The organism is Paenibacillus sp. VT-400, from assembly GCF_001029205.1.
GTDB lineage: Bacteria > Bacillota > Bacilli > Paenibacillales > Paenibacillaceae > Paenibacillus > Paenibacillus amylolyticus.
On the sequence record NZ_LELF01000067.1, the window covers coordinates 288,357 to 346,027 of the forward strand.

At 47.8% G+C, this 57,671-nt stretch carries 48 protein-coding genes and 1 pseudogene (2 of these 49 cut by a window edge); 30 read left to right on the top strand and 19 right to left on the bottom strand.

Annotated elements, in window-relative coordinates:
* The 5 genes in view from EL84_RS11945 to EL84_RS11965 are tightly spaced (at most 42 nt apart) and all read left to right on the top strand, a layout consistent with a single transcriptional unit that may run on beyond the window.
* Positions 1-894, top strand: partial view of an ABC transporter substrate-binding protein gene (locus EL84_RS11945; protein ID WP_047841854.1) — the 3' portion only. Its footprint begins 765 nt before the window's first position; 894 of the gene's 1,659 nt are visible here — the last part of the coding sequence; the start codon falls outside the window, past its left edge; the stop codon is at positions 892-894.
* 42 nt (positions 895-936) lie between these two features.
* Positions 937-1,932, top strand: a complete 996-nt coding sequence (locus tag EL84_RS11950; RefSeq protein ID WP_047841855.1) for an ABC transporter permease — start codon at positions 937-939, stop codon at positions 1,930-1,932.
* Positions 1,929-2,930, top strand: a complete 1,002-nt coding sequence (locus EL84_RS11955; RefSeq protein WP_152683009.1) for an ABC transporter permease — start codon at positions 1,929-1,931, stop codon at positions 2,928-2,930. The genes EL84_RS11950 and EL84_RS11955 overlap by 4 nt, the downstream gene beginning before the upstream one ends.
* Before the next feature lie 2 nt (positions 2,931-2,932).
* The gene (locus EL84_RS11960) at positions 2,933-3,889 is read left to right on the top strand and encodes an ABC transporter ATP-binding protein (RefSeq protein WP_047841856.1); all 957 of its coding nucleotides are present in this window, start codon (positions 2,933-2,935) and stop codon (positions 3,887-3,889) included.
* On the top strand, positions 3,879-4,484 hold the full coding sequence (locus tag EL84_RS11965; protein WP_047841857.1) for an ABC transporter ATP-binding protein: 606 nt from the start codon (positions 3,879-3,881) through the stop codon (positions 4,482-4,484). Before EL84_RS11960 ends, EL84_RS11965 begins: the two co-directional genes overlap by 11 nt.
* Before the next feature lie 191 nt (positions 4,485-4,675).
* Here EL84_RS11965 and EL84_RS11970 read toward each other — a convergent pair whose 3' ends face one another.
* Positions 4,676-5,869 carry a MalY/PatB family protein gene (locus EL84_RS11970; RefSeq protein ID WP_047841858.1) on the bottom strand — a complete coding sequence of 398 codons (1,194 nt, stop codon included), beginning with the start codon at positions 5,867-5,869 and terminating at the stop codon, positions 4,676-4,678.
* A gap of 410 nt (positions 5,870-6,279) precedes the next feature.
* Between EL84_RS11970 and EL84_RS30820 the strand changes: the two genes are divergently transcribed.
* A complete protein-coding gene (locus tag EL84_RS30820; protein ID WP_053061461.1) occupies positions 6,280-6,969 on the top strand; it encodes a stalk domain-containing protein in 690 nt (229 codons plus the stop codon).
* Between the two features lie 117 nt (positions 6,970-7,086).
* Here EL84_RS30820 and EL84_RS11980 read toward each other — a convergent pair whose 3' ends face one another.
* On the bottom strand, positions 7,087-9,096 hold the full coding sequence (locus EL84_RS11980; RefSeq protein ID WP_047841859.1) for an alpha/beta hydrolase family protein: 2,010 nt from the start codon (positions 9,094-9,096) through the stop codon (positions 7,087-7,089).
* Positions 9,097-9,657: 561 nt separating this feature from the next.
* On the opposite strand from EL84_RS11980, the gene EL84_RS11985 reads away from it, so the two are divergent.
* From EL84_RS11985 to EL84_RS12010, 6 genes and pseudogenes are all read left to right on the top strand, one after another.
* Complete coding sequence (locus EL84_RS11985; RefSeq protein ID WP_053061462.1) at positions 9,658-10,215, top strand: STM3941 family protein; 558 nt, start codon at positions 9,658-9,660, stop codon at positions 10,213-10,215.
* A 46-nt stretch (positions 10,216-10,261) separates the two neighbouring features.
* Positions 10,262-11,125: pseudogene (locus EL84_RS11990) on the top strand (aldo/keto reductase).
* A 225-nt stretch (positions 11,126-11,350) separates the two neighbouring features.
* Positions 11,351-11,737, top strand: a complete 387-nt coding sequence (locus EL84_RS11995; protein ID WP_036606428.1) for a GntR family transcriptional regulator — start codon at positions 11,351-11,353, stop codon at positions 11,735-11,737.
* Positions 11,730-12,428 (top strand): ABC transporter ATP-binding protein, encoded by a 699-nt coding sequence (locus tag EL84_RS12000; protein ID WP_017690291.1) that lies wholly within the window; start codon positions 11,730-11,732, stop codon positions 12,426-12,428. The genes EL84_RS11995 and EL84_RS12000 overlap by 8 nt, the downstream gene beginning before the upstream one ends.
* Positions 12,425-13,165: a hypothetical protein gene (locus EL84_RS12005; RefSeq protein ID WP_036672426.1), complete on the top strand. Its 741-nt coding sequence runs from the start codon at positions 12,425-12,427 to the stop codon at positions 13,163-13,165. The genes EL84_RS12000 and EL84_RS12005 overlap by 4 nt, the downstream gene beginning before the upstream one ends.
* A 180-nt stretch (positions 13,166-13,345) precedes the next feature.
* Entirely contained in the window at positions 13,346-13,849 is a 504-nt protein-coding gene (locus EL84_RS12010) for a hypothetical protein (RefSeq protein ID WP_047841860.1), read from the top strand.
* Between the two features lie 160 nt (positions 13,850-14,009).
* Here EL84_RS12010 and EL84_RS12015 read toward each other — a convergent pair whose 3' ends face one another.
* Positions 14,010-14,894 (bottom strand): WYL domain-containing protein, encoded by an 885-nt coding sequence (locus EL84_RS12015; protein WP_047841861.1) that lies wholly within the window; start codon positions 14,892-14,894, stop codon positions 14,010-14,012.
* Entirely contained in the window at positions 14,842-16,197 is a 1,356-nt protein-coding gene (locus EL84_RS12020; RefSeq protein ID WP_047841862.1) for a helix-turn-helix transcriptional regulator, read from the bottom strand. The genes EL84_RS12015 and EL84_RS12020 overlap by 53 nt, the downstream gene beginning before the upstream one ends.
* A 371-nt stretch (positions 16,198-16,568) precedes the next feature.
* On the opposite strand from EL84_RS12020, the gene EL84_RS12025 reads away from it, so the two are divergent.
* The 5 genes from EL84_RS12025 (at position 16,569) to EL84_RS12045 (ending at position 23,784) form a co-directional block, all read left to right on the top strand.
* The gene (locus EL84_RS12025; protein WP_047841863.1) at positions 16,569-18,062 is read left to right on the top strand and encodes a TROVE domain-containing protein; all 1,494 of its coding nucleotides are present in this window, start codon (positions 16,569-16,571) and stop codon (positions 18,060-18,062) included.
* A gap of 27 nt (positions 18,063-18,089) precedes the next feature.
* Positions 18,090-18,884, top strand: a complete 795-nt coding sequence (locus EL84_RS12030) for a nucleotidyltransferase domain-containing protein (RefSeq protein ID WP_047841864.1) — start codon at positions 18,090-18,092, stop codon at positions 18,882-18,884.
* 18 nt (positions 18,885-18,902) lie between these two features.
* On the top strand, positions 18,903-20,381 hold the full coding sequence (locus tag EL84_RS12035; RefSeq protein ID WP_047841865.1) for a methyltransferase type 12: 1,479 nt from the start codon (positions 18,903-18,905) through the stop codon (positions 20,379-20,381).
* The gene (locus tag EL84_RS12040) at positions 20,378-23,056 is read left to right on the top strand and encodes a polynucleotide kinase-phosphatase (RefSeq protein WP_082218990.1); all 2,679 of its coding nucleotides are present in this window, start codon (positions 20,378-20,380) and stop codon (positions 23,054-23,056) included. The genes EL84_RS12035 and EL84_RS12040 overlap by 4 nt, the downstream gene beginning before the upstream one ends.
* A gap of 95 nt (positions 23,057-23,151) precedes the next feature.
* Positions 23,152-23,784: a copper amine oxidase N-terminal domain-containing protein gene (locus EL84_RS12045; RefSeq protein ID WP_047841866.1), complete on the top strand. Its 633-nt coding sequence runs from the start codon at positions 23,152-23,154 to the stop codon at positions 23,782-23,784.
* A gap of 137 nt (positions 23,785-23,921) precedes the next feature.
* Here the strand turns inward: EL84_RS12045 and EL84_RS12050 are convergent, their stop codons facing one another.
* Positions 23,922-24,314, bottom strand: a complete 393-nt coding sequence (locus tag EL84_RS12050) for a RidA family protein (protein ID WP_047841867.1) — start codon at positions 24,312-24,314, stop codon at positions 23,922-23,924.
* A 275-nt stretch (positions 24,315-24,589) separates the two neighbouring features.
* Here EL84_RS12050 and EL84_RS12055 point away from each other — a divergent pair, with 275 nt between their 5' ends.
* Positions 24,590-24,841: a hypothetical protein gene (locus EL84_RS12055; RefSeq protein ID WP_047841868.1), complete on the top strand. Its 252-nt coding sequence runs from the start codon at positions 24,590-24,592 to the stop codon at positions 24,839-24,841.
* Between the two features lie 68 nt (positions 24,842-24,909).
* Here EL84_RS12055 and EL84_RS12060 read toward each other — a convergent pair whose 3' ends face one another.
* Together EL84_RS12060 and EL84_RS12065 are read right to left on the bottom strand one after the other, a co-directional pair.
* The gene (locus EL84_RS12060; RefSeq protein WP_047841869.1) at positions 24,910-25,698 is read right to left on the bottom strand and encodes an S-layer homology domain-containing protein; all 789 of its coding nucleotides are present in this window, start codon (positions 25,696-25,698) and stop codon (positions 24,910-24,912) included.
* A gap of 225 nt (positions 25,699-25,923) precedes the next feature.
* On the bottom strand, positions 25,924-26,844 hold the full coding sequence (locus EL84_RS12065; protein ID WP_047841870.1) for an AEC family transporter: 921 nt from the start codon (positions 26,842-26,844) through the stop codon (positions 25,924-25,926).
* A 121-nt stretch (positions 26,845-26,965) separates the two neighbouring features.
* On the opposite strand from EL84_RS12065, the gene EL84_RS12070 reads away from it, so the two are divergent.
* The 3 genes from EL84_RS12070 (at position 26,966) to EL84_RS12080 (ending at position 29,909) form a co-directional block, all read left to right on the top strand.
* Positions 26,966-27,481, top strand: a complete 516-nt coding sequence (locus EL84_RS12070) for a mismatch-specific DNA-glycosylase (RefSeq protein WP_047841871.1) — start codon at positions 26,966-26,968, stop codon at positions 27,479-27,481.
* Positions 27,482-27,742: 261 nt separating this feature from the next.
* Positions 27,743-28,318 carry an RNA polymerase sigma factor gene (locus EL84_RS12075; protein ID WP_047841872.1) on the top strand — a complete coding sequence of 192 codons (576 nt, stop codon included), beginning with the start codon at positions 27,743-27,745 and terminating at the stop codon, positions 28,316-28,318.
* Entirely contained in the window at positions 28,296-29,909 is a 1,614-nt protein-coding gene (locus EL84_RS12080) for a hypothetical protein (protein ID WP_047841873.1), read from the top strand. The genes EL84_RS12075 and EL84_RS12080 overlap by 23 nt, the downstream gene beginning before the upstream one ends.
* A 236-nt stretch (positions 29,910-30,145) precedes the next feature.
* Here EL84_RS12080 and EL84_RS12085 read toward each other — a convergent pair whose 3' ends face one another.
* Positions 30,146-31,207, bottom strand: a complete 1,062-nt coding sequence (locus tag EL84_RS12085) for a LacI family DNA-binding transcriptional regulator (RefSeq protein WP_047841874.1) — start codon at positions 31,205-31,207, stop codon at positions 30,146-30,148.
* Positions 31,208-31,538: 331 nt separating this feature from the next.
* Here EL84_RS12085 and EL84_RS12090 point away from each other — a divergent pair, with 331 nt between their 5' ends.
* Positions 31,539-32,858 (top strand): glycoside hydrolase family 125 protein, encoded by a 1,320-nt coding sequence (locus EL84_RS12090; protein WP_047841875.1) that lies wholly within the window; start codon positions 31,539-31,541, stop codon positions 32,856-32,858.
* 307 nt (positions 32,859-33,165) lie between these two features.
* On the opposite strand, the gene EL84_RS12095 is transcribed toward EL84_RS12090, so the two are convergent.
* Entirely contained in the window at positions 33,166-34,221 is a 1,056-nt protein-coding gene (locus EL84_RS12095; RefSeq protein ID WP_047841876.1) for a Gfo/Idh/MocA family protein, read from the bottom strand.
* Between the two features lie 49 nt (positions 34,222-34,270).
* Positions 34,271-35,158, bottom strand: a complete 888-nt coding sequence (locus EL84_RS12100) for a sugar phosphate isomerase/epimerase family protein (protein ID WP_047841877.1) — start codon at positions 35,156-35,158, stop codon at positions 34,271-34,273.
* Positions 35,159-35,287: 129 nt separating this feature from the next.
* On the opposite strand from EL84_RS12100, the gene EL84_RS12105 reads away from it, so the two are divergent.
* A complete protein-coding gene (locus EL84_RS12105) occupies positions 35,288-36,184 on the top strand; it encodes a helix-turn-helix transcriptional regulator (protein ID WP_047841878.1) in 897 nt (298 codons plus the stop codon).
* A gap of 297 nt (positions 36,185-36,481) precedes the next feature.
* On the opposite strand, the gene EL84_RS12110 is transcribed toward EL84_RS12105, so the two are convergent.
* Positions 36,482-37,165: a serine/threonine protein kinase gene (locus EL84_RS12110; RefSeq protein ID WP_047841879.1), complete on the bottom strand. Its 684-nt coding sequence runs from the start codon at positions 37,163-37,165 to the stop codon at positions 36,482-36,484.
* 513 nt (positions 37,166-37,678) lie between these two features.
* Here EL84_RS12110 and EL84_RS12115 point away from each other — a divergent pair.
* A complete protein-coding gene (locus tag EL84_RS12115; RefSeq protein WP_047841880.1) occupies positions 37,679-38,596 on the top strand; it encodes a PD-(D/E)XK nuclease family protein in 918 nt (305 codons plus the stop codon).
* Between the two features lie 167 nt (positions 38,597-38,763).
* Here the strand turns inward: EL84_RS12115 and ald are convergent, their stop codons facing one another.
* The gene (gene ald / locus EL84_RS12120) at positions 38,764-39,897 is read right to left on the bottom strand and encodes an alanine dehydrogenase (RefSeq protein WP_047841881.1); all 1,134 of its coding nucleotides are present in this window, start codon (positions 39,895-39,897) and stop codon (positions 38,764-38,766) included.
* Between the two features lie 189 nt (positions 39,898-40,086).
* On the opposite strand from ald, the gene EL84_RS12125 reads away from it, so the two are divergent.
* Positions 40,087-41,757 (top strand): PucR family transcriptional regulator, encoded by a 1,671-nt coding sequence (locus tag EL84_RS12125; RefSeq protein WP_047841882.1) that lies wholly within the window; start codon positions 40,087-40,089, stop codon positions 41,755-41,757.
* Positions 41,758-41,816: 59 nt separating this feature from the next.
* Here EL84_RS12125 and EL84_RS31730 read toward each other — a convergent pair whose 3' ends face one another.
* Positions 41,817-42,107, bottom strand: a complete 291-nt coding sequence (locus tag EL84_RS31730) for a hypothetical protein (RefSeq protein ID WP_152683010.1) — start codon at positions 42,105-42,107, stop codon at positions 41,817-41,819.
* A gap of 319 nt (positions 42,108-42,426) precedes the next feature.
* On the opposite strand from EL84_RS31730, the gene EL84_RS12135 reads away from it, so the two are divergent.
* The gene (locus EL84_RS12135) at positions 42,427-44,496 is read left to right on the top strand and encodes an ATP-binding protein (protein ID WP_036672392.1); all 2,070 of its coding nucleotides are present in this window, start codon (positions 42,427-42,429) and stop codon (positions 44,494-44,496) included.
* 47 nt (positions 44,497-44,543) lie between these two features.
* Here EL84_RS12135 and EL84_RS12140 read toward each other — a convergent pair whose 3' ends face one another.
* Positions 44,544-46,259, bottom strand: a complete 1,716-nt coding sequence (locus tag EL84_RS12140) for a sigma-54 interaction domain-containing protein (protein WP_047841884.1) — start codon at positions 46,257-46,259, stop codon at positions 44,544-44,546.
* A 395-nt stretch (positions 46,260-46,654) separates the two neighbouring features.
* Here EL84_RS12140 and EL84_RS12145 point away from each other — a divergent pair, with 395 nt between their 5' ends.
* Positions 46,655-48,253, top strand: coding sequence for a beta strand repeat-containing protein (locus EL84_RS12145; protein ID WP_047841885.1), 1,599 nt, complete (start codon positions 46,655-46,657; stop codon positions 48,251-48,253).
* A gap of 368 nt (positions 48,254-48,621) precedes the next feature.
* Here the strand turns inward: EL84_RS12145 and EL84_RS12150 are convergent, their stop codons facing one another.
* The 4 genes from EL84_RS12150 to EL84_RS12165 all read right to left on the bottom strand — a co-directional run bounded on the left by EL84_RS12150 (position 48,622) and on the right by EL84_RS12165 (position 51,786).
* Positions 48,622-49,497, bottom strand: coding sequence for an SDR family oxidoreductase (locus EL84_RS12150; protein WP_036612068.1), 876 nt, complete (start codon positions 49,495-49,497; stop codon positions 48,622-48,624).
* 29 nt (positions 49,498-49,526) lie between these two features.
* Positions 49,527-50,006, bottom strand: a complete 480-nt coding sequence (locus tag EL84_RS12155) for a hypothetical protein (RefSeq protein WP_036612071.1) — start codon at positions 50,004-50,006, stop codon at positions 49,527-49,529.
* 127 nt (positions 50,007-50,133) lie between these two features.
* Complete coding sequence (locus EL84_RS12160) at positions 50,134-50,691, bottom strand: MarR family winged helix-turn-helix transcriptional regulator (protein WP_047841886.1); 558 nt, start codon at positions 50,689-50,691, stop codon at positions 50,134-50,136.
* 171 nt (positions 50,692-50,862) lie between these two features.
* A complete protein-coding gene (locus tag EL84_RS12165; RefSeq protein ID WP_047841887.1) occupies positions 50,863-51,786 on the bottom strand; it encodes a proline dehydrogenase family protein in 924 nt (307 codons plus the stop codon).
* Between the two features lie 409 nt (positions 51,787-52,195).
* On the opposite strand from EL84_RS12165, the gene pruA reads away from it, so the two are divergent.
* Both pruA and rpoN read left to right on the top strand, forming a co-directional pair.
* Positions 52,196-53,743, top strand: a complete 1,548-nt coding sequence (gene pruA, locus EL84_RS12170; RefSeq protein WP_047841888.1) for an L-glutamate gamma-semialdehyde dehydrogenase — start codon at positions 52,196-52,198, stop codon at positions 53,741-53,743.
* A gap of 128 nt (positions 53,744-53,871) precedes the next feature.
* Complete coding sequence (gene rpoN, locus EL84_RS12175) at positions 53,872-55,176, top strand: RNA polymerase factor sigma-54 (protein WP_047841889.1); 1,305 nt, start codon at positions 53,872-53,874, stop codon at positions 55,174-55,176.
* Positions 55,177-55,296: 120 nt separating this feature from the next.
* On the opposite strand, the gene EL84_RS12180 is transcribed toward rpoN, so the two are convergent.
* Entirely contained in the window at positions 55,297-56,730 is a 1,434-nt protein-coding gene (locus tag EL84_RS12180; RefSeq protein ID WP_047841890.1) for an aspartate ammonia-lyase, read from the bottom strand.
* A 335-nt stretch (positions 56,731-57,065) separates the two neighbouring features.
* Here EL84_RS12180 and EL84_RS12185 point away from each other — a divergent pair, with 335 nt between their 5' ends.
* A protein-coding gene (locus EL84_RS12185) for a methyl-accepting chemotaxis protein (RefSeq protein ID WP_036672371.1) crosses the window boundary here: on the top strand, positions 57,066-57,671 show its beginning. 672 nt of this gene lie beyond the right edge of the window; 606 of the gene's 1,278 nt are visible here — the first part of the coding sequence; it begins with the start codon at positions 57,066-57,068; the stop codon falls past the right edge of the window.

Sequence of the window (57,671 nt, forward strand, 5' to 3'; positions counted from 1 at the left end):
CCGGCAGCGTTTAGCAAACAACAGGTGAATGGCATGACATTGGAGGCCGTGAAAACCGTAGATAACCGTGGCATCATGTTCCCTATGCAACCTGCTGGTGCCAAGTCGGGCGAGGGTCTTCCCGCAGGGAGTGATGTGACATCTGATCTGGCGATTCGCCAAGCGGTGAATGTTGTGATTGATCGTGAGGCTTTGGTTGAGGGTGTACTGGAAGGGTACGGTCGTCCAGCGTATTCCGTCAGTGATGATCTGCCTTGGAGCAATGCAGAAGCTGTGTTTACAGATGCCAATCTCGAAGAAGCGAAGCGCATTCTGGCGTCTGGTGGCTGGGTGGATGCGGATGGTGATGGTATCGTCGAGAAAAACGGCGTTAAGGCCGAATTCAATCTGCTTTATTTTGCAGGTGATTTAACAAGACAATCTCTGGCACTGGCTGCTGCGGATATGGTAGCTCAGGCGGGAATCAAAATCAATGTTGAAGGCAAAAGCCGTGAAGAGACAAAAAAGATGGCTTACTCCAACGCTGTATTGTTTGGGTGGGGCAGTCATGATCCTTTGGAAACCTATAACCTCTATAGCAGTACTCATAAAGGAGAAGGGTATTACAATGTTGGGCTGTACAGTAATCCTGTCGTGGATTCTTGGATGGACAAAGCCCTTAAGGCAACAAGTGAAGAAGAGGCATTGCCGTTCTGGCAGAAAGCGGAATGGGATGGAACAACAGGTTTCAGTTATCAGGGTGATGCGCCATGGGCATGGCTCGTAAATATAGATCATCTGTATCTGGTTACGAATGGCCTGAACATTGGTGAGCAGCAGATCCACCCCCATGGTCACGGCTGGCCGGTGACAACCAATCTGGAGGAATGGTCCTGGGATAACAGTACAAAGTAGGAAACGTACCGGTAGCTTTAGCCTGAATTGGGGAGAGATTGGATGACAGGCAGGAATGGATGGGCGAGATTTGTTGGTTTTAAAATGTTGCGACTTGTATCTTTATTGGTTGGAGTCAGTGTGTTGTCTTTTATATTAATGCAATTCTCTCCTGTTGATCCGATCGAAGCCTACATTGGTGGAGACATGATCAGGGTAAGCGCCGAACAGCGCAGTTTAATCGAAGAACGTTGGGGATTGAATGAATCTCCCGTGGAACGATTACTAACCTGGGGACAAACGCTGATTCAGGGAGATCTGGGGACATCAATGATCTACAGACAACCTGTAGCGGATATTATCCAGGAACGATTCATGAATTCTGTCGCACTTATGGCTGTAGCTTGGATATTATCCGGCATCATTGGTTTCACTCTTGGTGTAGTTGCCGCCATGAGACGGGATTCGAAGCTGGATCGCCTGATCTGTTGGTATTGTTATACGCTGGCTTCCACGCCAGTATTCTGGATTGCGCTGTTGTTGCTGATGGTATTTGGTGTGTGGCTTGGATGGCTTCCGGTTGGGCTTGGAGTACCCGCCGGGATGTCAGCTGATCAGGTTACATGGGGAGATCGGGTTATTCATATGATTTTGCCAGCGTTGACTCTCAGCCTGACCGGGGTAGCCTCTATTGCTTTGCATACCCGGCAGAAGCTCACAGATGTGCTCGAGTCAGATTATATTCTGTTTGCGAGAGCGCGAGGTGAGCGTGGATTTCAGCTGTTCCGTCGACATGGGTTCAGACATGTTGTTTTGCCAGCCATCACGCTGCAGTTTGCTTCGTTCAGTGAACTGTTTGGTGGGGCTGTGCTTGCAGAACAGGTATTTTCATACCCCGGCCTTGGTCAGGCGACGGTTCAGGCGGGGTTGCGTGGAGATGTTCCACTGCTGCTTGGACTTGTGATGTGCAGTGCGATTTTTGTTTTCACAGGTAATATGGTTGCCGACATTCTGTATCGCTTGATTGATCCACGGATGAAGGAGGAGCTGATGTCATGAAACAGACGGTAGAACGCTCCTCCGAGCAGACGGCAGAAACAGCCAAAATACAGAAAGTGAAAACTGCGAATCAAGAGGTACGGTACAACATTAATACCGGGTCTCTACAAGCTGGGAATGGAACAGGAACCTCACGCCCAACGAGAAAAGATTATACGGCTGCCAGAGACCAAAATTTCCGCAACCCTCGCCAAAGAGCGGTGATCTGGGGAAGCCTCGCGGTGATCTGGATTGCCGTTGTGTGGTTGACGGGCAGGTTGCTTCCGGCTGGTTCTACGCTGACTTCACTAATGGATCGGAATTTGGCTCCAACCTGGGCGCATCCATTTGGCACAGATTGGCTCGGAAGAGATATGTTCATGCGTACGTTAAAAGGATTGGCAACCAGCATTCAAGTGGGATTGCTTGCTGCATGTGGTGGCGGATTGATCGCACTGCTATTGGGTTTGGCTGCCGCTTCAAGCAAGGCTGCTGACCGGGTAATCTCATGGATTATCGACCTGTTCCTGAGTGTACCTCATCTGGTATCGCTAGTTATGCTGGCCTTTGTATTCGGTGGAGGTCTGGCAGGAGTGGCGGCAGCGATTGCGCTGACGCATTGGCCGAATCTGGCCCGGATTGTAAGAGCGGAGATGATTCAACTGAAATCCGCAGAATACATTCAGGTTTCACACAAGTTGGGCCAATCGAGGTTACAGATTGCGGTGCAACATATGCTGCCACATCTGGTTCCACAACTGTTCGTGGGCGTACTGCTAATCTTTCCCCATGCGATTCTGCATGAGGCAGCCATTACGTTTCTGGGGCTGGGGTTGTCCCCGCAACAACCGGCAATCGGAATTATTTTATCAGAGTCGATGAGATATTTATCTGCTGGCATGTGGTGGCTCGCCTTTTTCCCCGGACTGGCATTGTTGCTGGTTGTTCGTGCTTTTGATGTATTGGGCAACAGTCTGAAGACATTGACGGGTACAGGTAGTTCAAGGGAGGTGAGGTAAATATGGCTCTGCTTGATATTGAGGAAGTGTCGGTGTCATTTCGGCGCGCTCGTGGTTGGTTTGGGCACGAACAGACTTATGTCATTCAGAATCTGGATCTTTCCATAAACGAGGGCGAGATCGTGGCTGTTGTAGGCGCAAGTGGATCGGGTAAAAGTGTGCTGGCGCAGGCCATTATGGGCATTCTGCCTGCCAACGCCAAGTTGGAAGGTAGAATTAGCTATAATGGCGAGCCTTTGACTCCAGAGCGGCAGGTTCATCTGCGTGGAGACGAACTGGTGTTGATTCCGCAATCCGTTAGTTATTTGGACCCGCTGATGAAGGTGGGGAGGCAAGTTCAGCCGGTAACCCGAGATGTGGGAAGGAAGCGTAGATTCATGAATCAAATCCACTTGAAAAAGACGGAGCAGGAGCTGACGGATCGTTATCATCTTCCTCAAGGAACAGCCGGGAAATACCCGTTTGAGTTGTCCGGAGGAATGGCAAGGCGGGTGTTGATGGCTACAGCGACCTCAGGTCAGCCCAAGCTAATCATTGCAGATGAGCCGACACCAGGCATTCATCCCAAAGTGCTGGCCGAGACGATGAAGCAATTTCGCGAGCTTACGAATGAAGGCGTAGGCATTCTATGGATCACCCATGATGTCAAGACAGCCCTGACGGCAGCGGATCGCATCGCTGTATTTTATGCGGGTACCAATGTAGAGGCGGCGCAGGTGGATGATTTTAAAGGGAATGGAGAACGTCTGCGTCATCCATATACTAAAGCGCTCTGGAATGCGTTGCCGCAGAACGGATTTCAGCCACTCCCAGGCTCCCAGCCGTTGGCAGGTCAAGAGATCACCACAGGCTGTTCATTTGCTCCCCGATGTAATGCAGCAACCGCTGTATGTACCCGCGAACGTCCAGAGCTTCGTAAGGTACGGGGCGGAGAAGTGAGGTGTTTCCATGTCACTTGAAGCACGGGAGGTAAGTTATCGTTATGATCAGAAATCATGGGTATTCAGACAGATGAACATGCAGGTGCAACAAGGAGAAGTGGTTGGCTTGTGGGGACCAAGTGGCTGTGGCAAAACAAGCCTTGGTCGCATCCTGGCAGGATATGCCGAACCTGTGGCAGGACAAGTCCTTTTGGATGGGAAACCACTCCCACGTACAGGAGTATTTCCGGTTCAGCTGGTATTCCAGCATCCGGAGAAAGCTGTGAATCCACGCTGGCGAATGCGCCGCGTGTTGCAGGAGGCGTCTGTGCAGGATGAACAGTTGCTCGAAGCATTGGGTATTCAGCAGACCTGGTTGGACCGTAGGCCGAGTGAATTATCCGGTGGAGAACTGCAACGTTTCTGTGTGGCACGGGCGCTTGGTACAGCGACACGTTATGTGATTGCAGATGAGATGACAACGATGCTGGATGCGATCACTCAGGCACAAATCTGGCATACCGTGATGGACGTGGCTCGCCAGCGTGATCTGGGGCTATTGATCATAAGCCATGATCGGGATTTGTTGAACAGGTTGTGCGACAGAATTACACCGATGCCGATATCGATGTGACTGTAATTTTAATTATATTCGAATAAATAAAATGATCGAATACAAATGGGGTGCCCCTTGTGAAGTCATTGACCATGAATATGAGTCATGGACTTGACTACGGGGCACCCCTTTTTCTATTTTGACAAATATTCACCATTTAACAAACAGTACACGTTTTGTTCGCAACGTACATAGATGTAACTGACAGCTTATTTGCCCGACACATTGCTTAACAACACAGATAACCTGCGCATCGCCTCTTCAACCGTGGAACGTGGACAGGCTACATTAATGCGCATGAACCCTGTGCCCTCTGTTCCAAAGAAGCTCCCGTCATTGAAAGCAAGCCCTGCTTCATGAAGAAGCATATTGCATAGTTGTGCATGTGGGATATTCAGCTCCCGGAAATCCATCCATAACAGATAGGTCGCTTCGGGCAGATGCATCTTAATCTGAGGCATATGTTCCGCAACATATTGCTGTACATACGCCATATTTCCACGGATATAGGCAAGGCACTCATCCAGCCATTCCTCGGCATCATTGTAAGCAGCTTCGGTTGCGACAGCCCCCAGTGTGCTGATATTGGCAAGTCCCATCGTTTTTACACCCTGCGCGAACGATTCCCGTAACTTAGCATTGGGGATAATGATGTTGGATGTGCAGAGGCCAGGAATGTTGAACGTTTTGCTTGGAGCCGTACAGATGATACTTAGATCAGAGACGGCGTCCGAGATCAGGGTCAGTGGTGTATGAGTTCCGCGCTGATGAACAAGATCGGCATGGATTTCATCTGAAACCATCAGTACGTTGTATTGCAGACACAATGACGTAAGCCCTTCAAGCTCTTCACGAGTCCATACCCGTCCAACCGGGTTATGAGGACTGCACAGAATCAGCATTTTGACCCGACCGGTCTGTAAGCTGGATTCCAGTTGTTCCAGATCCATCGTATAATGACCGTTATTCTCTACCAAAGGATTGGTGATCAGTTCACGGCCCTGACCACGTACTACTTCATAGAAGGGAGCATACACCGGGGTTTGGATGACTACAGCATCTCCAGGATCGGTGAATCGTTGTACAGCAATGCTGAGTGCGGGCACAATACCTGGAGTGAATACGATCCAGTCATCGTTAACTTTCCAGTTGTGACGCCGTTCCATCCACCCTGCAACAGCTGCATGATACGCCTCAGTCCGCACTGTATAACCAAAAATCCCGTGCTCCATCCGTGTTTGCAGGGCCTGAATGACGGATGGTGGAGCAGCGAAATCCATATCGGCCACCCACATCGGAAGCGCATCAGCAGCGCCGAAGATATCCTCAAGCGCATCCCATTTTTCTGATCCGGTAGAGATCCGGTTAATAGACTGATCAAATGTACTGGTATTGTTATTCATCGTATTTAATCCCCCTTGAGTTCCGTTCCTTCGACCACAAATCGACAAATAATTATCTAATACATTGGTTAATTTCGCAACTGTTGTGCATGTATGATTAGCTTCATATGTATGGTCCGGAATTCAGGACTTTATTCATATAAGAACAACTTAACGAGCGAGAGTACAGCGGGAATACGACAAAGACTATTTTTGTACGCCCTTGGTCCTGTTTTGTTCATATATTATTTACAACCTCTTGTCAGATGCTATTATATTGCTAACATTTGGTGGAACAACGGGCTGTTATCCGAATAAGCTCGTACCCATACATGATGAGCATAACTACATGAGTCTTTCGCGTACATCGAGCGATCGCTTGAATCGTATTATGCATAAGGCTGACATTTGAACTCAGGAGGCGTTTAGGGATGAAAAGCAAAAAGTGGTTGATTGCTGCGGGTGTGTTTGGCATGGTGTTAACCGGATCGGCAGGTGTATATGCAGGTACACAACTGGAGACAATCAAAGCTTATCTGAACCATGGGCTCGCCATCGAAGTGAACGGACAGAAATTTACACCGACAGGTGACCAGGGCAAAAAGCTTGCGCCAATTACATATCAAGGCAGTACATATCTCCCCGTTCGTTCGATTGCCGATGCGTTAAAGACCGAAGTGAAGTATGATTCCCAGAACAATAAAGTAAGCATCGGTTCTTCAAGCTCTTCTGGTGGGTCAACATCCACAGGCAACAGCGGATCGACATCGCCCTCAACAGGTACAAACACACAGGCGGCAGGAGTAAAGTCCAAGTATCTTCCGGCTGATTTCCCATTACCGAAGGATGCGAAGGCAACAAGTCTCATTGAGAACATAATGGATGGTGACAAAAAAGTAGTGCTCACGTACACAACCAAAGAAACGTTGCTAACCGTTGGAACATCCTACAAAGACTACTACCAGACCAAAAACTTGAGCCAGAACACTCAGGATATCCAGGCAGATGGCTTCAGCATTGTGGGTCGTGAAGATGGCAAATATGCCGTAACCATCACAGGTTCGGTGTCTGCAACCAACAAGGATCTGAATGAAATCACCGTAGTGTGGGGCGAAGAGTAATCTTTCCTTCTATAAAAGGTGAACAGCAAAAGCCGCCCATTGAAATCATAACAGATTTCATTGGACGGCTTTTAGGGTTGAATCCATATCTGGTTCTATACTCTGAACTAACAGTCCTTACAGGTACTCGTTGAACCATCCGGCAATATGCTCCAAACGGCGTACCCTCAAGTGAGGGTGACCTCCACGGGACAACTCGTGGTTTGCCCCTGGGAAACGAACAAGTCTTGTGGTCTGCTTGCGCCGTTTTAATGCAATGAACAACTGCTCGGCTTGTTCAATTGGACACCGCAGATCCTGTTCGCCATGCAAAATGAGCAACGGAGTACTGACGTTTCCGACATAAGCGAGCGGGGAATGTTTCCATAGTTTTTCCGTGTCATCCCACGCGTTACCGCCAATCTGGTCTTCCGTGAAGAAATATCCAATGTCACTTACACCGTAGAAGGATAGCCAATTGGAGATGGAACGCTGGGTAACAGCCGCCTTAAAGCGGTCCGTGTGTCCAACAATCCAGTTGGTCATGAAGCCACCATAACTGCCCCCGGTTACGCCCAATCGTGATTCATCGATAAACTCATACTGGGACAGGGCATAATCCACACTCTCCATGAGATCGCGATAATCGCCACCGCCATAATCTCCGCGACAGGCGTCTACAAACTGCTGCCCGTATCCGAGGCCACCGCGTGGATTGATATACACAACAGCGTAGCCTTGTGCGGCGAGAATCTGGAACTCGTGCATAAATGTAAAACCATACATCATGTGCGGGCCGCCATGAATCTCCAGAATGGTCGGAATTTTGACCCCGTCGACCATGCCAGGAGGTTTCATGATCCATCCTTGCAGCCGTAGGCCATCTGAGGAATTGAACCAGAAGGTCTCAGGTGTACTTAGATGGATCTCATCCTCAAGCTGTGGATTGCTGCGGGTGAGCTGAATCGGTTCTACCCCGGGATTTTCCGCTTGTTCATATATATAGAGATCACCAGGATTTAGTGTATCGGCTACAGCGGCAACGATCTGCCCGTTTTCCAACTCGGCAAATTGATAAATCTCCCGTTCGTCAGGCCATATATAGTCGGCACTGCTGCCGTCTCGAGCGAATTTGGCGATGCGTACACTACCATGGATGGTCGCCAGACAGAAGATTGAAGAACCATCCCTGCTGAATACAGGCCCCGTGGTTGTCAGATGTGATCGCATGTCGCCAACAATGCTGTGATTCAACTGTACGTCCCAATCTGTGCTCAGACATACGAGTTCACCACCTGATATCTGAAGGGTGTACAACTTCACAAGTGTGGCATTTCCATAGGAACGGTCACTGGCGAGCAGTGCAAGAGATTGTCCATCTGGTGCAAAGGCCAGCCGGCTGAACGTATACCCTTCCGGGGTCAACTGCTGCACATCCGATCCGTCTGCTTTGGCAAGGTACACATGATTAGTCAGGGTGTAATCGTTATGGTCCTCACCTTCTTCAGGCATTTGCGTGATCCAAGCGATGGATGTTCCGTCCGGGGACCAGGCGTAGTCTCCAACGTCATAATGACCTGTAGTTACAGGAATTGCTTCCGCATCGATTGGTGCGAGAGCGAAGAGGTGGGAACGTCGACCGTTCCATAATCCACTGGCATCTGACTTCATGCGAATCCGGTCTACGACATGTTCTTGCAGCAGTTTGGGTTTATCGTTTATAGGATCTGTATGTTCTGACTCTTCATCTCCGCTCATATCCACGGATGATTTCACAAGCAAAGTATGACCATCTGGTGACCAGAGTAGGGAACTGACGCCATGTTTCAGGTGACTGATTTGCTGTGCCTCTCCACCATCTGATGCGATAATCCACACCTGGGATTTCCCATCAACCTCTCTTAAAAAGGCCAACTGAGACCCATCGGGCGACCAGGCAGGGGAATGATCCTTCTCACCAGAGGTAAAGGGCCTGTCCTTCTGACTCCCCAGATGCAGCAGTCTCAGGTGAGAACAATAACCGTCACGTGCTTCATTCGTTTTCCGGCTTACATATACCAGTTGTCCGCCTTGAGGGGACGGAGTTGGATCATTAACCCATGTAATCTGATAAAGATCTTCCGATGTTATGCCGCGCTGACTCATCATTGTTTGTCCTCCCACCATGAATTAGAATCGGTTAATTTCCTAACCTTTCCATTTATATTAACGGAAAGCTAGGGACAGGACAATAAGCGTAATGAAGGAGGAGCAAGACATTTAACAATGTATATTAATTGGATTAAATATTTGCACGTAACGTAGATGACAGAAATAACCTGAAGAAGCAGAGCGTTCGCCTAAAAGCTTTCTGAAAGAAAGCTGCATCGGAAGCATAGGCTATCCCCGGATTTTCACTTTGAAAAAGTGGAATCGAAAAATCTGGGGATAACAGCGATCGGAAGGTTGTTCTGTCATCGGAGTGACCCATGTGAAAATTCTTTAGTTCAATTCATATAGGTGTGTTAAAGGATTTGCTCGAAGGATGACGAATCCTAATGTTGAATAAGCGCAGAAATGACGAAAAATGGTCTTAATTTAATGTTTAACATTGGTTAATTTGGTTTAATGTACAATGCAATTCCTGTTCTACATTCAGGTAATTGGTTCATAGCCATTCGTTTATATAGAACTCGTATGATTCAGTCACAATGGAGGAGGAACGTCACGTTGAGCACATCCTATGAGCAGCATGTGGAATATCCAAGCCGGAATCGAATGGCGTGGCTTACGGCAGGGGCGGCACTCTTTGTGGCAGCCGGATTTTTTTTGATTTTTGATAGTTCTTCAGTTACGAATGATTCCATCCTTTCGGATGTGATTGGACTTCTATCCATTTTGTTTTTTGGGCTATGTTTCTGCTACAGTCTGGTAAAGATGATTAAGAAGGAACCTTCTTTTGTAATCGATGAGGATGGGTTTGTAGATGCATCTTCTTATACCGCAGGAGGAGCAGTGGCCTGGAAAGACGTTGAGAATATTTTTATGTATGAATTGATGGGACAGAAAATGATCGGGGTCAAATTGCGGGACGAGAAAGCCTTTCTGGATCGCCAGAACGGGATGAAACGCAAATTAATGACGGTCAACAGCAATATGGTCGATGCGACCATCAGCGTTGCCCAAAGTAGCCTCACAGTGCCACTTGATCAATTGTATATCATGATGATGAGCCACTGGAGACATGTGAGTGATAACATGATTTATGATTCGTATAATCGTCGTTAGAGAGGTCAGAATGTCCATAAGTCTTCAGAATGGAGGGATATAGATGATGCATGGTAATCCAACACGCACGATTCTACTTCCGGATGGAACTGCCCTGCCTGCGATAGGACAAGGCACATGGAACATGGGAGAGAAGCAATCTAGCCAAGAAGAAGAAGTACGAGCACTTCGTTCCGGTATTGAACAGGGAATGACCGTGATTGATACGGCGGAGATGTATGCAGAAGGTGGGGCAGAAGTTGTTACGGGAAAGGCCATCGCGGGCTATCGTGATGAAGTTTTTCTCGTATCCAAAGTGTATCCCCATCATGCGGATCGCAAGCAGATGATTACCGCTTGTGAGCGTAGTCTCACGCGTCTTGGTACAGATCGCCTGGATCTGTATCTTCTCCACTGGCGAGGGGGAGTACCACTCGAAGAGACGGTTGAGGCTTTGGAGCAATTAAAGCAGTCCGGTAAAATTCTTCGCTGGGGTGTATCAAATCTGGATACAAGGGATATGCAGGAGTAATGGAGCCTGCCGGAGGGTGCTCAGTGCATGGTGAATCAGGTGCTCTACCATGCAGCTTCGCGTGGTATTGAACATGATCTGCTTCCCTGGATGCGGGAACGGAGCATTCCTGTAATGGCGTATTGTCCACTGGCACAGGGTGGCAGACTTCGAAGTGAATTGTTGGAGCATCCAGTTATTCAGAAGATTGCGCAGGATCGAGGAGTTACGACTTCGCAGATCGCATTAGCCTGGGTGATCAGGGATGGAGATGTACTGGCGATTCCGAAGGCGGTACAGCTGAATCATGTGGCAGACAATGCAGCAGCAGTGAGTATCGTTTTGACACAAGAGGAACTCGCCCGTTTGGATGAGGCATTCCCTGCACCTAAAGGCAAAGTACCTCTAGATATCGTGTAGCTGGCTCTTTTTTATTGGATAAGCATATGAAAAAGATAACAATACGATTAATAATGTTATGCAGAGCAGATCTTCACGATCTGCTCTTTTTTTTGTATGGATATCGATAGCAGAAGCTTGCCCATCAATTGAGCGAATATATATTTTAACAAATGGGCTTTACAACACTATTTCACTAGTGTACTATGTAACTAACACACCAGTACAGAGGGGAGCGAGAGCTTTGTGACTATAGAATTTGATAACAATTTACCAATCTATCTGCAGATCATGCAGTACATCAAGAGACAGATTGTAACCGGGACACTTCAAGCAGGTGACAAAATTCCTTCGGTTCGTGAACTGGCGGCTGAACTACAGATCAATCCAAATACAGTACAACGGACATTTCAGGAGCTTGAGCGGGAAGAAGTGGTCGAAACCAAACGGGGCTTGGGCAGATATGTGACCAGTGAGGAGCGGAAGATTATGACGATCAAAAAAGAGATGGCCGGTGAATTGCTGGAACGCTTTCTGACCGGAATGCAGGAACTGGGGATCGAAGAGCAGGATATCTTATCCATCGTAGCCGATGCCGTTGCGGAAGGAAAGGGAGGAACAACGCATGAGTAACATCCTTGAACTGAACCAGATCAATAAGACATATGGCAATAAGAAAGCGCTCAGTAATATTACATTGGATATTGCTCCAGGACGAATCGTAGGTCTGCTGGGTAGCAACGGTAGTGGAAAAAGTACGCTCATGAAGCTGGTTGCAGGGTTGTTACATCCGAGCAGCGGAACGATTCAAGTCACAGGTAAGCCTGTTGGGCTGGAGACAAAGGCGCTGGTTTCATTTATGCCGGATCGTCCATTAACCGAGAAGTGGATGAGAGTGCGGGATGCGATTGCGTATTATCGCGATTTCTATGCTGATTTTGATGAGGAGAAGGCGCGGGAGATGCTGGACTTCATGAACCTTGTCGAGAGTGACCGGGTACGACATCTGTCAAAAGGTATGAATGAACGACTACAACTAACACTGGCACTTTCTCGTAAGGCTCGTCTGTATTTGCTGGATGAACCGATTGGCGGAGTAGATCCGGTCGCGCGTGGCAAGATTCTGGATGCGATCGTCAAATTCTATGATGAAGACAGCAGTCTGATTATCTCCACGCATCTTGTGAATGATATCGAACGGATTTTTGATGAAGTTGTCTTTATTCGCGAGGGTGAGCTGGTGATGCGGGAAGAAGTGGAAACGCTCCGTCTGAAATATGGGAAAAGTGTGGATGAGATGTTCAAGGAGGTCTATGCGGAATGATGACATTATTGAAGTATGACTTTAGAAGGAACTGGAATACACTGCTGGCTGGGCTAGTTATTTTGATTATCGCTCAAGTGGGGCTTTCCCTTTTCGTGTCTGAGGTCACAGGGATTGTGCTTGGCATTATGGGTTATGTTGGAGTTGGTGTGGCTATTTATGTGAAAATGATCAAAACATACACGTCCAATATCCGCTCTTATAATCGCCGTCTGTTACCCGTAACGGGCCTATCACATGTTTTGTCTCCTTTGATCTTTGGACTACTTTGCGGGTTGGGGTTAGTCATTATATTCGCGACTCATGCCTACATCTATATCTCAATGAAGCTACGAATGAACATGGCTACCAATATTGATCTTTCGGGTCTGCATGTTTCGGATTATATTAGTTTGTTGCTGTTTAGCGCATGGGTTATGGTATTCATGACCGTCATTATCTTCCTTTCGATCTCGATTGCAGGCAGCTTCCGTTGGAGAACGGGGCCATGGATTGGAATCGTTGCATTCTTTGTCCTCGTTAATCTGCTTGGCTGGTTGGAAAATATCATTACGACAGGACGCTTCAGTCCAAATGAGATGTTCCGGTATACGGAAGAAAGTACAGGTATTGCAATCACAGCCAATGGTGTACTATGGTCGGACGGCATGTGGGGAAGCATTGTATTTGAAGTCATTGTGGCGGTCATCTTGGTATGGGCTACCATTTACTTGAACAACAAAAAAGTCGAAGTTTGATGACAGGATAATTTGAACGTGATGCGAGCAACCAGGGTTGCTCGTTTTTTTACATCCAGTAATAATCCACTTTTTGAATCCATTACCATTAATTATACGTATATATAAATATATTGTGTGCTTGAGGCGAGAATAGGTTAAAGAGAACAAAAGGATATGTAAGCGAAAGGAGGAAGCGTTATGGAACTATACTTCAGGGATAACTTTTTTAACGCGGGTTACACCGAGATTATGAATCCGAATCAGGAACAGGCAGGGCATCTGGATTTGAAAAGTGTCTTTGGTTCTTCGCTCGATGTATCGGATAACACGGGATTGGTCTGCAGCGGCAAATTTCGCATGTTAACGAATCGTTGGGATATCACTGCAGCAGATGGGAGACATCTGGGTGTGCTTCGGGCCAGGTTCAGTTTCTTTAACAAAAAGTATGAATATGATGCGGGATCACGCGGTACGTATGATGTGTCTGCCCCAGCATTTTCGCAGGAATATGATATAAGTGGCAGTGGTGGCCGCATCGTGGCCAGTTTCCGTCGCACCAGCGGCTGGTTTAGTTCAGGGGCATTTGTATTAGATAACCAGTCGGAACAACTGGACACGTATGAATTAATTGCAGTGGTCATGGGCGTGCACGCGATTAACAAAAGACGGAACTCGGCAGCTAGCAGTGGTGGAGCGACGTAAGTGGAACGAATAGAGTTACTTCCGCTGATAAGTTTATGACATTTTTACGAGCAAGCAAGTATACCAAAAAGGTTTGGATGAAATTATCCAGACCTTTTTTTCGTATATGGATTTGATTTGGCTTTTGAGCAATAGTTATGGTTAACCCAATCTTACAAAATCATTGACCATCGGCTTTCGCAAGAGAGCCTTCCTCACGTTGGCGGTGCTGAACTTCATTGGAGCATTCGGAATGCGTATCAGGATCTTTTTCCGCATAACGGGCTAATGCCTTCGCAGCTGTTTCCGACATTCGCTCCCGCAGCACTGTGTGGTCAGCAATTCGAACCCGTTTGCCGAGAAAACGCATTTTGGATAAGACGTAATCCATCTCATTGCGCGGAACGGTCAGCTCGATCCGATATGTCTGCTTGGCTTCCAGGTACTCGACCTGTTTTTCGAAGCAGGAGAAGGCATAGAGGATTCGGGACAGCTCCTGATTGAACTCGGGCAGTACCTCGATGGTGATGGTCGTTTTACGCTTCTCTGTTATCGCAGCAATGCGGGCAGTGTAACCCGAGGCGGTATCCGGTTCAACCGGTTGGGCTTCCACGGTAACGATGCTGTGCAGCTTGGTCGACATGAGTTTGTCGAAGCGAGGAGCATACCAGAGCACGTACCATTCTTTTTTGACCATGGAATACTCCAGTTTATACGGGAAGCCAAATTCATCATGGCTCGTGCGTCCATTGCGGACGCGACCCGTCATGCGAAATCCCTGATGATGCAGAATGATTAGCCGTAACTGTCTAAGCAGTGGGTGAGAGACATTGTTTTCTTCGCTTTTGGCTTTTTCAGTCAGGTAATCTTGAAGGTTCAGGTCCTGCTCACCATTCAGCATGTTGTACATTTTATCCAATGTTACAGCGCTCAGTGCTTCTCTCGCAGCAGGGTGATTCAGCATCATGCGAAGCCAGGCCCGTTCCTGTGAGGTCCAGGTGAACAGTCCGGTTTCATTCAGTCGTGTCATCATCTGGTAATTGAACATCTTCTCGAACAGGTTCATAATATTCGGCAATCTCCTTCCATTCCTTAATCATCTCCTGGCGTAGTCTCTGAGGTGCGATTATTTCGCAGCTTGAGCCAAAACTCCGTAACCACGGTTTGATCTCGGTGGTACCGTTGACCTGGATTTCGTAGAGAAAGGTATGATCCGTTTCGGGTATAATTTTGCCCCATTGACCTTGCAGACGAACCCGATCCAGAATAAAGTTGCGCTGACCACGCTCCGGGTGGAAAAAGCGAGCTTGAACCGTCACGGTATTTCCCGTATCCACGAGCCAACTGTAGCGACTAATGTCGGTCCACTGATGCTTCAGTTCGAGCATGTATTGCTCTTCTACTGAATCTTGTTCCTCCAACTGTGTTATGCCTTCCATGCGGAATTTCACAAAGCCGCGGCGACCCTGATATCCAATTACATACCAACGACCATACTGATGGTCATAGATCACTTCAAGGGGCACGATCCGGTTGGATCGACCACCTGCTTGCCGTTCAAAACGTGGATTCGTATTCTGTGAACTGTAGCTGGATGGTTTTTTCGGTGAATAGTATAGGAACTGCACACGTTTACGTTGACGAATCGCACTAAGCAGCGTGTAGAGATGAGCTTCGTCCAGGATACGAGAATAATAGTGATACTTATAGATATAGGGCTCGGTAGCTTCTTCTTGCGGGAAACTTGCCGTAATGGCTTTTTTTAAACTGTCCCGCAATAAGTACCCCTGTACGGAAGGAACCTGGGTGTTCGCCATCATATCCACAAAATCATACAACTCCAGCTGTTCCTCCACTGTCAATTCGGTAAGGACGTCCTGTTGTAAAGCATATCGATACGGTCTGCCACCCGGCTCTTTTCGAATAACCCCAACCTCTTCCAAATACTTCAGGTCGGAACGAATGGTTTTCTCGTCAGGTAACGCCAGATCCTCCGGCAGATCAGCACAGCAGGCGTCCAGCAGTTCCATCGCGGTCAGGGTTTTATGTTGTAAGGTATGCAAAAGGACAGAAAGCCGCTGAACTTCAGTCTCTTTCATCGACTTGGCGCGGAAGAGGAAGAGCAGCAGGGGTTCGGCCGATTCTCCATACTGGAAGCGAACGAGATCCGCCATTTCCCGGCCTGCTTCGGCACCTGAGCGTTGGTCGGCGACGGTCTGCATGATTTCTTTTAATCTGCGATTGGTTTTATCAAAGGTATGTACGGATATGCCAAGCCGCTCGGCATATTGTTTGCGGTTATATGCACCGCTTGTTAGGGATAACATGCGTAAGAACTGAATTTCTTTGTCAAAACTCTCTCTTGCCATGAACATTCACTCCTTGTTATCCCTTCATTGTAGCAGGATGGGTGGCAGGTTTCATTTTAAACTTATGAAGATTGACTCCATTTCAGAAAATGATTCGTCGCCATACTTTCGCCATGTTCGCGTGTAGATGTGTGAGGCATAATGAGGTTGTGAAGCGGAGCAGCAACAAACTCTGCGGATCAAGTTTCCGAGGCGCCAGGGAGGGTTACTTCGACTGTTAATCGACCGGGTCGTTGGTTCGAATCCAATCGCCGCCGTTTATGGCGGTGTAGCTCAGCGGTAGAGCGGGTATTATACCTTCCCACCTTTTTCCTCGGAACATTTTATTATGAAAGAACAGCAAATAGACTCACACCGGGAGGTCATGAGTGATGAGCAGAGCGAAACAATTATTTAATCAACCTCTGCCAACGACACGTAATCATGGGGGCTACGGAGCCTATGAGCGATTGGTGGAGGAACAATATATACAGATGTTGATGACCAATACTTTGAACAATACGTTCTATGCAGATACCCAGCAACTGATGGACGATGCGATGGTCAGTCATCAGGAGATGGCTGAGGTCGATGCAGGGTTTATGGCGCGGGCGCTGGTCTATGCTCGTAATGAAGGTTTGATGCGGTTACAGCCTCTATACGGGCTGGCACTGCTGTCCAAAGTGGATGTGGATCATTTTGCAAAGGTGTTCTCCCAAGTCGTACAGACACCGGCTGACTTGGCTGATTTTCTGACGATTCTAAGAGGAACTGGTCGGGGACAGGGTGGTCGAGCGGTTAAGCGTCAGGTGAGTCAATTTTTGAACGGCATTACTGAATATTGGGCGATCAAATACAACGGGCGTGGGCGTGGATACAGTCTGGGCGATATGATCGCTACAGCACATCCCAAGCCGATAGATACGAAGCAACAAGCCTTGTTTCGTTATTTGCGCGGGCATGAGGTGGATCTTACGGAACTTCCGCAGTTGCAGGCGCTTGAAAAGCTGAAAGCTACCCCAAACCCGGCAAGCCGGATGCATTTGATCGAGAAAGGTAAACTCCCGTATTCGGTGGTCACCTCGATCATGCAACCGACACGTACGGTGTGGGAGGCGTTAATGTCACAGATGCCGACTTTTGCGTTGTTGCGCCATCTGAATGCAATGGATCGTGCGGGAGTTTTTGAAAAATCGAAAAATATCGATTACGTAACAGGTCGTCTAACGGATGCAGAAGCCCTGCGTAAGTCGCGCATCTTACCTTTCCGATTCGCCAGTGCATATGAAATGATTGCGAGGGAAGAGCTGCGGGATGCTTTGCGGCAAGCAATGGAACTATCCATTGGCAATCTGCCAACACTGCCGGGAAGAACGGCTATTTTCCTAGATCGCTCCGGTTCCATGCAAGGGGATTATTTGCGGATTGGTTCGGTGCTGGCACTGGCGCTTTATAAACAAACAAGAGGTAACGCACTGTTCTGGTTATTCGACCATATGGTTGAGGACGCTCGTCCCAAGATGGATGAGAGCATCCTTTCCCAAGCTCACCGTATTCGCGCACAAGGTGGAACAAACACCGGTCGACCGGTGCGGGAACTTCGGGATATCGGAGAAAAAGTGGATCAGATCATTATGATCACCGATGAACAGCAGAATGAAGGCAGCCCGTTATATGCTGAGCTTGAGCGATATCGCCGGATGATGAATCAGGAGTTGAAGGCATTTATTGTGGATATAGCACCTTATCAGCAGGCAATGGTACCGCCACGGGATGGCAAAACCTTTTACATCTACGGTTGGAGTGAAACGGTATTGACGTATATTGCTGAGACTGTAGCAGGATATGATACACTCGCGAACCGGGTGAGAGAGCTAGAGATTTAGAATTGGGAAATTTGGAGGGGACGGACCATGACCTATGTTGATGAAGAAATGAAAGATACGATCAGACAACAGCTGAAGCAGATTGAACAGGAGGAGCAGGTACAGATCATCTATGCCTGTGAATCGGGCAGCCGGGCGTGGGGGTTTCCTTCCCAGGATAGTGATTATGATGTGCGTTTCTTATATGTAAGACCGCTAGAATGGTACTTGTCGATTGAGGATAAAAGGGATGTTATTGAACGCCCAATTAGTGACCAGCTCGATATCAATGGTTGGGATCTGCGCAAGGCGTTGAAGCTGTTTCGCAAATCAAATCCACCACTGCTGGAATGGTTGCAATCCCCGATTCAGTATGATGAACAGTATAACGTGGCACAGCATATCCGTGCACTGTCGCCTTTGACCTTCTCGCCCAAGTCCTGCATGTATCATTATCTGAATATGGCAAAGGGGAACTTCCGCGACTATTTGCAAGGTGAGCGAGTGAGGATTAAAAAGTATTTCTATGTTCTTCGCCCCTTACTGGCTTGTGGCTGGATCGAACGTTATGATGTGATGCCACCGATGGCATTTGAAGAACTAGTGCAAGAACTTGTACCTGCGACTACACCGCTATATACGGAGATTCATGAGTTACTACGCCGGAAAAAGGCGGGCGAGGAACTGGATCTGGAGCCGCAGCTGCCCGCAATACAGGCTTTTTTGGCGGAGAAGATCGAGCATTTTGAACGACTGGCTGGCCAGATGGAGAATGAGCAGATTATTCAATTTGAAGAATTGGACCGGATTTTCCGTTTTGCATTGCAAGAGGTGTGGAATTGAATCAAAGGAGGAGAACCGATGCATCTGATCTTGAAAGCAAGCGGCGCTGACGCGGGGGTTGTATCCCATTTGTTAGCGAAGAATCCGCTGAATATATATGACCGGGTAGACAAAGGCGTACGTGTAAGAATGGTGTACACCACGGCTACAGAGAACGAAACAGAAGTGCTGATTCATGCTGAGCCTGATCCTGTGGATCTGGTCAGAGGTACACCGGATGGGTATGACATTACGCAATATATCAATGATCGTGAGTTTGTGACCAGCAGTCTGTTCTGCTCTTACATACGTGGGGCGCTAGGAACAGCCCTGAATGGTAAGCCCAAGGAAGATTATGTGCAATGGGTAGGACACGCTTTCGAGTTGGAACTGACCTTTGGACCGGTGGCCTCCGATCTGCCGGATCGGGTTGTAGAGGAATTATTCTCGCCATTAGGTTACGCCGTTTCGGTGGAACGTGGAGAGCTATCGTATTCATTTGATCTGAAAAATAGAAGCACGGTTCGCCATATCATCCTGCGTGGACGTAACACAGTACAACATGCACTGCGCCAGCTCTTTCTGCTGATTCCAGTACTGGATAATTACAAACATTATTTCATCAGTGAAGATGAGATCGATAAAATCAAACGATATGGTGAAGGGTGGCTGGATGCTCACCCACTGAAAGAACTCATCGTGAAGCGTACTCTGCGTTTTGCCGAACTGATCCGGCAGTATGAGCGTCAAGAAGGTACATTGTCTGCGTCTCTTGGACAGGAGAGCGGAATAGCTCAAGTCTTGGATACGGTTATTCAGGAGAATAACGTGGGACATCAGGAAGAAGGACAAGAAGAGCTAAGGGTGTCCGAGTCAGATGGCGGACAATCTGAACCTCCTGTGAGGTTAAACGAGTTGCGTTATCGTGCGATTACAGATGTGGTTGCAGCGTTGCCAGTCAAACGGAGCATTGTTGATATGGGAGCGGGTGAAGGCAAGCTGTCTGCCCGTTTGGCGTACATTCCCGGTGTGGAGGCAATTCTGGCCGTTGAACCTTCCGGTCAGTCGCGGCTCCGGGCCATGGAGCGCTTTGCTAAGTTGGAGGGTCGTTCAGGAGTGGTGGCTATGCCGGAACCGATCATCGGTTCACTGTTTTATTTTGACGAGCAGATGCAAAACCAGGACTTCATGATCCTGTGCGAAGTGATTGAGCATATTGAGGAATATCGTCTGAACGGAATTATGGATACAATCATGAACGAATATCAGCCAGAAGTACTGCTGGTCACTACACCAAACAAGGAATATAACGAAGTGTATGCAATGGAACAGGAAAGCTTCCGCCACCATGATCATCGCTTTGAGTGGACCCGTGCGGAGCTGGTTTCCCGGTGTGAGGAATGGACGCAACAAGGGAACTATGCCTATGAAATTAAAGGTATCGGTGAGCATGCAGAAGGTTATGGACAACCTACCCAACTGGTCATTTTTGAGCGGAGAAAGGAGAGCCAATCATGAGGAGAATAGTAAGACCGAACGAAATCTCGGATGTAGGCAGAGGGCAGCAGGATAGGGAAAGTGGGACGGAGGAAAGACAGCGTGAGATTCATCTACCCAACGCAGGCATTGTCGTTCTTGTCGGCCCGTCCAACAGTGGCAAAAGTACGTTGCTGGATCGTCTTGTTGCAGAAAGCGTCATTCGCCGCACGGAAGCCGTCTCATCCGATCAATTCCGCATGCTGGTTGGAGATGATGAGTATGTGGATTGGAAACACCGTCCCCGCAGTGAAGCGGATGTGATCTATGCGGAGTATCAGCAAGTATCGGCAAAAGCATTTGAAGCGATGGAGGCGATGCTGGCAACCCGCTGCCGCCTGAACAAGCTGACCTGGGTGGATGCGACACATCTGTATCCCGAGGATCGCGAGCGCCTGATTCAGGTGGCGAGAAAGGCTCATGTGCCTGTGATTGCTGTCGTGTTGGATATTCCGGAAAAAGAACTACTGGAACGTGATGCCCAGCGGGAGTATCCGCGTGGCCGTCAACGGGTGAAACAACAGGTGCAGCAGTTCAAGCGCACATTACGCTCGATCCGTGAGGATGGCTTTGATGCCAGTTATGTGCTGAAGCGGCCAGATGAGATTACGTTTGTCTGCACATCCAATCCGCTGGTGACTGACATGGGTACAGGTATTGATATCATCGGAGATATTCACGGTTGTTATGATGAAATGATGGAATTAATCGTGCGCCTCGGATATGTGGACAAGGACGGAAGTGGCCTGTACCGTCACCCTGAAGGACGCAAATTGGTCTCCGTTGGTGACGTAACGAGCCGTGGGCCAGAATCGTTACAATGTCTGTTGTTCTGGCAACGTCATTATACCGCCGAGCTCGCCTACATGATTGACAGTAATCACGGCTGGAAAATCGCACGTTATCTGGATGGTCGAGACGTTACGCTGAGTCATGGTGACGAACGGGTGGAGATGGAACTGCTACAGTTTGAGCAGGAGCACGGCCAAGAGACAGCAAAGCGAGTACGTGCAGAGCTTAGGACCTTTCTGCTTGATGCACCATCTCATCTGGTCTTTTCCCGAAATGGGGTAAGACAGGTGGTTGTGGCACACGCAGGGATACGAGATCATTTTATCGGAAAACAGTCCAAACGTATTCAGGATTACTGCCGGTATGGCGATGTGGAAGGTACGGATGAGCAGGGTCGGCCAGTGCGCAAGGATTGGTATGTGGATCACAATTCGGGTGAATGCATCGTCTGGGGACATGATCCCCGTCCATATCCTACGATTGTGAATGATACGGTCAACATTGATCAAGGTGTCGTTTTTGGTGGCATGCTCACTGCTTGGCGAATGCCAGAACGTGAGGCAGTCAGTGTTCCGGCGAAGCAGGATTATGCTGGAGATCCGGATAGTCCATTAAAGCGCTGGGAACAGCGGCGTTTTGCTCCGCCAAACATACGTAAGTTCAAGGAGGGTTTCACGGTTCAGACAGCATCCAAACTCGACGTGTCTGTGCACGGTGAGGTGGCGAAGACGGCGATTGATACGTTTTCCCATTATACTGTGCCGCTGGAAGAACTGCTCTACATCCCGCCTACGATGAGTCCGCCCCCGGGTGTCTGTTCTGTAGAGGGGTATCTGGAGCATCCACAGGATGCGTTCCAGTATTATCGCTCACAGGGCGTTACCCGTATGGTTGCCGAGAAGAAACACATGGGCAGCCGGGCCATTTTACTTCTTTTCCGCGATGAGCAAGCTGCGGTGCAGCGAGTGGGCCGACCTATGCTGGGGAACATTGTGACACGGACAGGCCGATCCTTTTTTGACCCTTCAACAGAGCAAGATGTGCTGTCAAGGTTACATACGGACTTGACTGCAGATGGGTATTTTGATCGTCATCAGACGGAGTTCGTACTGCTCGATGCGGAGATTGTACCTTGGAATCTGAAGGCGCGTGAGCTGATTGCTTCACAATATGCACATGTGGCCGAAGCTTCGCTCATGGATCGCTCTACGGTGCTGGACAAACTGCGCGAAGCTGAAGCGGCAGGTCGTAATGTAGATGACTGGTTGCAGGAGACAGCAGGTAAACTCGCTAATGCAGAGACGTTCCGCAATGTTTTCCAGAAATACTGCTGGGATGTGCATGATATCGGGGACATTCGGATTGCGCCGTTCCACACACTTGCCCATAGCACGGGAGCATTTTGGGAGCAAACACATGAATGGCATATGGAGCAGAACCGTGAGTTCGCTCGCATGTCGACCCTGATGATGGAGACAGAATATCGTGTGATCGCAAGTGAGGCAGATGACGCGGATGTCATTCGTTGGTGGGATGAGATTACAGCGGAAGGACATGAAGGCATTGTCATCAAACCTGAAACGTTCCGCGCCTGGAATAACAACAAAATGATTCAACCTGCGATTAAAGTACGAGGACGTGCATATTTGCACATCATCTATGGGATGGATTACCTGGCACCCGAGAATTTGTCCCGACTTCGTAAACGCAAAACATCCAAAAAAGAACGTCACGCCTTAATGGAGAGTGCTTTGGGCATGGAGGGTATTGAGCGCTTTATACGCAGAGAGCCAGTGGAACGAATTCATGAATGCGTGCTGGCGACGCTTTCGCTGGAGTCAGAGCGAGTAGACCCGCGTTTGTGAACTGTTATGTGAAAATAAATTTTGTTATTCACCTATATTGTATGGGTAAATATGGTATGATACTCTGGCTAAACTAATTGCTGGAGGTTATCCGTATGCGTATCAAAGTAATAAGCAGTTTGCTTGCCATTTTCATGATTTTTGCTACTGTTGCGTCTGCTCATCCAGGAAGAACAGATTCGAGTGGAGGGCACACCTGTCGTACCAACTGTGCAAAATGGGGGCTGAAACAAGGGGAATATCATTATCACAACGGAGGTTCCTCTTCGAGTTCCAAATCTTCATCTTCAAGTTCATCCAGTTCAGGAAGTACCAAGAAAAGTAACAAGTCTTCAACTGCAACCCAAAAGAAAGCCACTCCTAAACCAGAATATATAACGTCTTCTGTTCAGGTGAAGGTGAATGGTTCCAAGGTTATTTTCACTGAATCTCCAATTGTAATGAATAACACAAATCTCGTACCCCTGCGTGAGATGGCCAAAGCAATGAAAGCCAAAACGTCTTGGGACAGTAAGACTCAAACCATTACCATTACCAAAGACAAGTACAAGCTAATCTTTACCTTGGGCAGTAAAAAGGTGAAGGTTAACGGGAAAGAAGTCACCCTACAGGCAGCACCCAAAGAAATTAAGGGAACGACGTACATTCCCATCAGAGTTTTGGTAGAAGGGCTTGGGGCATCCCTCACTTCATCTGGTAATACGCTGACAGTGAAGGTGAAAGAATAAGATTAAGAGATTATAAAAAAGCAGGTTGGGACCTAATCCCAACCTGCTTTTTTATGTGGCGTATGAACTTCGTTAAAGCAAGTTCCTTATCATGCCTGTGTGCGTGGTGCTGTAACTTTTGAGATGACCTGGATCAGTTAGTTGTTATGAGCAACGGCGCGAATCTCAATCAGTTGATGAGGGAAGGCGAGACCAGATGTCCCAACCATCGTAACAGCCGGACGATGAGTACCAATGTACTCTTTATACACGGCAACACATGGCTCAAGATGCTCCTGCGGGTGAACCAAAAAAATCTCCAGTTCAGCAATGTTCGACTTGGTCACGTTAAATCCTGCGAGCACGCGATCCAAGTTATCCAGTGTCTGGCGGACTTGTGCTTCAATATCATCGACACCAATAAACGTCCCCTGCATATCATGCGAAAATTGTCCTGCAATGTAGATCGTACCGTTAATGCTGTATCCCTGAGCAACGCTAAATGCTTCTTCCCAGGGCACACCGTGGCTATATATTTGAGCTGTAGTCATAAGTTTCTCTCCTTTGAAATTCAAGATAAGGTTAGTATAAACGGAGAAAAACGACTTGTGCAGTACGCACTTTCATGACAGTGACTATCCATAAGGATAGTGTGAACACGGTGTTAGTAAGCCCAACGACTCATTTCGGAGAATCTTTATATCAGGATATTTAATTTAGGTATAACTAACTTAAGTCCTATATCCTTCCCCTAGAATCTGGGTAATAATTATAGTAGGCAAGTGATTAATGGAATCTCATAACGTAACGATAGGGGGTAACCTGTATGGCATCCGTGATTCTGCTGGTGAAACAGACGGAGGACGATGAGAAGGTTATTTATCGATTCGGACCGAATGAGCGAAAGATGGGGCTCATTGAGATGAATAAGATCAAGGAAAGTGTGAGGGAACTGGAACCTGTCCAAGTGGATGGGGTAAGCCCGAGTTTTTTCTTTAACCGAGCCGCGCAGCGACTGGTACGATGTTTATTCAGGGAAGGCGGCAAGTTCCCGGAACGAACGACGTTTGAATCATAGTACACACTCGTTAAAATAAAACACTCTGTATCCCATGTTGTAGACTGGATACAGAGTGTTTTTAAGTTCTATTTGCTTGAATATTTTTTAAGTGTACCATCTGCTTGTAAATCGAGATATAACCTGTGAAGAATAGTTGCTGCTTCTGCTCTTGTTATTGTTTTTCTGGGATTAAACAGGCCTTCATTTGCTGTCATTATACCTTTCTTTTGTAAGGCTGCGAGACTGCTACCAACCAAAGCTGAGTGATCATCACTAAGTTCCAGTCCTTCAAAAAGTAACGGGTAGACCTTATTGGTCCCATCAACTTCATAGTTAAAGCGTCCATCTTTCAAATGTTCATCACTATACTCGCGTTTGGGGATATCCTTCATCGTGTGTAGAATGTCATAGACTTCTTGACTGTCATCAATCTCATCGTATAAGACAGGTAGCAGGTTTACTACTCCGATACGAGTGAGCTTGTTATCAGGATAGAAGTAGTTGTTTCCCTTCTTAATGGCATATGTTGAATATGTAAACTGTGAGAGTGCTTTGGATGTGGAACTGTAAGCCCAGTGACTGGCAGGAACATCTTTAAACTTTCGAGTTGGCATGTCATCGTTCGTTATGTATTTATTAAATAACTGTGAAAACATCGTGATGAATTCTGCTTTGGTCACACTATTATCGGGTTTAAATGTGCCATTTTGGTAACCTTTGATTATTCCCTTCTTACTCATAAATTCAATGGATTCGATAGCCCAAGAGTGTTTGTTTTGGGTGACATCCTTGAAGGTGGAACCTTTGGCACTGGCAGCTGTAGAGCCTGCGATGAGAGATGACAAGAGGAACATGATGATAACTAGCTTTTTCATGCTGACTTCCTTTCTAAATGTAGATTCAAATTTTGGAAACTCCTAAATCTTAGCATAATAAATTTCGAGCGTATACTTATTTCAGGGAATAAAGGGACTATTTATCTATTCTAAAAAGGGTGCTGTGGCATTTGCTTAATATAATGAATGAAAAAAGACCCATCTCCACAATGTGAAGACAGGTCTTTCCAAGAAAGATGTATATATTCGTTACATATCTAAATTTCAGAACGTTTTGGCATAAGAGATCAGTGCCGTAATCGTAATGATGTTCAAGAGCGTTGAGATCAGCACCGTCTGGGCTGCAAAATCGGGTTCGTTATCGTATTCTTCCGCCAGGATGGATGCGTTGACACCGGTCGGCATACCCGAAGCGATAATGAGTGCCTGTGCAGCGATACCTTCCAACCCAAGCAGAAGCACAATTGAAATGCCGATAGCCGGGCCAATCAGGAGACGCAAAAATGTGCTAATATACACATCAAGACGGTACAGTCGAATTGGATATTTTACAATCTGTGCTCCGAGTGTCAACAGCGCTACAGCGACCATACTTTGCTGCGCATAGGTTAGTGGCATGGACAGGAACGTAGGCAAGGGAACCTTCCACATGTGAAACAGAATCCCCAGCAAGAGCGCATATGGAACAGGCATTTTTAGAAAACCAATAATCACCGCACGGTAATTACCTTTGAGCTTCGCGCCCTGAATGGACAACACGCCATAGGTGAATGTCAGTAATGCCTGTAAAGACATGACCAGCGCCTGAATGGAAGAGGCGAGGGGATCGCCGCGGAATACCAGTGCATTGATAGGCAGTCCATAATTGCCTGCATTATCTAGCATAATACTGTTGTTGAAGGCAGCCTTCATGCCTTTATTCATCCGAAGCGAGCGTGCAACTACAGAACCTACAATATAGAGAATCAATACATATATCGCGTAAAAGAGTGTCACGGTCCCAAGCAGTTCGCCCGACATATCCGAGTGGTACATGCTCATAAAGACGGCTGCGGGGGTAATACAATAGAAATTGATTTTGGCGAGTGTGTACAAGTCCAGCTTGAACACCTTTTGCATCCAGGACCCGACGGCGATCAGGAGAAAGACGGGCAGGACGACTTCAAGCATGATGTCTGCAATCATTAGTTCAGCTTCCTTTTTCATGAAAATTTCAATCCGATTTCGAAAATGCTTTGCTCATTATATCATTTTATACACAACCGAATGTGGGAATAGGCTAAAAAAGATCAGGAGGGGTTGCATCATGATTCCAGATCATCTGGATGTTGGTTTATCGATATTGTTTATTGGTTTCAATCCTAGCATTACGTCTGGAGAGACGGGTCATCATTATGCTTACAAAGGAAACCGGTTTTGGCGCATTCTTGAACGGTCGGGAATAACCCCGCGTTTATATGATGCACAAGAGGATGGAGAGTTGCTGAAGCTGGGGTACGGATTCACAAATATCGTGGCCCGGCCCACTAAAGGTATGGAAGATATTACGAAGGAAGAATATGCAGAAGGACGACAGATTTTACGGCAAAAGCTGGAGAAATACCAACCGGACATCGCTTGTTTTGTTGGAAAAGGAGTGTACACCCAGTACAGCAAACGTACCAAAGTGCAATGGGGATTCCAGGACGACCCGGTCGTCAAGGAAATTCAGGAGTTCGTCGCTCCGTCGTCCAGTGGACTCGTGCGCATGTCGATGGATGAAATTGTGGCGATCTATTCCCAGCTTGCTGATTTTGTTGCGGAGAAGAACAGGGAAGATTAAGAGGCGAGTAAGACAGGAGAGAGAAAGATAGCAAGAATATACTGCCACGGAATGTGTGATTCGGGTTGCCATAAAGTTCACCACGAAACCTGTAGAGAATGTACAACGGTAATCACAGAATGTTGGTACACAGAGTTCACCCAGTCGGCTTTGTCGATAAGGGCGAATTCTTTTTTTTTGGATAAAGTGAGAGGTTTCGGGAACGGCTTCCGTCTATATAGTACAGAACCATGCATGGAAGCTGTAGAGAAGGGGGATTACATGACTCAACAGATACCGGAGGAGGAGCTTATTCAGCGCATTGTTGCAGGGGATAAGCAGTTGTTCTCCGTGCTAGTGGATCGATATAAAAATAAAGTCTACGGCATCATGCGCGGAATGGGCGCGAGTCATCCGGATGCACAGGATCTCGCTCAGGATACGTTCATTCGTATCTATCGTTATCTCCCGTCGCGGCGGGAGGGAAGCAGTTTCTCGTCGTGGGTGTACACCATTGCGGTGAATCGGATGCGGGATTTTATACGGGAAAAGAAACCCGTCATGTCTCCGGTCGATCAGAGGATCGAACCTGTCAGTAATGAAACACCGGAAAAACGTGTGCTGCATAAAGAGATGCAGCGTGAGATATATCGACAGCTCGAACAGTTACCTGAATCGTATCGCCTGGTGTTATTACTGAAGTACACAAACGAGTTGAGCTATGAAGAGATTGCAGACATTACAGGTATGAGTTCAACCAAAGTGCGCAACGCCCTTTATCGCGGGAAAAAAACGCTGAGGAAGCAAATGGAACGCAAAGGAGGTTTAGCTACGTATGAAGCCTATTTCAAGGGATGAAGATCGGTTATGGGAGGAGCACCTGTACCGTGAGGAGCCGGACGCAGATTTTACGCTTAAGGTCATGCAGAAGCTGGATGGCGTGTCTATGGAAAATGGAGAAGAAGAGCATCCATTCGTGAAAAAATCCAAGAGAGCGCATTGGATGCGCCGGACTGGAATCGCCGCAGCGGCAGTTGTGATTCTTGCGGGAGGGGCCTGGTTTGCTTTCGAACGAACAGCAGAGCCAGCACAACCCGCGGTAAATGCTGTAGATCGTCTGCCATTGCCTAACATACCTGTGCCTGAAGCATTGAAATATTCCTATTTTGCGGATGATTACAAGCGTCTTAAACCTCTCGGACTTGTAGTTAATCCGGATATCAATATCAATGACCAGGGCTACACGCTTAAAATTGAAGACGTGCTTGTAGACCGATCTCATATGGTAATGACCATGCAACAAACAACACCTGATGGATTAGGGTCATCACGGTCACTGTCTGCGATGGGGAGAATTCATGTTACGGATGAAGAGGGACGACAGGTTGCTACTCTTGCAAGAGATACCAGAACTAAGGGTTCCGTAACTGAACGATTGTTATTCCAGTTTGATGATGAAATTCCGGATCAGGTGGTCGTGCGGGGTGAACTGCGTAATCTAAATGTGGGCAGATATTATGATTACGAGAAGAAATCCTACGAAGATAGAGATGTTACGGTGGATTGGAGCTTCCAATTCAATATCGATATGACCAAAGCCAAATCATTGGCTGTTGAAAATTCTATGGATAACACATATACGTCGCCAGAAGGACTAAAGCTTGATATGACACAGCTTGTACGCACCCCAAACGGAACCCGGCTTGACCTGAATGTGAGTCTGGAAGATGAACTTCGTGCCAATGTTAATGAAGATTGGGCGAACTATATGAGCATCATCTACCATCTTGAAATCCCTGAAACAAATGAATATCGAATTTTCAATGGGATAAGACCAGATGCCCGTCAAGCCAAGTTTCGACTCCAAGATCTGAGTGAGTTAAGAAATGGTGGACCGTTGAAGTTGTCGGAGACATGGGACCCTGCATTTGTTACGGTAGATGCGAAGAACATTCGCTTTGTTCTGGATGGTTACACCCTCCCGGTGAAGGAAGAGAAATCAGTGGAAGTTGATCTGAGTAAGATGCGTAAGGACGTTGATTTTTATACTTTTGTACATTTTGAACAGCTTGGAGATGAAATATTGTTTTATGATTTTGATTACGAGCCAGTGATGGAATCGTATGTTCCTCCGCAGGTTGATGTAAAAAAAGGGTCTTCGCTAGTTCTAAAGGGAAGAGGGACGTTCCGAAATAGTTTCATGGGTGATCGCTGGGTTGCAGTAGATTCGGATGGAAAAGAGTATCCTGTTGAAGTGATCGGTTATCCGGATCAGCCTAATAATAACGGTGAATACGTTGAAGATGATCTGCAATTAAAAATTCGGGGGTTTAACGAAGAAAAGGGTACAAAATTCACTTTGAAAAGAACCGTAGTCAATAGAGAGTATCGCGATGTGAATTGGGAAGTGGATCTTCCGTCGTACAATAGCTTGCCTTGGCTAAAATAACCACTAATACAATTCTCAGACATGAAGTAAATGAAGCTTCGAATGAATGATATAAGGATGGGTGGATGGATCAGTAGATTTAAGTGTGAATGTACAGGAATATAAGAATATAAGCCTAATATACGAAAGAGGCCCTGCATAATGGTATGCGGGGCCTCTTTCGTATGCACCAGACTCACGGGACAGCAAGTACCTAACGAATCCATCTTCAAAAAAGAGCGGTTACCCTTTCCGAATTATGCCGATTCCCTTGGAATCAACGTGGTCGATAACATGACGGTTTCTTTTGGTGTCCCCGGGCGTTCGATTCGGCGTTGCAAAGCCTCGACCGCGCGCTGTCCAAGTTCCTCTTTGCACAGGTTAACTGTGGTCAGGGGTGGGGAGGACGTAACGGCAGAATGTACGTTGTCGATACCGATGACAAGACAATTTTTAGGTGTGGAGATGCCTATCTCCTGTAGTTTGTGCATCCATTGCAAGGCGATATCATCATTAACACCGATCCAGGCGTCAGGACGTTCGTCATCTGGCATGTTTTGAATTTTGGTGGCCAATTGGTTAACCCATTCCCCGTTCTCATACGGAATGTTCCATTCTCTGAAGCTGGTCGTATGACTGGTGTCCACATGGAAATGGTTCAGGGCCAACTCAATCCCGATCTTCCGCTGCGCAAAGCTGGCAGCACGACCATCATCTGTGATGAGGCCGATCCTTCGGCAATTCATAGACATTAGATATCTAGCCACGGTGATGCCAGCTTCCAGATTATCATGGCTGATCGTATCACAATTCAGCAGGGGTTCCTGATGATCTACCAAAATAATAGGCCGCCCCGTCTGAGAGAGTCGTTGCAGAACCGTATGCGGGAAAGCCCCCATGACAATAATCCCGGCACAACGTTCCCAGTCCAAGTGAGGAGCAATAGCTTTTTCGGGAGAGGTGTTCTCGTCCGTCACTCCGAGTGAGGGAGATACAATGGCATGATGCCAACCACGCTCATTACAGGCGGAGATCATGCCTGACAGAACACGTTGCCAGTAGTGAGGTTCACCGCGGTTGAGCTGATTCATGCATATGAGAGCAAACGGTGGATCGGACGGATCTGCATGGTTTGCAGTAGCAGGACTATTGTTAGCACCCGGAGTACTTTGGCGATATCCTAAAGCCCGAGCGAGTTCCAGTACCCGTGCGCGTGTTGCTTCACTGACACCCGTCTTGCCACTGAGTGCGCGGGAGACGGCATATTTGGATAATCCGAGCTGGTCAGCCAGCGTCTGAATGGATACTTTGCGTGACATATCATTACTCCTTCATTTGACGATCATCTTCTGACACAGTACACTTACAAATAATAATGTTATTATAATTTATCATAACAAAAATAACAATATAATTAGAGTGTTAGCTCCAATCTATATATGTTCAACTAAATATTTACACGATAATGGAGAGGGCAGAAATAACCTGAAGAAGCGAAGCGTGCGCCTTTATCACCGGATTTCCCCTTGAGAAAGGGGATCGAAAAAATCTGGGGATAACAGCGATCAGAAGGTTATTCTGCAATCGGAGTGCTGGTGTAAAAAATTATTAGCTGAACTTAAATAAACCAATTCAAAGGAGACAACATCCATGGAACAGTTCAGATTACCGAAAATCCCTATACCACAATTGGAATTGCCACAAGCTGTGCAGGATATTCTGACTGAGGCGGACGAGCGTTTGCAACATCGACCGAGATTGCTGGCTCAGTTTCGCAATTGTTTTCCCAATACGCTGGAAACGACCACGAAGCTACTGGAGGATGGGACAACCTTTGTGATTACAGGGGATATTCCCGCCATGTGGTTAAGGGATTCGGTAGAGCAGGTCATGCATTATGTTCCGCTTGCGAAGGATGACGAGAAGTTACAGCGTATCATCGGAGGGCTGATCAAACGTCATACGTTCTACGCTGATATGGATATCTATGCCAATGCATTCAATGAAACGGCTAATGGATGGCATTGGGATGCCAATGATGAGACGGAGATGTCGCCCTGGGTGTGGGAACGGAAGTTTGAATTGGATTCCCTCTGTTTCTCCATGAAGCTGGCTTATACATATTGGCGGGAGACTGAACTTACGGATATATTTGACGAGCGCTTCAAGAAAGTGATGGAGAATATCGTACAACTATGGGAGACGGAGCAGCATCACGCAGAGCGTTCATCTTACCGGTTCATGCGGCGCAATTGTCCCGCCCATGATACGCTACGTAATGAAGGATTGGGTATGCCTGTGAATTATACGGGGATGATTTGGTCCGGATTTCGTCCGAGTGATGATGCCTGTGATTTTCATTATAATATTCCGGCGAACATGTTCGCTGCGGTAACCTTGCGCCAGATGGGGGAGATCGCGAAGTGGGTGTTCCGGGATGAACAACTGGTAAGCCGGATGGCTCGTTTGGAAGAAGAAATACGACATGGTATTGCCCTGTACGGTACTTACCGTCATCCAGAGTATGGGCAGATTTATGCCTATGAGACGGACGGTTACGGCAACTTTTGTCTGATGGATGATGCGGGCACACCTGGACTGATGTCTATACCGTATATGGAGTATGCTTCGATTGAAGACAGGGTGTATCAGAACACACGGCGATTCATTTTAAGTAAGGAAAATCCGTTTTATTATGAAGGGCGGGTAGCCAAAGGTATTGGTAGCCCTCATACCCCTCCGGGATATATCTGGCACATGGCGCTATCCATGCAGGGTCTGACTGCAGACAATGACGAGGAAATACTGGCGATGATTGAACTACTGGAGAACACGGATGCAGGTACTGGATATATGCATGAGGGTTTCCACGCCGATGATCCAAACACGTTCACCAGACCATGGTTTGCCTGGTCCAACAGCCTGTTCTCGCAGTTGGTGTATAAGGCAATGAAAAAAGGAATTCTATAAAATGATGAAAGTTCCAAAAAAATTGCTCACTGCTCGTGAAGCAGCCGTTCCGGTTACGAATCGTTCTTTTGATCGCTGTTATCCCCGGATTTCCTGATCGACTTTTTTAAGTCGAAATCAGGTGATAAAGGCGAACGCTTTGCTTCTTCAGAATCTATTTCGTCCCCTGCACTACTTTCACTATCGAGCGCGACTGTTTTTGAACGATATCATTTTTAGAATAGGAGAGTAGGTAAAAAACAAGAAAGCCCAAACTGCTGAACTTTGCAGTTGGGCTTTGTTTAATATGAAAAACACAGGCGCTTTGCTATGTGTTTTTCAGTAGATCGGCGATGAAGACTTTCTGGTCTGTGCGGGCGCTCTCCAGGGAAGCGAGGACCATGGCCATGCTGAACTGGTTATCACTGCAATCGGTCTCAGGTAGTCGTCCTGATTCCAGTGCAGCGAACATGTCTTCGAGACAGCCGTGATGACCTGTTTTGTCCATGACAGGCAGTTCCGCTTCAATCCGCTCACTTGGCTGGAAAAAGGATGGTTTTCCATCAGCATCCAGGCTTTGCGAGGTAACTACTTCAGCATAGATGTCATCATGACCATCCCAGATGGCGGTTCCTTTTTCACCGATTACGCGCCAGCTTGCTTCCCATGATGTGGGTACACCTTCTGCGCACCAGGATCCGCGATAGTTGAATACGGACCCGTCGGACATCTCAAATATACATAACGCCATCGCATTGCCCTGATACCAGGAACCTGGAGGATTGAACTCATGGCAGTACACAGATACCGGGTTGGCTCCGAGAATATACCGTGCCTGATCAAATGTATGTATCGCCATATCGAGCAGCAGTGGACTATCCATCAGATCACGGAATCCGCCGAAGTGTGGCCCGAGGAAAAAGTCAGCCCCTGCGTAACCTACCTGCCCTATAGCTCCGCCGGAAATGAGGTGCTGGTAGGCGCGGATACGCGGATCGAAACGGCGATTCTGCATGACGGCTTGAATGTGTCCTGTGCTGCGAGCGGTTTGCACAATATCTGTGCAGTCTGAGAAGGACTCTGCCAGTGGCTTCTCGCCAAATACGTGACATCCTTCCTTCAGCGCCGTCATGGCAATGCCGTAGTGACTCGCCGGAATTGTGACATCAAATACGATATTTGCACCAGTCGCTTGAATGGCTTCACGGATATCGGTGAACGTAGGGCAGGTGAGGCCATGTCTTGTAGCAAAAGCAAGGGCTGTCTGTTCATATAGATCGACCAGTCCGACGATTTCTGTATCCGGCCTTTGCAAGGCATAATCCGCCCATGTGTTTGCCATGGCACCGCAGCCAGCAATAATTACCCGATAAGGATGAGTCATGTTCTCATCTCCTTTGCATGGAATTGTGTTATACAGCTCGCATGGTTTCCTATACCGGATTGGGCACAAAATCGCCGCCGCGGCATTGTTTCAAATATCGCAATGCATGCACCTGTCCGGTCATTTCGAGTTCGTCTTTGTAGACAGGATCATGCCAGCCTTCAATGTCAATCGTACCCTGATAACCGTTCTGGCGCAGAATGGTGATAATGTCTGCCCAGTTGTTATCCCCGAAGCCGGGTGTGCGGTGCCAGACAAATTCACGTGGGCCATGCACGCCATATTCCTTGACAATATCCCAGGCAATCGTGGCATCTTTGCCATGTACGTGGAAGACTTTGTGTGCCCATTTGCGTAGCTGTGGAATAGGATCGATCAGGCTGGACATTTGATGGCAAGGCTCCCACTCCAAACCTACATTTTCATCCGGAACAGCATCAAACATCATCTCCCAGGCCGTTGGGTTATGGGCAATGTTCCAGTCACCTGTCTGCCAGGTGCCTCCCATATCACAGTTTTCAAAAGCAATCCGTACACCCCGGTCTGCTGCCCGGCGTGCCAGTTCACCAAATACTTGCTTGAACCGGGGGATGGACTCATTAATGGGTTGATCGGTCAGACGTCCGGTGAACCCGGAGACGATATCTGCACCAAAGAGCTGTGCGTGATCGATCACTCGCTCCCAGCTTGCCAGTGTATCGGCGTTGTCTCCGGCTCCGGTGAGCGGGTTACCAAATACACTCACCGCGGAGATGACAATACCCTGTTCGTCCACGATTTCACGGACACGTTTAGCTGTCTCTGCCAGGTCCAGATCACCAGTCGTTTGCCAGAAGGTCAGGTTAAATGATTCAAAGCCGTGTTGCATGATCTGCGGGATAACGCGGACGGCGTCCTGCCCGCCTACAAGGGTACCGATGCGTAATGATTTATTCATGGTTGTATTTCACTCCAATATTGGCTTATAGTACTTCGTGACACACTCATTATAGCCGTGGATTAAAGGGATGGCTCTAAACAATCTTGTGTAATAATAGTCGGATCTTGTGAAGAGGGGGAAGAAGTCGTGCTGGATCTGAAAGCGCTTCACGAAAATACCCGAATTGACCATAAATCACATCCATTTCAGCTGTTCCAAAATCGGTGTTCAGATATGAAAGCTGAAGAATGCATTTTGTATTTGCATTGGCATGAACATTTTGAGCTGATTATCATGCGCAAGGGCAGTGCGCTGTTTCATATTGATAGCAAACCTTATGTGGTTCGAGCAGGTGAGGTCATCATCATTCCTGGAGGTACATTGCATGTCGGATATGCTCTGGATGAGGGGGATGTGCATTATGATTCCGTTGTGGTCAACCGTGCACTGTTCCATGATTTCACTCATGATCCTGTGCATGAGCAATATGTCGCGCCGTATTTGGAAGGAAGAGTGAGATTTCCGGTCAAACCGGCAGAGGAAAATACAGCCTGCACAGGCTATTATTCTTTGCTGAATGAAGCTGTGGAGGAAATGGCGTTACAGCCCCCGGCTTATCAGCTCGTGGTGAAATCCAAGCTGCATGCCTTGTTCACCCTGCTTGCGCGAACCTTTATGCCGCAACAGCTACCGGATAAAACGGTCGGATCGTATTTTCCAAACCGCGAACGTTTCAAACAGTTGATCGCACAGATTGAAGCGGACCCCACAGGTAAGATGTCTGTTACGGAAGCGGCGAGTCATGTGGGATTAAATGCGTATCACTTCTGCAAAATGTTTAAAAAGCTGACCGGACGTACCTTTGTGGAATACGTGAACGGGTGCAGGATGAGTGAGGCAGAGCGGCTGCTGCAAGGCAGCAGTCTGACCATTACGGAGATCGCCGCCAGAGTTGGCTGCGACAACGCTAACTATTTTACGAAGTTATACAAACAATACAAGGGCATGACTCCCTCGCAGGGACGGGGGAGAAAAGAAGGTTGAGCACGACCAGTTTAGCAGTAGTCTCGAATAAAAGGTCTATAAAGATGGTTCTGACCCTATGTAACTCGCAGTCGCAATTGTGAGCAGAAGCAGAAGTGGAAGCAGAAGCAGAAGCAGAAGCAGAAGTAGAAATAGAAGTAGCAGTAGCAGTAAAGCACACAACAATGATTACCGTAACCATAATCATCGCATACGCACATATACAAAGAATAACCCGGATAAAGGCCTCTTCAAGGCTGTTATCCGGGTGGTTTTGATTCAATAATATCAAGACAATCATCTATGTGTACAACGTGCTCATTTCATAAACCTAGAGAACAGACGATTGGCTTTCTTGGCGAGGTCGTCCATTTTGACGTTGGCATGATCGAACTGATTGTATCCCCATTTGATCGTTTGCAGCATGCGTGGAGATATGGGCGTTCCTTTGATCCGTGGATAGATGTTGTGATAAGCCCAGACAAGATGCTCCCAGCGATTGTCATTGCCCTCCTGGATATACTCGGATACGTCAATCACTTTCCCGCGTCCATCCTGAAGAATTACATTTTTCAGATGAATGTCGCGAGGGTTCAGCCCGCGGCTGCGAACGGCTTCTCGCGCTGCGTCCACATCGAGCATCACCTGCTCGGGGACGGGGATTCCTTTTTCCAAACATTCCAGCAAGGTATCCCCGGGTTCAAAACTGATCACGAGTACATTCCGGCCGCTGCCGTAATAGGTAGGGAAGTATGGCAGACCTTTGAGCTGTTCGTATACCTGTTTTTCATTTTCGAGTTTGTCCAAGGCATGATCCGAGTACATCTTGAAGGCATACTGCGGCAAGCCGTCATACGTAAATACAGCCGCATCCGTACCTGTGCCAATGCAATTCAATCCTTCTACATCGCCGATGATGTTCACGAGCTCATTCCGGTCGCTTCCGATGACTTGGATCTGTTGTAGTGCTTCTTCCGCCTGGAACCAATCCGGTCGATTCATGGGTGGTGCCTCCTTTTAGGATATGCCTGTACAATTTTTTTTCATATAATCATTTTCTAACGAACCGAGTAAGTCTTATTTCACGTAAATCGGCAGATCTGAAAATGTAACGAATCAGAGACACGCTATTGACTCATTTGCTTGCAATAAACACGTTCTACAACCGAAATAAGACTAATTAGCTTGTCTGGGGTTCGTTAGATTCCGTAAAACCTCGTGATCCACGTGATAAGGTGTGTGAGATTCGTTAGCGCCGGGCCCGCACTGGCCCCAGGCTAGACCCGTACTAACATCCCGGTCCCGAATTCGTGCCCTCTATAGAGTATATTATGCGTTCTGCTCCGCAATTTCATCTTTTGGTGATGTTACTATATAAACGATACGGATCGAATCGGAAACGGTTGCGTCAGAAGAAAATAACGGAAGCGCGCTTGCGACAAGGTTGCCCGGGCTTTATACTGTGAGCATTAAGGGATCTCATGCAGATCCGGCATACAGAAAGGCAGATTACTTATGGCACAATACCCGCAGTGGTCTTATTCGCAGTCGCGGGCGAGTATGTTCGATGAGTGCCTGCGCAAATATTATTATCATTATTACGGTGCCCATAACGGCTGGAAGACAGACTCTGCTGATGAGATGCAGGTTCGTCTGTACCGTCTGAAGCAACTCAGCAATCTGTATCTTGTCTTCGGGGATCTCGCACATCGGATGTGTGAGTCGGCGGTACGCAGCAGGGAAGAGGGCAAAGATAAACCGCGTGAACACTTCCTGGAACAGACGATACGCAAGCTGCTGAATCAGGCGTATGTGGAATCAATGGACGCGGATCAGTGGCGACTGAACCCCAAGAATCGCACGATGCTGTCCGAGATCTATTACGGGGATGACACGTTGAATGATCGGATCGCCACGATTAAGGAACGGGCTTCGGCCTGTGTCGGTAACCTGTACCAGACGCTTACGTGGGAGGACTTGTCCCGAGCAAGTACGGACATTCTGGAGATCGAGAAATGGGATACCATGATGCTGCACGATACACGTGTGTATGTGAAGATGGATTTATTGTATCGACGCAGTAACGGCAATATTGTCATTGTGGACTGGAAGACGGGCAAGGAAGATGACTTCTCGGATCAGCTAATGCTGTACGCGTCCTATGTGAGAGAGCATTACCGGGTTCCCTTGGAGCAGATTGAGCTGCGAGTGGAGTACTTGTTAACCGGAAAGCACCGAGAGTTTACCGCAACGGAAGAGGATATACAGAAGGTAGAAGAGAACGTAGGGCGTTACATCGAGGAGATGCGATCCTGCGTGGAGGATGAGTATTACAACCGTCCCAAGGACGTCACCTACTTTACGGCGATGCCATCGCACCGGTCCTGCCGGGATTGCAACTTCCGCGAAGTGTGCAGTGAGCGAGCGGTTTGAAGCACCAAAACCGGAGGAACCAAAAGGCCTTATACCAACCAACAAGCTATCCTATATGTGAAAAAAATCAAGAAGCGCAAGCCGGGAACATCATCTGCCCGACTTGCGCTTCTATTGCGTTCCACAGGCCTGGTGGCTAGGCGCCGGATGGAACGATCATATCAAGATTACTGGACAGCGGCGGTATTCTCCAGCGCCTGACCCGCAGGAACATAGGCATGCCCGAGATCCCGGGCAACCGCCTCATACGTGATGTGTCCATTCAGCACGTTAACCGCGCTGCGAATGGACGAACTGCCGCGAATCGCGGCGGCTGCACCGTGGTTGGCCAGCTGCAGCGCATAAGGCATGGTGGCGTTGGTCAGCGCCACCGTGGAAGTACGCGGCACGGCGCCCGGCATGTTCGCCACCGCGTAGTGCACGACGCTATGTTTCACATAGGTCGGTTCATCGTGGGTTGTGATATGATCAATGGTCTCAACGATCCCGCCCTGATCAATCGCGACATCCACTATGACCGAACCCGGTGCCATCGTCTTCACCACCTGCTCGCTGACAAGCGTTGGCGCCTTGGCGCCCGGAATCAGCACCGCACAGATCAACAGATCTGCCGCCGCAACAGCTGTTGCGATGTTAGACGGGCTAGATACTAGCGTGTGGATCTGATTGCCAAAGATATCATCCAACTGCCGCAGACGATTCAGATTCAGGTCAAGGATGGTCACATCGGCGCCAAGACCAATAGCAATTTTGGCTGCATTTGTTCCCACCGTTCCGCCACCAATAATGACCACTTTCCCCCGACTGACGCCGGGTACACCTGACAACAGAATGCCCTTGCCACCTTCTGTTTTCTCCAGTAGCTGTGCTCCGATCTGGGAGGCCATGCGGCCTGCAACTTCACTCATAGGGGTGAGCAGGGGTAGGGCACTGTTGACCTCCAACGTCTCATACGCAATAGCCGTTACCCGGCTTTTAATAAGGGCTTTGGCAAGCTCCGGTTCCGCTGCGAGGTGCAGGTAGGTGAACAGAATCAGTCCCGGACGAAAATATCCATATTCACTGGCAAGCGGTTCTTTCACCTTGATGATCATATCGGCTTCGGTCCACACGGACTTGGCATCCATCCGAATCTCGGCGCCCGCAGTTTGATATTCATGATCCGTGAATCCACTGCCGATCCCCGCGCCTTGTTCAATCAGTACCTGGTGACCGGCTCTGATGAAATCAGCAGCCCCGGCCGGAGTCATTGCTACACGATTCTCATTATTCTTGATTTCTTTGGGAATTCCGATTCTCATCACCATGCACCTCGTCCATTTATTGGTTGTTAGATTATACTACAAGTTTATGACTTGGATAATCGTTTTGCACCTTACTTGATGTCTAATCTTTAGGAATTTAACTCAACATATTGTCGAAAAAGACTGTTCAGGACATTTGTCCATGGATTATAATGTAAGAAAAAATAACACGAAGAGGGATCGCCATTGCGAAATGACCGTGTGTTTACGATCAAAGATATCCTTGCACGTCCGGTATTTGGCCGAGCACGACTAGCGGCAGGGAAGGATGGAGTGAACCGTCAGGTTGGCTGGGTTCATGTATTGGAGATTACCAATGTATCTCCATTCGTAAGCCCCCATGATCTTATTTTATCCACTGGACTGTGGCTTCAATCGGAAGAAGGGCGCGAAGAGTATCTGCTTCAGCTCATTGGCAGTGAGGCAGCGGGGCTATGTGTGGAGTTTGGTACCAGCATATACGGAATCCCGGAAGAGCTGATTGAACTGGCGGACAGACACCAGTTTCCGCTGATCGTATTTGAGCAACCGGTCCGTTTTGTCGAGATTACACAGGATATTCACTCTCTGCTCATTAATCATCAACATCAGTTGCTGAAAAGTCTGGAAGCATACTCCCGTCAGCTTCAGCAACGAACATTACAGAGTACGGATATGTTTGCTGTGCTGAACCTGCTGTATGAGTACGCTACCAAACCGGTGGTGTACATTTCGTCCATGGAGCCGGGCAGTTTTGTGCCCGAACTTGTTCCGGAGATGGAACAGGCCATCTATACCTGGTATGAGCAGGAGGTAGAACATCTGGATTTGAATGATTCAGATACTGAATTATGGTTCCACATCGACGAAGAGAAGGCTCTGTTGTGTCATCCGGTCGTCTGTTTTGGCCAGGTTTTTTCGGCTGTAGGCATGATTGTGCATCCCGCAGCTCCAGTGGAATATCTCAAGCTGTTGCTCGATTATACGGCGAAGGCGGCGGCAGCGCTCACGCTTCGTTCCCAGTTTCTTGAGGAGAAGATGGTCCGCAATCAGAATGAACTGATCCAGGATCTGATGAATGGCAACATCCATCAGGAGGAACAGGCTCAGACTCGAATGGGGCTTCGTTTGCTGGTGAAGGGACAGTACTGGTTTGCAGGAGGGGTCATCGAGATTGAGCATCGATTGAAGGGTACAGGCCGGGAGCGAATGGAAGCGAATCATCAGGATGTTCTTGTCCTGCTACGTTCCCTGCTCAAGAAGAACAATCTGCCTAGCCTGATTATGCTGAAGAACAACCAGGTATATCTGTGCTGTGCGAAGGAAGTGGTAACGACTGCTGCACGTCATCAGTTGCTACGATTGCTGGAAGGAATCGCTCTGGACGTGAAGCGGTTTGCGAGCCGTAACTTGAAACAGGTTATGATTCATGTGGGATTTGGCAAGTTACGCAACCGTTTGACCAGCCTGCCGGAGAGCCTTCAGGAGGCCTATCAGGTGATCGAAGTTTCGAGATCGGTAGATTCGATGGAACATGTTCACTTTTACGAACGTATGGGTATATATCAAATGTTAAAGGCGTTACCCCAATCCTTCCTGCAACCCTTTGTCCAGGATCACCTTGGTATGTTGATTGAACATGACCAAACGCATCACCTGCGATTGGTGGAGACGTTGGATGCTTACCTGCAGAACTTTGGTTCCAAACGGGATGCAGCTGCCCAGTTATTTATTCATCGGCAAACGTTGTACAACAGACTGGAGAAGCTGGAAGAACTGATGGGTCCAGGTTACATGGATCAAGGGAGAAGAATCTGTCTGGAGATGGCGCTGCTCGCGCACGCGATGATTGAGAATGGGCAGTGGCAATCCTCTTGATGAGGTGAAAGGGATGCAACACAGACTGTGCACCCATCTTACACTACCTTGAGCACAGTCTAGCAGTTTCTACTAATCCGCCGGGTATGTTGTAATGAAGCAGGCAGGCGTTGCAGAGTGGAAGTGGAGCGTCGGCCCCGATAAAGCTTCACTTGACCGGAGGATGGTGCCAGTGATAAGGAAGAAGGTGCAGCCAGCCGATACGGGGGGGATGACCGGTCAGGGAGTCCTTCCGGTTCTGCGACGTTGTCCTCCATTGAAATGCCACTTTGGTGCAGCCATTCATTAAGTCGTTTGGGATTGATTCCGAGTTGTCCGCTCAGATTACAGATATCGAGGTTTATTCTCACACAAATCCGCCTTTCCTGGAATATCGGGCTGGTAGTAGGGTATGAAAGGGAAGCATGAATTCGAGATCAGTAAATGCTCATGTAACATGTTGATTGCAGTTTGATCGGCGGAATGATCCATTATGATAAGAAATAATGCGGAGGCGTTTATGTATACCTTGTTATACGTTTCCATGTCCGCTGTTTTGAATATTTCCATTAAATTGGCTTTTAACAAGATTCTATCACTTCACATGCAATTGCGCGTCTCAATATAGTCTCAATTTTGTGAGAGAAAAAAGTATATTAAAAGTACCAGTATCTAGTACGGAGGACATATATGGGAAACAGTAGTGAGGCTCAATACGACAAATATCTTGAGGATGGCAAACGTTTCATTGGTCGAACCAAGGAACTGACGACACTGGAGCGGTGGTTCAATCATCCGGAAGCCCCATTAACCATATTTTCAATTACGGGTATGGGAGGCATTGGTAAATCTTCCTTGCTTTCAGAGATGTTATCTGTCTCTCGGGATCGAGGTGCGACGGCAATATGGATGGATGGTCGATCATGTGGGGCAACTCCTTCCGTTTTTATGGATTATTTGTCCTCTACATTAGGCTTGGAAACAATGGATAGTGAAGGATACCCGCGACCATTGAGTCTGCTGAGAGACACATCGATCGAGAAGAGATTGGTTCTGGCCGTGGATAATTATGAAGAGCTTGCTCTGTTAGAAAGCTGGTTCATGGAAGTCTTTGTATCCAAACTTCCGTTAAGAGGGATACTTGTCATTCTTGCATCACGCCCGGAACTGGCGTCCACCTGGCGGACACATCCCCGATTACATCAGAGATTTATACAGATGCGGCTTCAACATTTTACAGTTGATGAGATTACGGAATACATCACGGTGGCAGGCTTTCTGAATCAGGGGATGGCGGGTACCATTACGCGAATGACCGATGGACATCCGCTGGGGCTGGCCCTTGCTGTAGAAGCTGCGGATCAGAGGAGGAATCTTCCACAGTCCGAATGGGCTGAACTGTCACATATGATCAGTGCACGATTGTTATTGGAACTGACGAATTCCCGTCTACATCCCATGGTGGAGGTACTGACACTGATTGAGACAGCCAATCAGGAATTGTTATCATCTGTCCTGGACATGACTGTGACGCAAGAAGACTACCACATGCTGAGACAGATGTCGTTTATCCGTTCCGGTCCGGATGGTCTTGGACTGCATGACATGGCCAGGGTACATCTGCTACGGGATTTTCGACAGCGTGAGCCACATCGGTTGCAGACATTGCGTATCAAGATTGCGAAGCTGCTGAAACCGCTACATGAACACGCAGGGGCTCATGAGCGTCGTCAAATCGCCCGAAAGATGCTGCTGCTCTGTCAGGAATCGATGCTTCAATACCGCAAGTACGCAGACGTGTCTCGTGATTCCCTGTTCTCCCCTCTTGAGACGATGAGAAAAGAGGATCTGCCCGCTCTGCACAGCTTGTTACAGCAATGGTGCGAGTACAGCGTGGAACCATGGCAGGCTGTGTCCTATGGCCCGTTCCTGGATGAGCTGGCGCACCGTTATCCCGAAGGGATCGTATTGATGCGTGACCAGCTTGGAGAGTCAATCGCCATGTTCATTACAGTGCTAGTACATAGGGAAAGTAGCGGGCTGCTACTGAAGTATTTTCCAAATGAGATGAATGAATGCTTCACACCACAGGAGCTTGGCAATGATCCGGATCAGAGTGATACTCACTTTGCTTTGCTGGCTGCGGCAAGAGATGACGTGCCTGGTTACACACGAGAAGAACTGGTGGGGTATATGGCACTGGACCGACTGTCTCTACTGGGTGATGGTGCGCGAGCGATACTCGTTGCAACGAATCCTCACCTGAAACTATTTTTGCAAAGTATTGGATTCCAGATGCGAAGAACCCGCACTCGTGTCTGTGACAGATTCGAGGACCAGGCGGACATACTTGATTTGGATTTGCGTAGCGGGCATTTCGGAGAGTGGGTCATGTCTCTGCTTGATCCGAAATCAACAGAAGATCGTATACAGCCGGAAACAACAGAAGTGGATGGTGTCATCTGGACTGAACAGGATGTTCGCAAGATGTTGGGGGATCTTCGTTCCCCGGGAGAATTGCATGAATATGCTGACAGGGTTAGAGGAGTAAAGGATGGAATCCAGTTACAGCTGTATGTCATGGATCTGTTGGAAGGCAGAGTACATGGCCTATCTCCACAGGATCAGATGCTGTTATGCGCGGCCTACTGGACGCATGCTGGCAATCCAACTGCCGCAGCCCAGACGTGTTCCATGAGTCGGGCGACATTTTATCGCCATCTCAGAACAGCGCTGACTCGCTTGGCGCGGATTTTGTAGGGTTCTATTCGTTCGTCATACCGATAATGAAGACAAGAAGAGGCTGGTCATAGACCAAGCCTCTTCATGCGGTTATAGAGCGTTGCCCTGGAGATGCCAAGTTGCTTGGCGAGTGTTCGTTTGTTGCCATCTGCTGCTTTCAGATATTGAATTAGAAGCTGCGCCTCATAGGTGTCCAATTTTTGCTGGTAGGTAACACCTGAGACAAGTTCGGAATCATCTGAGGGATCTAATTCGTCCACATTTGCAACGGATCGAGGTTCTTTTTCTGGTTCTGCTCCCGCCGAATCCTGACGTTGCTGATTTTCGTTGTTGGCATATGAATGAATTCCGGATGTCAGTTGAACTTCGGACTGTTCTTGCATGATGAGGGAAGTGAGGGTATCGGGCAGATATTCCTGCTTCACCTCACCATCTGTCGTCAGAATGGTCAGGCGTTCGATCACATTTCGTAATTCACGTACGTTGCCTGGCCAATCATATTGGAACAGCAACTTGAACACTTCAGGTGGAACCAATTCAATATGACGGTTATAGAGCAATGAGAATTCTTGAAGGAACGTCTGGGTTAATTCATATATATCTTCCTTGCGCATACGCAGAGGAGGGATGACTAGGTTAATGACATTCAGCCGATAGTAGAGATCTTCTCGGAATTGATTACGGGCAATCATACTCATTAGATTCTGGTTGGTTGCTGCGATAATCCGGCAGTCGGCCTGTTTCATACGCGTTCCCCCCACAGGAAAGTAACTCTTCTCCTGCAACACCCGAAGCAGTTTCACTTGCAATTCCAATGGCATCTCACCGATCTCATCCAGAAAAAGAGTACCCCCTTCGGCAAGCTCAATCTTGCCCTTTTTGCCTTTGGGATCTGCTCCGGAGAAGGCACCTTTTTCGTAGCCGAACAACTCACTTTCAAACAAGGAAGCAGGAATTGCCCCACAGTTAATAGCGATGAACGGTGCAGTCTGCGATTCACGAAGATCATGAATGGCTTTGGCGAATAACTCCTTGCCTGTGCCGCTCTCTCCGAGGATAAGTACGGTTGCTGAGGTGGTACTGATCTTGCGTATGGTCTCCATGCACTGTTTGATGACCGGGCTGCTGCCCTTGATTCTGGCAAATGGATCTAATTCGGGACGTAGCCGAGCAACGGCTTTCTCCAGGTGCTGGACTTTGGAGGTCATATGTAATAGTTCCTGATGTAATCGGATTTCGGTTGTTATATCCACTTCTGCAGCAACTGCACCTACAATATGTCCATCCAGTTGGACAGGACGAGCATTAATCAGCGCGAAGAGGTCGGGCCGTGGCTGATGCTGTTTGCGATAGACCGTTTCACCGGTATACAACGTTTTGAGAGACTGTAGCCGATCTGGAGGGAAAAAGTCCGCTGCGGGTTGTCCGATGATGTCTTTTTTGCTGATCGAAAAAACATGCTCCGCGCCAGTTGTCCAGTAGGCCACTTTGGCATCTTCATTAATTAATGTCAGAGCTGAACCCGCTGTCTCCAGTGTGGTCTCAAAATAAGCTTCTATTAGGCGATGCGCATGCATCATGGCATGCAAAACATCGGATACGGCGATATATCCCAATAGAGGGCCATCATCCTGAATGAATAAATAAGAAGATGTGTCGAATAAGCAGAAGGCATCTACCAACGATGTTGATGACGGAATGGTAAGTGTGGGGAGGTCTGTATCCAGAACATCCATATCCGTACGCAATAAAGACATTAATTCTGGAAGTAAATGTTTCATCGATATCACCTCAGTTAGGGCATAACTTTCAGAACTGTACCTGTTACAAGGAACTTTTATGATCGGAGTAAATGGAAATATTTGAGTGAGATAGTTATCCATATTATAGCTTTCAAAGTGAAGTGTGTATAGATTTTTTGACATGAATCATACATAAGACAATCGGAAATAGTGGTTAATTTTGTTTTGTACAACTAGAATACGCTCTCAATCTGAAGCGAAAGTGAAGCATTCATGAACATGACAGTATCAGTTCGTTAATCTCAACACATTCACTGGGCAGGTTAAGTGATTCTATATGTTGACTCTCAATTTGTCCACACCATTAAGTATCGTCTGAATAATACTATACCAAGGACTGAAATGAATGAATTCAATCGAAGGAGGGTGATGAAATGGCGATTCTATCAACTGGGCCCATTGAGAATAATATTTCAGGAATAACGGGGATCCGACCAACTCAATCCGTTACGGTCAAAATCGATAACCGGAATGCGACAGATGTGTTCACAGTGCTTCTTCGGGGCTATTACCTTAATGGAGTCAGAACATTATATGTAGAAGAACTGCTCAATGTATCACCTAATCAGGTCATAACCAAAGTTTATAATGGGAATTTTGATGCTTTTGAGTTTGTATTTTCAACCTCAGACACGGCTGCTCCAGAAGCACAAATATCCGTATGGGGTAAAAATGCCGCAGGCGAATTAGTCGCGGCTCACCGATTGGTATCCCAGGAGTTATTGGGAGAAACGCTGAGCACAACGGGTGTAACTGGAGCCACTGGAGCCACGGGTATTACGGGAGTAACAGGAGGCACCGGAGCTACTGGAGTGACAGGAGCTACGGGAGTAACGGGAGGCACTGGGACCACCGGAGTAACAGGAGCCACGGGCGTTACGGGAGTAACGGGAAGCACCGGGGCCACCGGAGTAACAGGAGCGACGGGCGTTACGGGAGCAACGGGAAGCACCGGGGCCACCGGAGTGACAGGAGCCACGGGCGTTACGGGAGTAACGGGAGGCACAGGGGCCACCGGAGTAACAGGAGCCACGGGCGTTACGGGAGTAACGGGAAGCACTGGGGCTACTGGAGTGACAGGAGCGACTGGTGTTACGGGAGCAACGGGAAGCACCGGGGCTACTGGAGTGACAGGAGCCACTGGTGTTACGGGAGCAACGGGAAGCACCGGGGCTACTGGAGTGACAGGAGCCACTGGTGTTACGGGAGCAACGGGAAGCACCGGGGCTACTGGAGTGACAGGAGCCACTGGCGTTACAGGGGCAACCGGAATAACAGGGGCCACGGGTATTACGGGAGTAACGGGAAGCACTGGAGCTACTGGAGTGACAGGAGCAACGGGAAGTACCGGGGCTACCGGAGTGACAGGAGCCACGGGCATTTCTGGAGTAACGGGAAGCACTGGAGCTACTGGAGTGACAGGAGCGACTGGTGTTACAGGAGCAACGGGAAGTACCGGGGCTACCGGAGTAACAGGAGCCACGGGTATTACGGGAGTAACAGGAAGCACTGGGGTTACCGGAACAACAGGTGTCACTGGAGCAACCGGTACAGCAGGGCAAGGGTTGTCCTCTTATGCCTATATTTTTAATACTTCAGCTCAAACTGTAGCTATTGAAGCGGATGTAATCTTCGACAGCAACCAAAATCTTACTAATATTACTCATGCGCCCAATACCGCTGCGATTATTATTGGTAATGCCGGGGACTATGCGGTGTTTTTCAACGTTGCAGGTGTGCAGGCAAACCAATTCACCCTTTATCAAAACGGAGCCCCTGTAGGTGGCAGTGTCTATGGTTCAGGAGCTGGGACTCAACCGAATCCAGGCATGGTCATTATTACGGCTGCTCCCGGTGATGTGCTGACATTACGGAATCATTCCAGCGCATCAGCTGTTGGTCTGCAAACACTAGCAGGTGGAACACAGACCAATGCTAATGCTTCTATTCTTATTCAACAGTTAAGTGGTTAACTTTTAAATAATAAATGGGTGTGTCCAGAAAAATAGACATTTAAAATTGTGGTCCTATCTCATAATTAGTGGTTGACAGTCTTCGGTCGCAAATCATGGGAAGTTCTCACTTTAATAATTTTCGCATTAAAAGAGTCATAATATAAAGTCTAGCCGCTCTTTTTGAGTGGCTAGACTTTAGCTTAATTAATAGTTAAGTTCTCTCATTAAAAACATTATTACCGGCTAGGATTCCTGTAGAGCTCATAACCATCCTCTAGAACGCTGAAGTTCGTTAAACTTAGCATTTTTGTTTATCGCTTTAATATGCGGTGGGGTCGTTAGCGCTTGGAGCGAGAGAGCCCCTTTTCGTTATTGTATAACTTGGTTTACAGCCTTGGTTTAAATGCATCTCGATGTTCTCTCAGGAATGCATCAAGTGAACGCGGCGCTCTGCCAAGCAAGCGTTGGACCGTATCCGTCGGCTTCTCTGGCACAACGGAAGACATCGTCTGAATTTCCACAACGTGGTCTGCAAGCCAAGGAGGCATCTGTCCATGTTCGATCAGATCCGTTCGAAGCTCCTCGGGTTTGAGGTTGAAGAATCCGATCGGACGATTGAACAGGGTGGACATTTTATCTGCAATCTGTGCATAAGTGAATGCTTCGGAACCGGTAAGCGTATAGATGCGGTTCACTGGTTTGTCTCTAGTCAGCACTTCTGTGGCAATATCTGCGATGTCTCGGCAATCGATGAAGTTGCACGGGGAATCTCCAATGCAGCCGAAGAATACATCTTGAGTTGTAATGGTTGGTGCGAGTCGGAGCAGATTTTGCATAAAAGCATAGGGCCGCAGCATTGTATATGTCATCCCGGATTTCACTAGAGCTTGCTCGATTTGTTCATGCCAGCCTGCTACAGTTACTGGTGAACGTTCGTCATATGCTGGGCTGGATATTTTGACGACATGCTTGACTCCCTCTTGCGCAGCCATCTGAATAATGGATGTCTCTAGTTCCACTTGTTTAGGGTTGTTGGATAACGCTAGAAATAGTTGACTGGTACCCGCCAAAGCTCTGCGCATGGATTCGGAATCATTTGCATCGGCAGCACAGATTTCAATCCCGGACAACGCCAAGTCCGCCATTTGTTGACGAAGCTTATCCGGCTTTCTACTTACTGCCCGAACGGGAATACCTCTTTCCATCAAACGTCTCAAAAGTACATTTCCAATCATGCCTGTTGCTCCAATAATAGTAATCATGTTTCAATCTCTCCTTATAATGAACTTGTTTATTTGATAATGTAAGCTCGCCAGCGCCATGTCATGATCGTACAAGCTATTGCACCGGACAATGGAAAATCGAACCCAATATGATCCAACCAAGCCCATGAAGAACTCGGGTTTACGATCTGCAATACATTAGAAATCCCCCACGCCGCCACCAAGCCAAACCCTGCGCCTGCAAGTGCCAAGCAGCCCACGACAATGATTCGGGGGGCTTTTGCCACCCACCGTGTGCGGTTCTTACGGTTACGAAGCCAGAGTCCGGCCCATAGAGCCATAAGCAGAGACGCCCCTCCAATCGTTGTTAAAGCTCGTAACTGAAGGACTTCATCAGCGGTAACGATTCCCCCGATGCTTGCCATGATGGCAGGAGACAAGTAGGCCGGGATTAATTCACGCCACAGTACAAAAGGTTTTGGGGGAGGATTAGCAGCTCGGTTTGGATAAGCTTCCTCGGAATGAATGGGGTCATTAAGGTTAACCATATCACTACTCCTTTTTTGTTTAGAAATCACTGATTTGCTTTCATCTATAAGTAATTAGGAGCCTAACTATATGGCGATGGAAATGGGCTAGTTGAACTAGCCCGGTTCACCTTTCTTCGTTATGCTCCTAGGATTTTGGTTCGGAGAAGTCGTGTGACTCATCTGTAAGTGCAGCAATACCTTGTGTTACACGCCCCAGCAGGTTGAGAAACACACTCCTTTCCTCGATCGTAAGTAATCCAACCATCGCTTCCAGTCTGGCAAAATGTTCCGCAGCCATATCCGTTAGTTTCTTCGCACCTTTGGCGGTCAAAATGACTGACTTCTGACGACCATCAACGGAACTCGTCCGACGAGCAACCAGTCCGTCGCGTTCTAAAATCTCGATTAGACCAGTTACGGTAGCACGGGTTACACCCAGATTTTCCGCCAGTTGGGAGGGCAGTTCTTCTCCTTCGTGATCTTCAAGATCTGCCAACAGACGATATCGTCCTGTCGATAAACCAAATCTGGAGAAATGGATTTCTGCAGCATGCCCAAGTTTGGCTCCTGCTACCATCAGTCTGGATGCGACAAGCACGGCTTGTGCATCCACGTCTAATTGATAGCGATCAACCTGACGCTTCGTTTGTACTAACGAAGGGATGAGGTACATATCAGTTGTTGATTTGTTTTGATTGTCCATACATATAGTATGGTGCCTAACTATATAGTTGTCAACTTTTGTTTAGACCATTCGTCAAGTTGGATGCTCTCGTAAAGTGTTCGTACACAAAAAACCATGTGCCCAGAAAAAAAGAGGCGACATGGTTTTCTTTTGTCTTTTTTCATAAATATTGATCCAGCTGGAAAATAACTATCGGAACATATTCTTAACGACCATCCAGAGATTAGCCGGTTTTTCGGCCAAACGGCGGGTATAGTACGGATACCACATGGTGCCATAAGGTACGTAACAGCGAATGCGATAACCTTCTTTGGCGAGACGTTCCTGTTCGCTCATGCGCAGACCATATAACATCTGGAATTCAAAGGCATCCGGCGAGATTCCCCGATCCTTGGCGTATTGTTTCGTCCAGTTAATAATGTGATCATCATGCGAGGCAACCGCAGTGTATACACCCTGATCGAGGTGATTACGAATCATCGTTTTGAATTGATGAATGACTTCAGAAGTATTCTGATAGGCGACTGATCCGGGTTCTTTGTAAGCACCTTTAACCAGCCGAAGCCGAATACCTTCCCGAATCATATCACGTGTATCTTCTTCGGTGCGATGCAGGTAGGCTTGCAATACTGTGCCTGTATTATGCAGTCCTTCCGAGTGCAGTCTTCGGACAATATCCAGCGTCGCTTGAGTAAATGGACTATCCTCCATATCAATTCGAACAAATAGATCATGTAATTTGGCTTGTGCGGCAACGGTACGGATATTTTGGTAACCCTCTTCCGGGTCAAGTGCGAGGCCCATCTGGGTTGGTTTTAGCGAGACGTTGGATTCTGCGCCTTCACGTGCAATGCCTTCTACCAGGCGTACATACTCATCCCTGTACAATGCCGCTTCGCTCAGGCGGGTGATGCCTTCACCCAGATGATCGAGCGTAGCCATAATGCCTTTGTTATTGAGTATGCGGATCTCTTCGAGAGCTTCTTCCAAGGTGTTTCCTGCAATAAATTTGCCTGCCAGCTTCTTACCATATCTAATGGACAGGTTCTCTACAGCTTTGTTGCCTGCCACGGTTAATAAGGTTTTGCGATATATTTCCGTTCCCACACTCATTTTCGTTTCCTCCTTCAGCATTGTGCATCCTTAATTCAAGCAAGAAACGTGCCAGATTTGGCGATGGTCTACTATTTTTCATGGAAATTATCTATTTAAATTGAACTAAACATTTACACAAAACGGAGAGGACAGAAAGAACCTGAAGAAGCGGAGCGCTCGCCTTTATCCCCGGATTTTCCCTCTATAAAAAGGAAACAAAAAAATCTGGGGATAACAGCGATCGGAAGGTTATTCTGTCATCGGAGTGGCCCGTGTGAATTTTCTTTAGTTAAATTTAACGAGAAAAATATTTCGGTCTCAACCGGAGTTGGCACGGATTTTGCTACATATATTTGGTGATGAGTAACATGCAAAATAATTCAGGCGAGCAGCCAGCGAATCCCACATCCTGAAGGAGGAATCATTGATGAATATCCCTTTTGTTAACGAACCATTCACACCCTTTGCAGTCCAGGCGAACCAGGAAGCATTTGAAGACGCACTTCGTCAGGTAGAAGCTGAACTTGGGCAGGAATACCCGATTATTATTGGTGGGCAAAAAATAACAAGCAGCCGCACGTTAACTTCCGTGAACCCCGCAGCCAAGAATCAAGTTGTCGGAACGATCCATCAGGCAGATCAGGAAATGGCCGAAAAAGCCATTCAGACAGCGGCGGAGACATTCCAGACATGGAAACATACTGACCCGAATGAACGGGCCCGTTATCTATACAAAGCAGCTGCTATTATGCGGCGTCGCAAGCATGAATTTTCCGCATGGATGGTTTATGAAGCCGGCAAGACTTGGCCTGAAGCCGATGCGGATACAGCGGAAGCCATTGATTTTATGGAATTCTATGCACGTGATATGCAGAGACTGAGTGAACCGCAGCCCCTCGTGCGGATTGCAGGGGAAGATAATGAACTGAGTTATATACCGCTGGGCGTTGGTGTTGTTATTCCACCTTGGAACTTCCCACTGGCGATTATGGCAGGTATGACCTCTGCTGCACTGGTCTCCGGCAACACGGTGGTGTTAAAGCCAGCAAGTACAACTCCGGTGATTGCCGCCAAGTTTATGGAGCTGCTCGCAGAAGTTGGTCTGCCGGATGGCGTTGTGAACTTTTTACCAGGACCAGGCAGTGAAGTGGGCGATTATCTCGTGGATCATGCGCTCACCCGGTTTATCAGTTTCACCGGTTCCAGAGATGTAGGGCTGAGAATTAATGAACGTGCAGCACGTACAGCTCCAGGTCAGAAGTGGATCAAACGGGTTATTGCAGAGATGGGTGGCAAGGATTCCATCGTAGTAGACAGTGACAGTGATCTGGAACTCGCGGCAGAGTCCATTACCGCTTCGGCATTTGGTTTCTCAGGACAGAAATGTTCGGCGTGTTCCCGTGCCATTATTCATAAGGATGTATATGATGAAGTATTGCAAAAAGTGATTGAACGGACACAGAAACTGACGATGGGCAGTCCGCTTGAAGTTGGCAGTCAGGTTGGGCCAGTTATCGATGATAAGGCATATGCAAAGATCACGGAATATATTGAAATCGGCAAGGGTGAGGGGCGGCTTATGCACGGTGGCGGTACAGGGAACGTTGAAGGTTATTTCATTGAACCAACCATAATTGCCGATGTGGATCCCAAAGCCCGGATTGCTCAGGATGAGATTTTTGGACCTGTGCTTGCGTTCATCAAAGCAGAATCTTTCCAGGATGCTTTGGATATCGCCAATAATACAGACTATGGTCTGACCGGCGCGGTGATCTCACGTAATCGTGAACATCTGGAACAGGCAAGACGCGAATACTTTGCGGGTAATCTGTATTTCAACCGGAAATGTACCGGAGCACTGGTAGGCACACATCCATTTGGCGGATTTAACATGTCAGGCACGGATTCCAAGGCAGGTGGAAGAGACTATCTGCTGTTGTTTACCCAGGCGAAGCTGGTGTCGGAGAAATACTAGACAGGAACTCATGATCCAACTAAAAACTTCTTACATTCACTTGAATAGTATGCTATTATCCCTGCAAATCCTTTTGTTCGTATAAGAAACACAGATGCTTATTGCCTAAGGCATAAGGAGGGTAACGGATGTTAGGTGTTCAGTTGGTACAGGAACAACGTATTCGGCTGTCCATCACGCCGGAGATGAAACAATCCTTTCATTTGCTAACCATGTCTGGTCAGGATCTGACCCGTTATTTGCTGGATGCAGCGGAGGAAAATCCAGTACTTGAACTGGAAGAACAAGCTGCGCCTCTCGCCCGGATTCCGCGGCGAATGGATCAGCGCAGGTATGATTCCTATGACCCGTTACTTCAGGCCAAAGGTGCCGAACCTACTCTGGAACAATTGCTGATTGCGCAAATTCGAGTGATGACAATTCCAGACGAATTGGAAAATATGGCCGTATATTTGGCAGGGTGCGTTAATGATGATGGTTATCTGACGGTTGAACTGGCAGAGGTGCAAGCAACACTTGAGCTTCCGATGAGCAAGATTGCAGCGGGACTGGAGCTTCTCCAATCGCTGGACCCTGCTGGTGTAGGGGCGCGGAATCTGCAAGAATGTCTGTTGCTCCAGATTAGACGTGATCCATCAGCCTCGCTGAATGCGGAATGGATGGTGGAAGCAGGATTGGAAGCACTGGTTCCTTTTCACCCAGGTAGAACAGGGAGACGATTAGGCATGACTTCGCAGGAAGCTCAGACTGCCTATGACTATATTACACGTCTCGATCCCAAGCCCTGTCGATCGATCGGATGTATAGAACGGCCACATTACATTATTCCGGATGCCATTGTTGGGTTGCGTAACGGTGAGGTCCATTATAGTTTGCATGCAGCAGGTAACCCTCGGGTATCGATGAATGAAGCGTGCTTCCGCTGGATCAGGGAAGAGGCTCCGGACACAATCTGGTCTACCCGCGTGGCAGAGGCGAGGGCTATTATTCGGAGTGTACACTTGCGGCGCAGGACTTTAGTGCGTGTGCTGGCGGCAGTGATGGAAGAGCAGAAGCACTTTTTGGTCAAAGGCCCATCCGCGCTAAAACCACTTAATCTGGCTGTTATTGCAGAGAAGATTGGCATGCATGAATCAACGGTAAGTCGTGCGGTGAACGGTAAATACATTGAGACACCACATGGTGTATATGAACTCAGGGCTTTTTTTGCCTCGGGAATCAGTACAACGTCAGGGGATAAAACATCAGCATCAGCGGTGAAACGTAGATTAAAAGAAATCATTCGCACGGAGCAGGCTCAGCGTCCATACTCGGATAGTCATTTGGCCACACTGCTCGCCGAGGAGGGGATTGTCATCTCCCGCAGAACGGTTGCCAAGTACAGGGAGGAACTTCAGATTCTGCCTTCCCTTGAGCGTAAACGGTGGGCTTAATCGAATAGCTGGCTTCTTATCATCTCTGAATATAAGAACCCCCGCAAACCGGATGAACGGTCTGCGAGGGTTCTTGTTAATTATTTGTGTTTGGGTTGCTGCATTAGTTTTCCTGATTACCTACAAACGTTCCATATTACGCAGGAAGTGTTCTCCGGCAATCCCTGGTGTAGTCATCTGTTCCGGATGAAGAATCTCTTCCAGTTCTTCCGGTGTCAGCAATCCGCGTTCGAGAATAATCTCTTGCAAGGAAAGTCCAGTCTTGAGCGCTTCCTTCACGATGGAAGCTGCCACATTATAACCCAAGTGTGGGTTCAACGCCGTAACCATACTGAAACTTTGATTCATGATTAATTCGCAGCGCTCACGGTTAGCTTCCATCTCTTCAACGGCATAACGCGTGAAAACATCGATGCCGTTATTCATGATTTTCAGCGATTGCAGCAAGTTGAACGCAATAACTGGGCCCATGACATTCAGCTCGAATTGACCAGCTTCACACGCCATACAGATCGTATGGTCGTTCCCCATCACCTGGAAGGATACCTGGTTAATGACTTCCGCCATAACGGGGTTGACTTTGCCCGGCATAATGGACGAACCTGGCTGACGCGGTGGCAGGCGCAATTCATTGAATCCTGCACGCGGGCCTGAAGCCATCAATCGAATGTCATTACAGATTTTGGAAAGGCTAACCGCACATACCTTCAGCGCCGCTGAAAGTTCCAGATAGGCATCTGTGTTCTGGGTTGCATCCACGAGATCCTCAGCTGTTTGTAGTGGTAGTCCGGTAACAGCTGACAGGTGCTCTGTAACCTTGACGATATATTCGGGTTTGGCATTGAGTCCTGTACCTACCGCAGTTGCACCCATGTTTATGGTAAGCAAGCGACGATTGGCGAATTCAAGACGCTCAATATCCCGTCCGATGACACGGGCATAAGCTCCGAATTCTTGTCCAAGGCGAATAGGTACGGCATCCTGAAGATGGGTACGGCCAACCTTGACCACATCGTTGAATTCCACTTCTTTTTTACGGAACGCATCCTGTAGTCTTCTCATGGTAGCGAGTAACGTCTCCGACAGTTGGTACGCCGCAATGCGCAGTGCTGTAGGAACCACGTCATTAGTAGATTGGGACATGTTCACATGATTATTGGGATTGCAATGGAAGTAGTCTCCCTTGCTTTTGGTTAACAGTTCCAGCCCGCGGTTGGCCAAAATTTCATTCATATTCATATTCATGGAGGTGCCTGCACCGCCCTGAATGGAGTCTACAATAAAATGATCCAGATGATGGCCTTTCATCATTTCTTCAGCTGCCATGACGATCACATCGCCAATCTTGCTCGGCAGCATCTTCAACTCCATGTTGGTAATCGCTGCTGCCTTCTTCACCGCAGCCAGAGCCGTGATCAGCTCCCGGTGTACCGGAACGCCGGTAATCGGGAAGTTTTCCACGGCCCGTACCGTCTGAATTCCGTAATAAGCATAAGCCGGGATTTCTTTTTCACCGATAAAATCTTTTTCCGTCCGTGTGGACATAGTAGACATCTCGTTCGCCTCCAGTGGCATCAATAAAAATAGTTCGGCTTCAGCGTTGCTGAAGCGCACTCAGTATATCATTTAAGCAAAATGGATGCCAATCTAAATCATTTGGCCTCTTGTGCCGATAATAAATAAAATTAGGGATATTAAATGGAATATTATTCAATTTTTAAGAAAGGGAGGAGTGGCCAAGCTTGTCTTATACATTATGCGCTATATGGTAGAGAAGTCATGCATGAACGGCAAGTATGAGGGGAAATAGAACGTTTTCAGTGATGTATATCACATGAAATTTGGTACTTGATTGGTAAAATAGGAAAAAAGGACTACGGGGTGTGCACATGAAATGGACTTTAGGAGCAAAGACTGTCGCAGGTCTGGTACTGATTTCGATTATTACCTACGGAACTAGCGGCTTTTTTATATTTTTTGTCAAAGACTGGGTTACGTTAGATATTCCGAATTGGGTATACATATCGATTATCCTGATCATGGGAGTATGCTGGAACGGAATTCTGGGATGGTTTGCCTCACGCTGGCTGACTCGTCCAATCGTTCACCTGTCCCGGGCTGCACAGCAGGTTTCAGCGGGAGATCTGACAACCGAGATTCCGCAGCGACGCACGCAGGATGAACTTACTGTATTATATGATGCTTTTCGCGCAATGGTTTCTAACCTTCGAAGCATTGTAAATGATATTGCAGACAGTACAAGAACGACTTCACAGAACGCACAGTCTCTGAGTGAAGCGATTACCCAGGCCGCTGAACAGATCGAGATGATGTCGGATGCGGTAGATCATATTGCAGTAGGCGTAGAAGAGCAGAAGGTCACTTCCCATCAATCTTTGATCACTGCGGATGAGATGCTGAACGATTTCCAACGTATGCATAGCCAGTCAATGGACATGACAGAGATGTCCGGTCAGATGGAACGATCGGTGGAT

Excerpts from the sequence above, each read along its gene's own strand:
- EL84_RS11965 (WP_047841857.1), top strand. The coding sequence starts at position 3,879 with ATGTCACTTGAAGCACGGGAGGTAAGTTATCGTTATGATCAGAAATCA.
- EL84_RS12150 (WP_036612068.1), bottom strand. The coding sequence starts at position 49,497 with ATGATTACTATTATTGGAGCAACAGGCATGATTGGAAATGTACTTTTG.
- EL84_RS12080 (WP_047841873.1), top strand. The coding sequence starts at position 28,296 with ATGAAGCCTATTTCAAGGGATGAAGATCGGTTATGGGAGGAGCACCTG.
- EL84_RS12115 (WP_047841880.1), top strand. The coding sequence starts at position 37,679 with ATGGCACAATACCCGCAGTGGTCTTATTCGCAGTCGCGGGCGAGTATG.
- EL84_RS12135 (WP_036672392.1), top strand. The coding sequence starts at position 42,427 with ATGGGAAACAGTAGTGAGGCTCAATACGACAAATATCTTGAGGATGGC.
- EL84_RS12045 (WP_047841866.1), top strand. The coding sequence starts at position 23,152 with ATGCGTATCAAAGTAATAAGCAGTTTGCTTGCCATTTTCATGATTTTT.
- EL84_RS12015 (WP_047841861.1), bottom strand. The coding sequence starts at position 14,894 with ATGAACCTGTTCGAGAAGATGTTCAATTACCAGATGATGACACGACTG.
- pruA (WP_047841888.1), top strand. The coding sequence starts at position 52,196 with ATGAATATCCCTTTTGTTAACGAACCATTCACACCCTTTGCAGTCCAG.
- EL84_RS11970 (WP_047841858.1), bottom strand. The coding sequence starts at position 5,869 with ATGAATAACAATACCAGTACATTTGATCAGTCTATTAACCGGATCTCT.
- EL84_RS12030 (WP_047841864.1), top strand. The coding sequence starts at position 18,090 with ATGACCTATGTTGATGAAGAAATGAAAGATACGATCAGACAACAGCTG.
- rpoN (WP_047841889.1), top strand. The coding sequence starts at position 53,872 with ATGTTAGGTGTTCAGTTGGTACAGGAACAACGTATTCGGCTGTCCATC.
- EL84_RS12155 (WP_036612071.1), bottom strand. The coding sequence starts at position 50,006 with ATGGTTAACCTTAATGACCCCATTCATTCCGAGGAAGCTTATCCAAAC.
- EL84_RS12020 (WP_047841862.1), bottom strand. The coding sequence starts at position 16,197 with ATGGCAAGAGAGAGTTTTGACAAAGAAATTCAGTTCTTACGCATGTTA.
- EL84_RS12075 (WP_047841872.1), top strand. The coding sequence starts at position 27,743 with ATGACTCAACAGATACCGGAGGAGGAGCTTATTCAGCGCATTGTTGCA.
- EL84_RS12065 (WP_047841870.1), bottom strand. The coding sequence starts at position 26,844 with ATGATTGCAGACATCATGCTTGAAGTCGTCCTGCCCGTCTTTCTCCTG.
- EL84_RS12085 (WP_047841874.1), bottom strand. The coding sequence starts at position 31,207 with ATGTCACGCAAAGTATCCATTCAGACGCTGGCTGACCAGCTCGGATTA.
- EL84_RS11960 (WP_047841856.1), top strand. The coding sequence starts at position 2,933 with ATGGCTCTGCTTGATATTGAGGAAGTGTCGGTGTCATTTCGGCGCGCT.
- EL84_RS11980 (WP_047841859.1), bottom strand. The coding sequence starts at position 9,096 with ATGATGAGTCAGCGCGGCATAACATCGGAAGATCTTTATCAGATTACA.
- EL84_RS12100 (WP_047841877.1), bottom strand. The coding sequence starts at position 35,158 with ATGAATAAATCATTACGCATCGGTACCCTTGTAGGCGGGCAGGACGCC.
- EL84_RS12040 (WP_082218990.1), top strand. The coding sequence starts at position 20,378 with ATGAGGAGAATAGTAAGACCGAACGAAATCTCGGATGTAGGCAGAGGG.
- EL84_RS12165 (WP_047841887.1), bottom strand. The coding sequence starts at position 51,786 with ATGAGTGTGGGAACGGAAATATATCGCAAAACCTTATTAACCGTGGCA.
- EL84_RS11955 (WP_152683009.1), top strand. The coding sequence starts at position 1,929 with ATGAAACAGACGGTAGAACGCTCCTCCGAGCAGACGGCAGAAACAGCC.
- EL84_RS12070 (WP_047841871.1), top strand. The coding sequence starts at position 26,966 with ATGATTCCAGATCATCTGGATGTTGGTTTATCGATATTGTTTATTGGT.
- EL84_RS12160 (WP_047841886.1), bottom strand. The coding sequence starts at position 50,691 with ATGGACAATCAAAACAAATCAACAACTGATATGTACCTCATCCCTTCG.
- EL84_RS12060 (WP_047841869.1), bottom strand. The coding sequence starts at position 25,698 with ATGAAAAAGCTAGTTATCATCATGTTCCTCTTGTCATCTCTCATCGCA.
- EL84_RS12140 (WP_047841884.1), bottom strand. The coding sequence starts at position 46,259 with ATGAAACATTTACTTCCAGAATTAATGTCTTTATTGCGTACGGATATG.
- EL84_RS12095 (WP_047841876.1), bottom strand. The coding sequence starts at position 34,221 with ATGACTCATCCTTATCGGGTAATTATTGCTGGCTGCGGTGCCATGGCA.
- EL84_RS12025 (WP_047841863.1), top strand. The coding sequence starts at position 16,569 with ATGAGCAGAGCGAAACAATTATTTAATCAACCTCTGCCAACGACACGT.
- EL84_RS12035 (WP_047841865.1), top strand. The coding sequence starts at position 18,903 with ATGCATCTGATCTTGAAAGCAAGCGGCGCTGACGCGGGGGTTGTATCC.
- EL84_RS12010 (WP_047841860.1), top strand. The coding sequence starts at position 13,346 with ATGGAACTATACTTCAGGGATAACTTTTTTAACGCGGGTTACACCGAG.
- EL84_RS12000 (WP_017690291.1), top strand. The coding sequence starts at position 11,730 with ATGAGTAACATCCTTGAACTGAACCAGATCAATAAGACATATGGCAAT.
- EL84_RS12145 (WP_047841885.1), top strand. The coding sequence starts at position 46,655 with ATGGCGATTCTATCAACTGGGCCCATTGAGAATAATATTTCAGGAATA.
- EL84_RS12050 (WP_047841867.1), bottom strand. The coding sequence starts at position 24,314 with ATGACTACAGCTCAAATATATAGCCACGGTGTGCCCTGGGAAGAAGCA.
- ald (WP_047841881.1), bottom strand. The coding sequence starts at position 39,897 with ATGAGAATCGGAATTCCCAAAGAAATCAAGAATAATGAGAATCGTGTA.
- EL84_RS30820 (WP_053061461.1), top strand. The coding sequence starts at position 6,280 with ATGAAAAGCAAAAAGTGGTTGATTGCTGCGGGTGTGTTTGGCATGGTG.
- EL84_RS12110 (WP_047841879.1), bottom strand. The coding sequence starts at position 37,165 with ATGAATCGACCGGATTGGTTCCAGGCGGAAGAAGCACTACAACAGATC.
- EL84_RS12090 (WP_047841875.1), top strand. The coding sequence starts at position 31,539 with ATGGAACAGTTCAGATTACCGAAAATCCCTATACCACAATTGGAATTG.
- EL84_RS12005 (WP_036672426.1), top strand. The coding sequence starts at position 12,425 with ATGATGACATTATTGAAGTATGACTTTAGAAGGAACTGGAATACACTG.
- EL84_RS12180 (WP_047841890.1), bottom strand. The coding sequence starts at position 56,730 with ATGTCTACTATGTCCACACGGACGGAAAAAGATTTTATCGGTGAAAAA.
- EL84_RS12055 (WP_047841868.1), top strand. The coding sequence starts at position 24,590 with ATGGCATCCGTGATTCTGCTGGTGAAACAGACGGAGGACGATGAGAAG.
- EL84_RS11950 (WP_047841855.1), top strand. The coding sequence starts at position 937 with ATGACAGGCAGGAATGGATGGGCGAGATTTGTTGGTTTTAAAATGTTG.